The 57671-nt window shown below is 47.1% G+C and carries 49 protein-coding genes, 1 tRNA gene, 1 pseudogene and 1 riboswitch (1 of these 52 running past the window's edge); of the genes and pseudogenes, 32 read left to right on the top strand and 19 right to left on the bottom strand.

What is annotated here, in order from left to right; translation table 11 throughout:
- On the bottom strand, nucleotides 1-1437 hold the 5' portion of the coding sequence (locus tag NIES593_RS12885; RefSeq protein WP_073599967.1) for a GspE/PulE family protein. 585 nt of this gene lie to the left of the window's left edge; 1437 of the gene's 2022 nt are visible here — the first part of the coding sequence; it begins with the start codon at nucleotides 1435-1437; its stop codon lies off the left edge, out of view.
- Nucleotides 1438-1660: 223 nt separating this feature from the next.
- Here NIES593_RS12885 and grpE point away from each other — a divergent pair, with 223 nt between their 5' ends.
- The 8 genes from grpE to NIES593_RS12845 all read left to right on the top strand — a co-directional run bounded on the left by grpE (nucleotide 1661) and on the right by NIES593_RS12845 (nucleotide 12450).
- Nucleotides 1661-2446, top strand: a complete 786-nt coding sequence (gene grpE / locus NIES593_RS12880) for a nucleotide exchange factor GrpE (RefSeq protein WP_073599966.1) — start codon at nucleotides 1661-1663, stop codon at nucleotides 2444-2446.
- A 147-nt stretch (nucleotides 2447-2593) separates the two neighbouring features.
- Complete coding sequence (gene dnaK, locus NIES593_RS12875; protein ID WP_073599965.1) at nucleotides 2594-4633, top strand: molecular chaperone DnaK; 2040 nt, start codon at nucleotides 2594-2596, stop codon at nucleotides 4631-4633.
- 146 nt (nucleotides 4634-4779) lie between these two features.
- Nucleotides 4780-5907 (top strand): molecular chaperone DnaJ, encoded by a 1128-nt coding sequence (gene dnaJ / locus NIES593_RS12870; RefSeq protein ID WP_073599964.1) that lies wholly within the window; start codon nucleotides 4780-4782, stop codon nucleotides 5905-5907.
- Nucleotides 5904-6146 carry a sulfurtransferase TusA family protein gene (locus NIES593_RS12865; RefSeq protein ID WP_073599963.1) on the top strand — a complete coding sequence of 81 codons (243 nt, stop codon included), beginning with the start codon at nucleotides 5904-5906 and terminating at the stop codon, nucleotides 6144-6146. The genes dnaJ and NIES593_RS12865 overlap by 4 nt, the downstream gene beginning before the upstream one ends.
- An 8-nt stretch (nucleotides 6147-6154) precedes the next feature.
- The gene (rsgA, locus tag NIES593_RS12860) at nucleotides 6155-7252 is read left to right on the top strand and encodes a small ribosomal subunit biogenesis GTPase RsgA (protein WP_073599962.1); all 1098 of its coding nucleotides are present in this window, start codon (nucleotides 6155-6157) and stop codon (nucleotides 7250-7252) included.
- 554 nt (nucleotides 7253-7806) lie between these two features.
- Nucleotides 7807-9282, top strand: a complete 1476-nt coding sequence (locus tag NIES593_RS12855; protein WP_073599961.1) for a CIA30 family protein — start codon at nucleotides 7807-7809, stop codon at nucleotides 9280-9282.
- A 233-nt stretch (nucleotides 9283-9515) separates the two neighbouring features.
- The gene (locus tag NIES593_RS12850; protein ID WP_175561123.1) at nucleotides 9516-10103 is read left to right on the top strand and encodes a tetratricopeptide repeat protein; all 588 of its coding nucleotides are present in this window, start codon (nucleotides 9516-9518) and stop codon (nucleotides 10101-10103) included.
- Nucleotides 10104-10188: 85 nt separating this feature from the next.
- Complete coding sequence (locus NIES593_RS12845; RefSeq protein WP_073599959.1) at nucleotides 10189-12450, top strand: fused MFS/spermidine synthase; 2262 nt, start codon at nucleotides 10189-10191, stop codon at nucleotides 12448-12450.
- A 168-nt stretch (nucleotides 12451-12618) separates the two neighbouring features.
- Here NIES593_RS12845 and NIES593_RS12840 read toward each other — a convergent pair whose 3' ends face one another.
- Entirely contained in the window at nucleotides 12619-13398 is a 780-nt protein-coding gene (locus NIES593_RS12840; protein ID WP_073599958.1) for an ABC transporter permease, read from the bottom strand.
- Between the two features lie 118 nt (nucleotides 13399-13516).
- Between NIES593_RS12840 and NIES593_RS12835 the strand changes: the two genes are divergently transcribed.
- The gene (locus NIES593_RS12835; protein ID WP_073599957.1) at nucleotides 13517-14647 is read left to right on the top strand and encodes a DegT/DnrJ/EryC1/StrS family aminotransferase; all 1131 of its coding nucleotides are present in this window, start codon (nucleotides 13517-13519) and stop codon (nucleotides 14645-14647) included.
- Nucleotide 14648: 1 nt separating this feature from the next.
- On the opposite strand, the gene NIES593_RS12830 is transcribed toward NIES593_RS12835, so the two are convergent.
- From NIES593_RS12830 to NIES593_RS12820, 3 genes are all read right to left on the bottom strand, one after another.
- The gene (locus tag NIES593_RS12830) at nucleotides 14649-15089 is read right to left on the bottom strand and encodes a DUF6335 family protein (RefSeq protein ID WP_073599956.1); all 441 of its coding nucleotides are present in this window, start codon (nucleotides 15087-15089) and stop codon (nucleotides 14649-14651) included.
- Between the two features lie 87 nt (nucleotides 15090-15176).
- Complete coding sequence (locus NIES593_RS12825; protein WP_073599955.1) at nucleotides 15177-15611, bottom strand: pentapeptide repeat-containing protein; 435 nt, start codon at nucleotides 15609-15611, stop codon at nucleotides 15177-15179.
- Nucleotides 15612-16048: 437 nt separating this feature from the next.
- A complete protein-coding gene (locus NIES593_RS12820) occupies nucleotides 16049-16738 on the bottom strand; it encodes a GDSL-type esterase/lipase family protein (protein ID WP_073599954.1) in 690 nt (229 codons plus the stop codon).
- Between the two features lie 383 nt (nucleotides 16739-17121).
- Between NIES593_RS12820 and NIES593_RS12815 the strand changes: the two genes are divergently transcribed.
- From NIES593_RS12815 to NIES593_RS12805, 3 genes are all read left to right on the top strand, one after another.
- Nucleotides 17122-17721 carry a flavin reductase gene (locus NIES593_RS12815; protein ID WP_073599953.1) on the top strand — a complete coding sequence of 200 codons (600 nt, stop codon included), beginning with the start codon at nucleotides 17122-17124 and terminating at the stop codon, nucleotides 17719-17721.
- Nucleotides 17721-18899, top strand: coding sequence for a M20 family metallopeptidase (locus NIES593_RS12810; RefSeq protein WP_073599952.1), 1179 nt, complete (start codon nucleotides 17721-17723; stop codon nucleotides 18897-18899). Before NIES593_RS12815 ends, NIES593_RS12810 begins: the two co-directional genes overlap by 1 nt.
- Before the next feature lie 61 nt (nucleotides 18900-18960).
- A complete protein-coding gene (locus tag NIES593_RS12805; protein WP_073599951.1) occupies nucleotides 18961-19974 on the top strand; it encodes a DEAD/DEAH box helicase family protein in 1014 nt (337 codons plus the stop codon).
- 101 nt (nucleotides 19975-20075) lie between these two features.
- Here NIES593_RS12805 and acsF read toward each other — a convergent pair whose 3' ends face one another.
- Nucleotides 20076-21152, bottom strand: coding sequence for a magnesium-protoporphyrin IX monomethyl ester (oxidative) cyclase (gene acsF, locus NIES593_RS12800; RefSeq protein WP_015143951.1), 1077 nt, complete (start codon nucleotides 21150-21152; stop codon nucleotides 20076-20078).
- A 329-nt stretch (nucleotides 21153-21481) separates the two neighbouring features.
- Here acsF and NIES593_RS12795 point away from each other — a divergent pair, with 329 nt between their 5' ends.
- The 4 genes from NIES593_RS12795 to NIES593_RS12780 are packed head-to-tail and all read left to right on the top strand — an operon-like array spanning nucleotide 21482 to nucleotide 24898.
- Entirely contained in the window at nucleotides 21482-22369 is an 888-nt protein-coding gene (locus NIES593_RS12795) for an MBL fold metallo-hydrolase (protein ID WP_073599950.1), read from the top strand.
- A gap of 24 nt (nucleotides 22370-22393) precedes the next feature.
- A complete protein-coding gene (locus tag NIES593_RS12790; protein ID WP_073599949.1) occupies nucleotides 22394-23401 on the top strand; it encodes a bifunctional riboflavin kinase/FAD synthetase in 1008 nt (335 codons plus the stop codon).
- Nucleotides 23402-23453: 52 nt separating this feature from the next.
- Nucleotides 23454-24374 carry an AAA family ATPase gene (locus NIES593_RS12785; protein ID WP_073599948.1) on the top strand — a complete coding sequence of 307 codons (921 nt, stop codon included), beginning with the start codon at nucleotides 23454-23456 and terminating at the stop codon, nucleotides 24372-24374.
- Between the two features lie 8 nt (nucleotides 24375-24382).
- A complete protein-coding gene (locus tag NIES593_RS12780) occupies nucleotides 24383-24898 on the top strand; it encodes a cytochrome (RefSeq protein WP_073599947.1) in 516 nt (171 codons plus the stop codon).
- A 12-nt stretch (nucleotides 24899-24910) separates the two neighbouring features.
- Here NIES593_RS12780 and NIES593_RS12775 read toward each other — a convergent pair whose 3' ends face one another.
- On the bottom strand, nucleotides 24911-26083 hold the full coding sequence (locus NIES593_RS12775; protein WP_073600017.1) for an amino acid ABC transporter permease: 1173 nt from the start codon (nucleotides 26081-26083) through the stop codon (nucleotides 24911-24913).
- 171 nt (nucleotides 26084-26254) lie between these two features.
- Nucleotides 26255-27283, bottom strand: a complete 1029-nt coding sequence (locus tag NIES593_RS12770; RefSeq protein ID WP_073599946.1) for an amino acid ABC transporter substrate-binding protein — start codon at nucleotides 27281-27283, stop codon at nucleotides 26255-26257.
- Nucleotides 27284-27688: 405 nt separating this feature from the next.
- Between NIES593_RS12770 and xrtO the strand changes: the two genes are divergently transcribed.
- Both xrtO and NIES593_RS12755 read left to right on the top strand, forming a co-directional pair.
- Complete coding sequence (xrtO, locus tag NIES593_RS12760) at nucleotides 27689-29203, top strand: exosortase O (protein WP_073599944.1); 1515 nt, start codon at nucleotides 27689-27691, stop codon at nucleotides 29201-29203.
- A 4-nt stretch (nucleotides 29204-29207) separates the two neighbouring features.
- Nucleotides 29208-31859, top strand: coding sequence for a TIGR02921 family PEP-CTERM protein (locus tag NIES593_RS12755; RefSeq protein ID WP_073599943.1), 2652 nt, complete (start codon nucleotides 29208-29210; stop codon nucleotides 31857-31859).
- Nucleotides 31860-32004: 145 nt separating this feature from the next.
- Here NIES593_RS12755 and NIES593_RS12750 read toward each other — a convergent pair whose 3' ends face one another.
- On the bottom strand, nucleotides 32005-33144 hold the full coding sequence (locus NIES593_RS12750; RefSeq protein WP_342747357.1) for a transposase: 1140 nt from the start codon (nucleotides 33142-33144) through the stop codon (nucleotides 32005-32007).
- A 398-nt stretch (nucleotides 33145-33542) separates the two neighbouring features.
- On the opposite strand from NIES593_RS12750, the gene NIES593_RS12740 reads away from it, so the two are divergent.
- The 3 genes from NIES593_RS12740 to NIES593_RS12730 are packed head-to-tail and all read left to right on the top strand — an operon-like array spanning nucleotide 33543 to nucleotide 37096.
- Nucleotides 33543-35012, top strand: coding sequence for a folate/biopterin family MFS transporter (locus tag NIES593_RS12740; protein WP_073599940.1), 1470 nt, complete (start codon nucleotides 33543-33545; stop codon nucleotides 35010-35012).
- Nucleotides 35009-36508 (top strand): carotenoid oxygenase family protein, encoded by a 1500-nt coding sequence (locus NIES593_RS12735; protein WP_073599939.1) that lies wholly within the window; start codon nucleotides 35009-35011, stop codon nucleotides 36506-36508. The genes NIES593_RS12740 and NIES593_RS12735 overlap by 4 nt, the downstream gene beginning before the upstream one ends.
- Before the next feature lie 57 nt (nucleotides 36509-36565).
- Nucleotides 36566-37096, top strand: a complete 531-nt coding sequence (locus tag NIES593_RS12730; protein ID WP_073599938.1) for a DUF937 domain-containing protein — start codon at nucleotides 36566-36568, stop codon at nucleotides 37094-37096.
- Nucleotides 37097-37131: 35 nt separating this feature from the next.
- Here the strand turns inward: NIES593_RS12730 and NIES593_RS12725 are convergent, their stop codons facing one another.
- Nucleotides 37132-39189, bottom strand: a complete 2058-nt coding sequence (locus NIES593_RS12725; protein WP_073599937.1) for an FAD-dependent oxidoreductase — start codon at nucleotides 39187-39189, stop codon at nucleotides 37132-37134.
- Nucleotides 39190-39539: 350 nt separating this feature from the next.
- Between NIES593_RS12725 and alaS the strand changes: the two genes are divergently transcribed.
- The gene (gene alaS / locus NIES593_RS12720; RefSeq protein WP_073599936.1) at nucleotides 39540-42173 is read left to right on the top strand and encodes an alanine--tRNA ligase; all 2634 of its coding nucleotides are present in this window, start codon (nucleotides 39540-39542) and stop codon (nucleotides 42171-42173) included.
- Nucleotides 42174-42671: 498 nt separating this feature from the next.
- Here the strand turns inward: alaS and NIES593_RS12715 are convergent.
- Nucleotides 42672-42745, bottom strand: a tRNA-Arg gene (locus NIES593_RS12715).
- Nucleotides 42746-42789: 44 nt separating this feature from the next.
- On the opposite strand from NIES593_RS12715, the gene moaC reads away from it, so the two are divergent.
- The gene (gene moaC / locus NIES593_RS12710) at nucleotides 42790-43293 is read left to right on the top strand and encodes a cyclic pyranopterin monophosphate synthase MoaC (protein ID WP_073599935.1); all 504 of its coding nucleotides are present in this window, start codon (nucleotides 42790-42792) and stop codon (nucleotides 43291-43293) included.
- Nucleotides 43294-43305: 12 nt separating this feature from the next.
- On the opposite strand, the gene NIES593_RS24180 is transcribed toward moaC, so the two are convergent.
- Nucleotides 43306-43482, bottom strand: coding sequence for a hypothetical protein (locus NIES593_RS24180; protein ID WP_015143969.1), 177 nt, complete (start codon nucleotides 43480-43482; stop codon nucleotides 43306-43308).
- Nucleotides 43483-43686: 204 nt separating this feature from the next.
- On the opposite strand from NIES593_RS24180, the gene NIES593_RS12705 reads away from it, so the two are divergent.
- Nucleotides 43687-44004: a 2Fe-2S iron-sulfur cluster-binding protein gene (locus NIES593_RS12705; RefSeq protein ID WP_073599934.1), complete on the top strand. Its 318-nt coding sequence runs from the start codon at nucleotides 43687-43689 to the stop codon at nucleotides 44002-44004.
- Between the two features lie 48 nt (nucleotides 44005-44052).
- Here the strand turns inward: NIES593_RS12705 and NIES593_RS12700 are convergent, their stop codons facing one another.
- The 4 genes from NIES593_RS12700 to NIES593_RS12685 all read right to left on the bottom strand — a co-directional run bounded on the left by NIES593_RS12700 (nucleotide 44053) and on the right by NIES593_RS12685 (nucleotide 46959).
- On the bottom strand, nucleotides 44053-44346 hold the full coding sequence (locus NIES593_RS12700) for a type II toxin-antitoxin system RelE/ParE family toxin (RefSeq protein ID WP_073599933.1): 294 nt from the start codon (nucleotides 44344-44346) through the stop codon (nucleotides 44053-44055).
- Nucleotides 44331-44519, bottom strand: a complete 189-nt coding sequence (locus tag NIES593_RS12695; protein ID WP_015143972.1) for a hypothetical protein — start codon at nucleotides 44517-44519, stop codon at nucleotides 44331-44333. The genes NIES593_RS12700 and NIES593_RS12695 overlap by 16 nt, the downstream gene beginning before the upstream one ends.
- Nucleotides 44520-45093: 574 nt before the next feature.
- Entirely contained in the window at nucleotides 45094-45765 is a 672-nt protein-coding gene (locus NIES593_RS12690; RefSeq protein ID WP_073599932.1) for a HupE/UreJ family protein, read from the bottom strand.
- Between the two features lie 28 nt (nucleotides 45766-45793).
- A riboswitch (cobalamin riboswitch) is annotated at nucleotides 45794-46018 on the bottom strand.
- A 20-nt stretch (nucleotides 46019-46038) separates the two neighbouring features.
- Nucleotides 46039-46959: a class I SAM-dependent methyltransferase gene (locus NIES593_RS12685; protein ID WP_073599931.1), complete on the bottom strand. Its 921-nt coding sequence runs from the start codon at nucleotides 46957-46959 to the stop codon at nucleotides 46039-46041.
- 243 nt (nucleotides 46960-47202) lie between these two features.
- Between NIES593_RS12685 and NIES593_RS12680 the strand changes: the two genes are divergently transcribed.
- From NIES593_RS12680 to NIES593_RS25210, 4 genes are all read left to right on the top strand, one after another.
- The gene (locus NIES593_RS12680; RefSeq protein ID WP_073599930.1) at nucleotides 47203-47472 is read left to right on the top strand and encodes a DUF3134 domain-containing protein; all 270 of its coding nucleotides are present in this window, start codon (nucleotides 47203-47205) and stop codon (nucleotides 47470-47472) included.
- A gap of 177 nt (nucleotides 47473-47649) precedes the next feature.
- Entirely contained in the window at nucleotides 47650-48117 is a 468-nt protein-coding gene (locus NIES593_RS12675; protein ID WP_073599929.1) for a hypothetical protein, read from the top strand.
- 47 nt (nucleotides 48118-48164) lie between these two features.
- Complete coding sequence (locus tag NIES593_RS12670; protein WP_073599928.1) at nucleotides 48165-48455, top strand: hypothetical protein; 291 nt, start codon at nucleotides 48165-48167, stop codon at nucleotides 48453-48455.
- Nucleotides 48455-48586, top strand: coding sequence for a hypothetical protein (locus NIES593_RS25210; protein WP_281250736.1), 132 nt, complete (start codon nucleotides 48455-48457; stop codon nucleotides 48584-48586). The genes NIES593_RS12670 and NIES593_RS25210 overlap by 1 nt, the downstream gene beginning before the upstream one ends.
- 65 nt (nucleotides 48587-48651) lie before the next feature.
- Here the strand turns inward: NIES593_RS25210 and apcB are convergent, their stop codons facing one another.
- The gene (gene apcB / locus NIES593_RS12665) at nucleotides 48652-49161 is read right to left on the bottom strand and encodes an allophycocyanin subunit beta (RefSeq protein WP_015143978.1); all 510 of its coding nucleotides are present in this window, start codon (nucleotides 49159-49161) and stop codon (nucleotides 48652-48654) included.
- Nucleotides 49162-49555: 394 nt separating this feature from the next.
- Between apcB and glnA the strand changes: the two genes are divergently transcribed.
- The gene (gene glnA, locus NIES593_RS12660) at nucleotides 49556-50977 is read left to right on the top strand and encodes a type I glutamate--ammonia ligase (protein ID WP_073599927.1); all 1422 of its coding nucleotides are present in this window, start codon (nucleotides 49556-49558) and stop codon (nucleotides 50975-50977) included.
- Nucleotides 50978-51069: 92 nt separating this feature from the next.
- Here glnA and NIES593_RS12655 read toward each other — a convergent pair whose 3' ends face one another.
- Complete coding sequence (locus tag NIES593_RS12655) at nucleotides 51070-53925, bottom strand: cation-translocating P-type ATPase (protein WP_073599926.1); 2856 nt, start codon at nucleotides 53923-53925, stop codon at nucleotides 51070-51072.
- Nucleotides 53926-54293: 368 nt separating this feature from the next.
- On the opposite strand from NIES593_RS12655, the gene NIES593_RS12650 reads away from it, so the two are divergent.
- Complete coding sequence (locus NIES593_RS12650) at nucleotides 54294-55979, top strand: transglutaminase domain-containing protein (RefSeq protein ID WP_073599925.1); 1686 nt, start codon at nucleotides 54294-54296, stop codon at nucleotides 55977-55979.
- A gap of 160 nt (nucleotides 55980-56139) precedes the next feature.
- Complete coding sequence (psb27, locus tag NIES593_RS12645; protein ID WP_073599924.1) at nucleotides 56140-56544, top strand: photosystem II protein Psb27; 405 nt, start codon at nucleotides 56140-56142, stop codon at nucleotides 56542-56544.
- Nucleotides 56545-56573: 29 nt separating this feature from the next.
- Here the strand turns inward: psb27 and mtnB are convergent, their stop codons facing one another.
- Entirely contained in the window at nucleotides 56574-57191 is a 618-nt protein-coding gene (mtnB, locus tag NIES593_RS12640; protein WP_073599923.1) for a methylthioribulose 1-phosphate dehydratase, read from the bottom strand.
- 198 nt (nucleotides 57192-57389) lie between these two features.
- On the opposite strand from mtnB, the pseudogene NIES593_RS12635 reads away from it, so the two are divergent.
- Nucleotides 57390-57671 (top strand): annotated as a pseudogene (locus tag NIES593_RS12635) (hypothetical protein); the annotation flags it as partial.

The following is a 57671-nucleotide window of genomic DNA, read 5'->3' as shown; positions in this document are numbered from 1 at the left end:
GGCGATCGCGCCTGCCGCGTCGTTAGTGTGCAAGGTAGTCAAAACCAAGTGACCCGTCAGTGCGGCTTCAATCGCCGTTTTTGCCGTTTCTTTATCTCGCGTCTCACCTACTAGAATTACGTCTGGGTCTTGCCGCATGAATGCCCTGAGAATATTGGCAAAGTCCATCCCTTTTTCGCGAATGACCTGCACCTGCGTAATCCCTGGCAGCGAATATTCGATCGGGTCTTCTGCCGTACTGATGTTGACGCCGGGATGGTTTCGTTCTGCTAGAACCGAGTACAGCGAGGTAGACTTTCCGGAACCCGTCGGACCCGTTACCAAGATCAATCCGAAGGGACGGCTTGCCATTTCTCGAACGATATCTAGGGTTCTCTGGTCGGTAATCAACTTATCCAAACCAAGCTGAGTTGCCGAGTTATCGAGAATCCGCAAACAGACCTTCTCTCCGTAGCGGCTGGGTAGGGTATTAACCCGAAAGTCCACTTTGCGACCTTGAAACATCCGCCGAATTTTCCCGTCTTGGGGCAAGCGTCGCTCGGCAATGTCCAACTCTGCCATAATTTTGAAACGCGCGACTACGGCTGGCGTAATCTTTTTGGGCAGGGGGTCGAAGGCTTGCTGAAGCACCCCATCTTTGCGGTAGCGCACTCGCAGATATTCTTCTTGAGGCTCGACGTGAATGTCAGAAACATTTTCCTGTAAGGCTTTTGCCAAAATTTTGTTGACCAGATTGATGACGGGGGCTTGATTGGCTTCGTTAGCCCCCAGATCGTCGTTGATTTCGTCTTGCGCTTCTTGAAGGTTAACGTCTAAATTTTCGACGATCCCGCTAAGATCGGCTAATTTTTCGAGGTCTTTTTCTTTTTGAAGCCGCTCTTTTTCTTTTTCTCTTTCAGTCTGTATCTCGTAATATTGTTCCAGAAGTCTCTCGTAATCTTCCTGGGTAATGACCGTGCGCTGGAGTTTGATATCTTTGGGGCGCAAGATGCGGTTGAGGTCATCTTGAGCTTCCAAGTTATCCGGATCGACCATCGCCACTAAAACGCTAGGGGGTTGAGTATCGAGCTTTTTGAGGGGAACTAGCTTATAACGGCGACAAACGTCGATCGCAATTAAGGTTTCGATGAGATCCGCCATCTCGTTATTAGCGATGGGATCGAGTTCTGGGTCGAGGCAATCAACTCCATACAGAATTTTGAGTTCAAATAAATGATGTTTTTTATACTGGCGAACCAAATCGGCGGGGAGTTCGCGACCCACGATCGACTGGAGAACCTCAACCAAAGTACGACCGGACTTACGAGTTTCGATTAAGGCTTGCTGCATTTGTTCGGGCGTAGCATGACCCGCTTGAATCAATTTGTTCCCAAAAGGCGAAAAATAATTGCGTAAAGCAACGGCTCGAGTCCGCTTTGAAGATGAAGAGTAAGCCATAGTGTCGCGACGAGATCTTCTAACAACACTGAGTATTCCCAAAGTCAGACAAAAATTTAATAGGAGCTATGAAAAAGGATGAGCAAGAGATTGGGTCAACCCATCTCACAAAATGTTACATTTGAGTTTAATGAATTCATCAACCCACAGAGAAAACAGACTCAAGTAAAGTAAGCACGAGAGAAAACTAATAAAATCTCTTGAGAGTAGACAGAAGTGCCTTATGATTGACGAGCAAAAGCAGCCAGAAACCAATCCAGTAGAGAGCCAGCAAAATTTAAATTCTTCTGAGAAAATCGAGAAGGAAGAGTTCGGTCAACCCAATGCCAGCGCAAGCCAACCAGAAGCAGCTGCAACTACTGAAACTTCCTTCCAAGATACGATCGGCGCAGCAGGAGAAGCCGAGTTGCCAGAATCAGAAAAAATCACTGAATTGCCAGAACCCGCTCAAATCATAAAAGCCCTGAACCAGGAAAATGAAAGCCTCAAACAGCAACTCGAGCAGCAAAACCAACAAGTAGATGCCTTAAAGAAACGGTATCTCTCTCTAGCTGCCGAGTTCGATAATTTCCGCAAGCGCACCCAAAAAGAAAAAGAAGAACTCGAAGTTCAAGTCAAGTGCAAGACAATTGGCGAACTTTTGCAAGTAGTAGATAATTTCGAGCGGGCACGAACCCAGATCAAACCAGTTAATGAAGGAGAGATGGCAATCCACAAAAGCTATCAGGGAGTTTACAAAAACCTGGTAGATGGACTCAAGCGTCTCGGCGTTTCGGCAATGCGTCCAGAAGGGCAGCCTTTCGATCCTAATTACCACGAAGCAATGCTTCGAGAACAAACGGACGAACATCCAGAAGGGACAGTACTAGAACAACTGGTTCGCGGATATACTCTCGGCGATCGCGTCCTTCGCCATGCAATGGTCAAAGTTGCTGCGCCTAAAGAACCCACGATAACTTCACAAGAAGAGACAACCGAGAAAGAAAATCTCGAAAATCAGGAAAGTTAAATTTGCGAGATTGTAATAAAAGCGTGATAATAGAGCTTTTAGGAGCTTTTTTTTTGGGAGAAGAGTTAGTTAAATTTACACTAAAATGACTGACAGCTTCTCTAAAAGTTAACTCCCGATCTTAGATGGTTTTATTGCCGAAGCGCTATGGGAAAAGTCATTGGTATTGACCTGGGGACGACTAATAGTTGTGTATCCGTGCTAGAAGTGGGAAAACCAGTAGTCATCCCCAATTCGGAAGGAGCGAGAACAACTCCCAGTATCGTTGGATTTGGGAAAGCAAATCAACGTCTCGTAGGTCAGTTGGCAAAGCGGCAATCCGTTACCAATTCAGAAAATACCGTCTACAGTATCAAGCGCTTCATCGGTCGTCGGTGGGACGAGACAGAACAAGAGCGATCGCGAGTTCCTTACCAATGCGTTAGAGGTCGAGACGATACCGTTAACGTGCAAATCCGCGATCGCGCTTTCACGCCCCAAGAAATCTCCTCGATGATTCTGCAAAAGCTCAAAGCCGATGCCGAGGCTTTTCTGGGCGAACCTGTTAGAGAAGCCGTCATTACCGTTCCCGCCTACTTTACCGATGCCCAGCGGCAGGCAACCAAAGATGCGGGAACGATCGCGGGCTTGGAAGTCTTGCGAATCATTAACGAACCCACGGCCGCAGCCCTCGCCTACGGCTTAGACAAACAAGAAGAAGAACAATACATTCTCGTCTACGATCTAGGGGGCGGAACGTTTGATGTCTCCGTCCTTCAACTTGGCAATGGAGTGTTTGAAGTCAAAGCCACCGCTGGCAACAATCACCTCGGAGGCGACGACTTCGACAACGTTATCGTTCGCTGGGCGATCGACGAATTCAAAGCCCAAGAGGGAATCGACCTAGCAACCGATAAAATGGCGCTACAGCGCCTGCGAGAAGCCGCTGAAAAAGCTAAAATCGAGCTTTCCAGCATGCTCACCACCTCGATCAATCTTCCCTTTATCACGGCAGACGAAAGCGGTCCAAAGCATCTAGAAACCGAACTCACGCGGGCAAAATTTGAAGAACTGACCAACCATCTGGTCGAGGCAACTGTCGGACCAGTCGAGCAAGCGCTCAGAGATGCCGGACTCAAACCGAGCGAGATCGATCGCGCGATTCTCGTTGGCGGTTCAACTCGCATTCCCGCCGTGCAAAAGACGCTCCAGCGCTTGGTCGGCAGCTCTCAAATCGATCGCTCTATCAATCCAGACGAAGCCGTTGCCTTGGGCGCAGCCATCCAAGGGGGAATTTTAGGCGGCGAAGTCGAAGATTTACTGCTCCTAGACGTCACTCCCCTCTCGCTGGGAATCGAAACCCTCGGCGAAGTCTTCACCAAAATTATCGATCGCAACACCACCATTCCTACCAGCAAATCCCAAGTTTTTTCCACCGCCTCAGACGGACAAACCTCAGTAGAAATTCACGTTCTTCAAGGAGAACGGGCGATGGCTAAGGATAACCACAGCCTGGGCAAGTTCGTCCTCACGGGAATCCCGCCAGCACCGCGCGGCGTACCTCAAATCGAAGTATCTTTTGAAATTGACGTAAACGGAATTCTTAAAGTTTCGGCTCAAGACCAGGGAACGGGTCGAGAACAAAGCATTGCCATCAATCAGACCGGCGGACTCAAAAGTGGCGAAATCGAGCGAATGCGGCAAGAAGCCGAAAGATTTGCCGAACAAGACCGCCGTCAACTGCAACTGATCGAACTCAGAAATCAAGCAGATAGCTTATTCCACACCTACGAAACCACTCTAGAAGAAAACGCTGCCTACATTAGCGAAGACCTCAAAGTCAAAAGCAAGCAGAGAAAGGAACAGTTGGAAGTCATTCTTAGAGAAGTTCCCATTAATCCCGAAAGGCTGAAGATCGGTATAGAAGCATTCCGACAAGTTCTCTTGACAATCGGTACTCAAATTTATCAAAAAGGTAATCCAGAAGTCGCTCAAAACTTTGAAACCGTCGGCTCGCCAAACTTAACCTACAGTGAAGGTGAAACTGAGTTCAGCGAACGAACTCAAACTTTTGCCTTAGATAAAGAAGAGTACGCGATCGCGCAAGGAGAAGAAGACTATAATTATACGACGGAAGGAACCGAAGAGTACAGCTTCGATTTTGATGAGGATGAAACGGTTGCCAGCGATTATGAAGCAGTAGACTAGGAATAAGGACGGAGAACGAAGGACACAAAGCGGAGGAAAGAATAACTCCCAGTCATCAATCCCGTTCACTGAAGGCGATAGTTTGCTACAGTACAACTAAACCTGAATATTAATACCGAACCACTAAAAAACGAGATCAGCGCTTTATGCCAGCCGACTACTATGAAATCCTGGGGGTTCCCCGCGATGCTAGCAAAGAAGAGATCAAACGAGCCTTTCGCCGTCTGGCTCGAAAATACCATCCCGACGTAAATAAAGAACCGGGGGCAGAAGAGCGTTTTAAAGAAATCAATCGCGCTTACGAAGTCCTCTCAGAACCAGACGCTCGCGCGAGATACGATCGCTTTGGCGAAGCCGGAGTCGGTGCTGGTGCGGGAGTTGGTTTCGATTATGGCGACATCGGCGGGTTTGCCGATATCTTTGAAACCATTTTTAGTGGTTTTGGCGGGATGGGCGCAGGAACGTCGGCCCGTCGGCGCACCGGTCCGGTACGAGGAGACGACCTGCGATTAGATTTAAAGTTGGAGTTTCGCGAGGCTGTTTTTGGTGGCGAAAAGGAAATTCGCATTCCCCATCTGGAAACCTGTCAAGTCTGTAAGGGAACGGGAGCAAAGCCAGGAACCGGGGTGCGTACTTGTTCGACCTGCGGAGGATCGGGACAGGTTCGCCGCGCTACTAGAACGCCTTTCGGTAGCTTCGCTCAAGTTTCCGTCTGTCCGACTTGCAATGGCGCGGGAGAAGTGATAGAAGAGAAATGCGAAGCTTGCGGAGGAGTCGGTCGCAAACAAGAAACCAAAAAACTGAAAATTACTATCCCGCCCGGAGTAGATAACGGAACTCGCCTGCGAGTTGCCCGCGAAGGCGATGCAGGAGCGCGAGGAGGTGCTCCCGGCGACCTCTACGTTTATTTGTTTGTCGAGCCGGACGAAGAATTTAGACGAGATGGAATTAATATCGAGTCGGAAGTGACGATTAGTTACCTGCAAGCGATACTTGGCTGTCGCCTCAAGGTCAATACAGTGGATGGAAGCGAGGAGATAACGATCCCTCCCGGAACCCAACCCAATACGGTGTTGACCTTGGAAAATAGAGGCGTGCCCAAGCTAGGCAATCCCGTCAGTCGCGGCGATCATTTGATAACGGTTAAAATAGCGATTCCCACGCGCATCAATGCTGAGGAACGGGAGTTGTTAGAAAAGCTCGCTAAAATTAAGGGAGAAAGTCACGGTAAAGGGGGCATAGAAGGATTTTTAGGGGGTCTATTCCACAAATGAATGCTACCGCCGATCCGCTTCTCGACCTGCGCGGCACGCCGTGTCCGATCAATTTCGTTCGCACTAAGCTCAAGTTGGAGCAAATGTCTCCTGGCTCTTTGTTAGAAGTCTGGCTGGATCCGGGAGAACCAATCGAACAAGTACCGGACAGTTTAGCGATGGCAGGTTATAAGATAGAAGCCATCGAAAATCGGAGTGAGTTTTTTGCGCTCAAGGTGCGTCGCCCAGCGGTCTCGTGAGGAATTCTGTGGTTACCCAAACTCAGAATTCGTCCGGACTCCTCGGCACGGTTGTAGCGGTACAAGCAAATTTTTATCGAGTGCGTCTAGAACGCCCAGAAGGGGAGAATTCTCCTCAATATCTACTCTGTACGCGCAGAACGCGCCTGAAAAAAATTGGGCAGCAAGTGATGGTGGGCGATCGCGTTGCGATTGAAGAACCGGATTATGCAGACGAACGGGGCGCGATCGCAGAAGTTTTTCCCAGGAAAACCGAGTTAAATCGCCCTCCCGTCGCTAACGCCGACCAAATTCTCTTGATTTTTGCTCTAGAAGAACCTAGTTTAGATGCTTGGCAGTTGAGCCGTTTTCTAGTCAAAGCCGAGTCTACAGGTTTAGATTTGTGTCTGTGCCTCAACAAAACCGATCTCGTCGCTAAAGCACAACAGCAGTCGTGGGAGGAGCGTTTGGGCGAGTGGGGTTATCGTCCCGTATTTATTAGCATTGCTGCTAATAGCGGTCTAGAGCAATTGCTCGATCGCCTCAAAAACAAAATTACGATTCTGGCAGGACCTTCGGGGGTCGGCAAATCTAGCTTGATTAACAAGTTAATTCCCTCTGTCAAGCAACGAGTTAGCCAAGTCTCCGGCAAACTCCAAAAAGGTCGCCATACGACTCGCCACGTAGAACTATTTGAATTACCTGACGGCGGTTTGCTGGCAGATACCCCTGGCTTCAATCAACCCGATCTCGACTGCGATCCCGCGCAATTAGCCCAATATTTTCCCGAAGCAAGAATGCGACTCGCCCAAGGGAATTGTCAATTCAACGATTGCCTGCATCGCAACGAACCCAACTGTGCCGTGCGCGGGAATTGGGAACGATACGAACATTATTTAAGATTTTTAGAAGAGGCGATCGCTAGACAAGAAGCAATTCAACAAACCCGCGATGAAGAATCGACGGTAAAACTGAAAATTAAAGCGTCAGGACAGCATCAGTACGAACCCAAGCTAGAGACCAAAAGATATCGTCGGCGATCGCGGCGAGAAAAACATCAAGCCCTGCAAGATCTTTATGATAGTCAATCAATTGAAAAGCTCTATGAAGAGCTAGAAGATTATTAAGTAATGTAAGAATCTTTGCTGAATTCTATTGCTAGATTAAGAATTGAATCAAATTTAACCTGTCCTTGAGCAACAGCAGTTATCTAGAAAATAGAGGGCTTCTCAAGGAGGTGCGAAAGATGATGCAATTACTGTTAGTATTGTTCATTATTTTGACTGTCGGCTTGACATTACTTTTTGAAGCTTTGTTTTACACCGAAGAGCAGGAAACTCAATCGTAGCGCGAACGGTTTTGAATCCCTAGATAGGGTAGCTAGTGGTTAGTCTCGTTTCCTTTCTCCCCTGGTTGAGTGACAAATCTTTGTCCCTTCATCCCTAAATCCCTTCTCCCATAAGGGGCGAAGGGACTTTAGGCCAAAGTCTTAAGTTGAGAGCCACTCTCCCGCTCTGGGAGAGGGGTTGGGGTGAGGGCGATTTGAGTTTTGTCACTCTACCAGCCTGCTCCCTTGTCCCCACATCCTCCACACGCCCCATACTCCCAGTCCCGTCTCCCCGTCTACCTGCTCCCAATCGCCCGGAACGATAGACTAGAAGAAAATAATGAGGAGGCAGTCGTGACAGAAAAAACTCGTTCTCCCTGGAATGTGGGTCGTTTTTTTGAGACTTTGACTTACTTTGACGCTATCCCATTTATTGGTTGTCTCAAGCGACTATTCGCCGATCGCGCGAGTGAAGAAAAAGCAACTCAACAAGGAAAGAAAATAGTGGGAACAATTTTAGTCGTTGGTGCAACTGGCGGGGTTGGCAAACGAGTTGTCCGTCGTCTTTTGGAGAAAAATTATCAGGTTCGCGCTTTGGTTAGAGATGCTAAAAGAGCGAGAGAATTATTAGGCGATAAAGTCGAACTATTTGAAGCAGACCTTACTATCCCTGAAACGCTAACTTCAAAATTAGCCGATCGCATTTCCGCCGTAATTTGTTGTAGTGGAGTCCGAGTTCAACCCTTAGAAGGCGATACGCCAACGAGAGAAAAATACTATCAAGGGATTAAATTTTATCTGCCAGAAGTAGTCGATAGTCCCGAACTGGTAGACTACCAAGGCATTAAAAACTTAGTTGAAGTTGTCAAGAAATCTCTGCGGTCGGGAGAAAAAATTTTGTTTGATTTTACTAATCCGTCAGCCGATTTAAAAGAAACTTGGGGTGCGGTTGACGATGTCGTGATGGGAGGAGTTAGTGAAAGTAATATTAGACTCGTAGGTGGTAAAGCTATCTTTTCGGGTAATGTTTCTACGGCAAACAATGGCGGGTTTGCCTCAGTTAGAACACGCAATTTTAATCCACCTTTAGACCTATCAGATTATCAAGGAATTGAATTAAGAATTCAAGGAGACGGAAAGCGATATAAATTTATCATTCGTGCTGAAGATAAATGGGACGGAATCGGCTATAGTTATTCTTTTGATACTCTCTATAATTGTTGGACGACAATTCGCATTCCTTTTACCGATCTCATCCCGGTTTTTCGTGCAAAAACCGTTTCTAATGCAGGTGCTTTTGAGGCAAGCAAAGTCTATTCAATGCAGCTAATGTTGAGTAAATTTGAGTACGATGGCGCATTAAATCCAAACTTTTCGCCCGGATTATTTAGCTTAGAAATTGAATCGATTAAAGCCTATGGCGGTCAAGCAAAACCGCAATTTATTATGGTCAGTTCTGCTGGCGTTACTCGTCCGGGTCGTCCGGGACTTAATTTAGAGGAAGAACCTCCGGCAGTACGCCTAAACGATCGATTAGGAGGAATTCTAACTTGGAAATTACGAGGCGAAGAAGCCGTTCGTCAGAGTGGCATAAATTACATCATTGTAAGACCTTGTGCTTTAACCGAAAAACCAGGCAATAAAGTTTTAGTCTTCGACCAAGGCGATAATATGAAAGGCCAAGTCAGTCGAGAAGCGATCGCCGAACTTTGCATTCAAGCATTGCAAATTCCCGAAGCTTGTAACAAAACTTTTGAAGTGAGAGAAGAGGAAGCAGTAGCGAATTCGATTGATTGGAAAAGTTTATTTGCAAATTTAAAACCCGATTGAGCGCGATCGCCATTAGGAATGAAGAGTTTTATGCCTTTCAAGTCTTGGCTTTAGCATTCTTAGGATAAAAAACGCTTTAACGAGTTTCTTGCGCTTAAAAGAGGCGGAATGCTTTTATTTTCAGATTTGAAACTGGCTCGATCGCGATCGCGTCTTTCTTAGATGATATAAATAAGTTAAATCCTTAGTAGACTCCACTCGCGATCGCGATGTTCATTAGCCGAACTACGAGATTGAAATGGCTTTATTTTTCGATTATCGTGGTAGCTATTGGCGCGATCGTCTACTTTTTCAGACAACAGCCGAGCCTTTTGCTAGCCACTAGCCTTCTTCTGCTCGTTCCCGGACGAATTCAAGGGCACCTTTGGCGAGATTTCTTCCGAGGTAGACGACTTCTGCAACGGCGGCAGTGCGATCGCGCTCTCGCGTACTTTCATAATTTTCTCAAACGTCTCAAAGAAAAACCGATTCTAAAGAGGGCAATCTGGTTGAGCTGGGCTGTTTACTCAAGAGATATCGAAGCGATGACGCACAATAACATTGGCGTAGCTTATATGGAACTCGGTGACTTTAAGAAGGCTAAACGCGCTCTACTAACCTCCATCTCTATCGATCCCAAGTATCCACTTCCTTTTTTTAATCTGGCAATAGTTGCCAAAATGCAACGCGATCCTGCCCGTGCCAGAAAATTGTTAGATAAGTCAGCGAGATTGGGATACAGACAGACAACAGTCGATCGGTTAATTCACCTATCAGAAAGCTTACTTGCACGTGTTGAAGGTCGCGGGATCTCTGAAAAAGAACTGCCTACACTGCCCTAGCGGGTCGGCGTTTCTTTGAAGAGAGTGTGTTGTATTTGCAAATTCAGAAGGATAAACTAAAAAAGCTGATTTCCCTGCACCAGCAATGCTCCCTTCCAAAACTTCTACCGCTACAACCACTTGGGCGCTACCCGCTCTCTTTGCTATCTTTTTTATTTCGGGTTTTACTGCGCTTCTGTACCAAGTTGTATGGCAGCGAATGCTGGGGTTATTTTCTGGCTCTGACGTACGCTCCGTAACGATTGTGGTAGCCTCCTATCTAGTAGGACTGGGATTGGGAAGTTTGTTTGGTGGCTTTTTGAGCGATCGCCTCAGCAGTCGCCAGAGCGTACAGACTTACGGATTATGCAATCTGGGGATCGCTGCCTTTGCTGTCTTCAGTCGCTTCTTATTCTACGACCTACTTTTTCTTAAGTTGCGATATCTGGCGCGATCGCCGGTTTCGACGCTACTCATTGCTTTCATCAGTTTATTAATCCCAACTATTTTGATGGGATTATCCCTACCTTTATTATCCAAGGCGATCGCTTGCCGTGCCGATAAAGCCGCGTCTGGGATTGGTTTGCTCTATGGGATTAATACGCTCGGTTCGGGACTGGGATCGCTCATCTGCGGCTGGTACATCATCGGAACCTTGGGGTACGAAGAAACGGTTTATGTAGGGGCAGCTTTAAATGCTATGGTTGGGATAGTTGCTCTGGGCAGTGCCTATCAGTTTGGGCGCGATCGCTTTCTCCGGGATGCGGGTGTGGCGACGATTGACCCATTGTCTTCGCCTGTAGCACCTTCTGTAAAAAATTGGTGCATTTTAGTCTTCCTTTCTGGTTTTGTCGCGATTTCTTTAGAAATTATTTGGTTTCGCGTTCTAGACATTGCCCTACAATCAAATGCTTATACCTACGCCCATCTGCTGGCTTTTCTTCTAGTTAGCAATGCGCTGGGAAGTTTAATGGGAGCGAAAGCTATCCGCTACATTCGCCAACCAAGACGGGTATTTTTAGCGATTCAGGGATTTGTTGCCGCTTACTCGGCGATCGCTATCTGGTTTATCGGTCTTTACTGGCAATCTCATCCAGACTTGCGATCGGACATAGGTTACATCGATCCCAATAATATTACTGCGGCAGTGGTGTTCAAGTATCTGGTTTTGCCTTCGATAATGATAGTGTTGCCCAATCTGTTGCTGGGGTTTTATTTCCCATTGGTACAAAAAGCGGTTCAAACCGACGATCGCACTATTGGGCGGCGAGTCGGTCTGATTCTGGTTGCAAATATCCTCGGCAATACGGCGGGAAGCCTGCTTACGGGTTTAGTGCTACTCGATAAATTGGGAACGGCAAATTCATTGCGACTTCTTGTCTTATTAGGATTGGGATTTGTCCTCGCCATTCGTCCCAATTGGATGAAAGCGAAGTTTATTGGTGCCCTAGCGCTAATTTTGTTGGCTGCCGTGGTATTTTTCCCTAACAATACTCGCCTCTGGGCATCTCTGCACAGCATTGAGCCAGAACAATATTTTATCGTTGCTGAGGATTCGACGGGCGTAGCCGCGATCGCACAGGACAATCGGCAGGGAATGTTATTGGCTAGCGGACAAATTCAGGCAAATTTCCCTTACATGCACGTCCACGCGCTATTAGGCAGCATACCAGCCCTACTTCATCCCAATCCAGCGCAGGTAATGATTATTGGACTGGGTTCGGGAGGAACGCCCCACACTATCGGCGTAAACCCCTTAACTCAGCGAGTGCGGGTGGTTGAAATTCTGGGCGCTGAGTTGCCCGTGTTGCAAGAGTATGCGAAAACGACTGTCGGAAAGCCTCTCGGTTTTCTCTTCCAAGATCCGCGTTATGATATCGTCGTTAACGACGGACGTAGAGAATTGGTACTTGCCGATCGCAAGTTTGATATTATCGAGGCGGATGCGATTCAGCCCTGGCGATCGCGAGCGGGGATGCTCTATTCGCAAGAATTTTTCCAAGAAGTGCGATCGCGCTTAGCGCCTGGAGGATTTTTCGCACAATGGAATGTCGGACCGGAGGCAGAACAAACCTTTCGCAACGTTTTTCCCTCCGTTACTAGGTTGGATCTGAGCGGAGGTTTGAGCGTTTTAATCGGGAGCGAGCGTCCGGTTGATTTTAACCGAGAGAAGTTACTGACAAGACTAGATTCGCCAGCGGTATCGAGTTTTCTGGCAAAAGCTGGGGTCAATGTAGAAGCAATCCGCACAGATGTAAAAGCCGCAGGGGTCTCAATGTATTCTCATGAGAAGGACGGTCAGCCCAAAGCTATTAATACCGATTTGTTTGCGCGATCGGAGTATTATTTGAATCGTCCTTCAAAATGACAGAGATGGTCGATCGCCCTCACCCCCAACCCCTCTCCCAGTTTGGGAGAGGAGAAAAAGATGTCGATTGCGAAAACCTGAAAATTGGTATTAGCTGTTCCTAAATAGCTACAGCTTTTGCCAGATTGTTCATCAGCAGTGCGAGCATCTTGCTCGCACTACATAGAATTAAGGTAAGGTCAACTGAGCATTTTGATTGAAAAACCGACGATAAACCCCTTCTGCGACCAGTAAAGCCGCCAGCAAATTTGTCAAGGCGATTGCAAACAAAATTAAAATTTGATAGGATGCCGCATCGACGGGATCGACTCCCGCCAAGACTTGTCCGGTGAACATTCCCGGCAAACTGACGATTCCCACTACCAGCATTTGATTGAGCGTCGGAATGAGACTGATGCGAATGGCTTCTTGACGATAAGCCGCGATCGCCTGTTTCGGCGTTGCCCCCAAACATAAGTAAGTTTCTACTTCTAGGCGATTGTGCGAAATGAGGCTGGCGAGGCGTTCTCCTGCTAGAGAAGCCCCATTCATCGCATTTCCCAAGACCATTCCCGCTAAAGGAATCAAATACTGAGGAGAATACCAAGTAACCGGTCGAACGATGAGGATAATAATATAACTTAGCGATAGAGCGCTGCTGACAAACAGCGAACCCCAAATAATCGGTAACATGCCTTTTGTTTTTTTGCCAATGCGATTGCGAGCAACGATCGCGGCAACTGTCACCATAACCCCTAAAATTCCCAATACGGCGATCGGATTGTTCAAAGCAAAGATAATCGCTATGATATAGCCCACTACCAAAAGTTGCAGCAGCGATCGCGCGGCAGCAAAGATTAATTGTCCTTCTAACCCCAAGCGCTGCCAGCTAGACAGCACCACGGCTATGCCAATAATGCCTAACGACCAACCCAAGTCGATAAAATCGAGTGTGATGAATTCATTCATATTCGTTAGTACGGACAGTGCCCTACCTTGCTCGTACAATTACCGATCTCCAACTTAATATATTTCTTTTTTGGAAAAAATTTGCTTTGATCGATATAAATTCTGGGTAAAAAAACGAGTGAATCAGATTCCACCTGTCAATTTAGCCCGTCAGCATCAATTAATTCGTGAGGAAACAGAAGCTGCTGTCTTAGAAGTATTGAGTTCTGGTCGTTACATCGGCGGTGCAGTCGTCAGCGAGTTTGAGAGACAGTTTGCTAGCTACGTTAGCGTATCTGAATGCGTCGCTTGTAATTCGGGTACGGACGCGCTTTATTTGGCACTGAGAGCGCTAAATATCGGACAAGGGGATGAAGTCATCACTACGTCCTTCAGTTTCTTTGCCACGGCAGAAGTGATTACGCGAACGGGGGCTACTCCCGTTTTTGTCGATATCGACCCACAAACTTTTAATATCGATGTCGATCGCATAGAATCTGTCATTACCAGTAAAACAAAAGCCATTATTCCGGTTCATCTATTCGGGCAACCGACGGATATGAACGCAGTAATGGCGATCGCTCGCAGCTACAATCTCTTTGTCATCGAAGACTGTGCCCAAGCAACGGGGGCGCGATGGCAAGGCAAACCAGTTGGCAGTATCGGACATATTGGATGTTTTAGCTTTTTTCCCACGAAAAATCTAGGAGCGTGCGGAGACGGCGGGGCAATAACGACTAACGATCGCGCGATTGCCGCCTCTATCCGCACGCTTAAAGAACACGGCATGAGCGATCGCTATCGTCACGACGCGATCGGACTCAACAGCCGTCTCGATACAATTCAAGCAGCGATTTTACAAGTCAAACTGCGCTATCTCGATCGCTGGAATCAACAACGAACCGAAATAGCTGCTATTTACGATCGATTGCTCTCTCTCCTGCCGGGAATCGAACTTCCACAGACATTAGCTAACAGCAAGCATGTTTGGAATCAATACACGATCCGAATAAAAGATAAGGAAGAAGATTCTCAACCCTACCGAGATATCGTGCGCGTAAAACTACAACAAATGGGCATAATCTCGATGGTTTATTATCCCATACCCTTACACTTGCAGCCCGTTTATAAAGATTTAGGCTATCAAACGGGACAACTCCCGACAGTCGAACAAGCCGCCCGCGAAGTTTTATCCTTGCCCATGTTCCCGGACCTTTCTTTTGAAGAACAGCAGCAAGTGGTCTATAGTTTGAAGGATTGTTTGAATTAAACTAATATGAATGGTCTAGATAATCTTCAGAAGATTCGGGATCTAACTCCCATCGCTTTTTGTCGCGCCACTCTAACTTGTCTAGCGTGTGCACGGGTTCGCCATCGGCAGCATCAATTCCCATCGACTGAAGCAGGGCATCGGTCACGTTCTGATCGGGTGTGGGATTATCTCCTCCAACCGCTTCTTCTCCGACTACCTCAGCTTGATACCAATCGTCGTCGAGATCGCCTCCCGTCGCATCAATGCCAGAAAGCCCTGAAGCTCTTAATTTCGCCAGTATCCTTCCCATACCAGTATCGCGATCGACTAAGCCTTCACTCATTGGGTCAGTGTTTTCTGCTGCGACAAGATCGCCAAATAGCACTTCGTTATCGTTAGAAGAATCTTTCCACGGGTCTTGGGGAGAATTACCTGCCCCAGAAAAGTTGGTCTTTTTCATAAAATTCACTCCTTACTGGCTTAGCGCTCAGAGGTGAAAGAGTTAGAGACCAACTCTGACCCAGGTGGACGTTACGCGTTTGGGAAACTAAGCGTGGATGCTGCCATCTGGCATCGTTGCGCCGCTCAAATCCGTTCCCGTCAAGTCGGCTTCAGCGAGGTTAGCTCCCCACAGTTCTGCTCCCCGCAGGTTGGCACCGCGCAGGTTAGCTTTGCTTAGATTCGCATTAACCAAATCGGCTCCGCTTAAGTCGGCTCCACACAGAATAGCGCTCATGAGTTTGGTCTCTATTAAACTAGCTCCCTTCAGAGAAGCTCCGCTCAAATCCGCTTCGCTCAGGTCGGCTCCCTTGAGAAAAGCGCCACTGAGATCGGCTCCAGTTAAGTTGATATGCCTTAGGTCAGCGTCACTTAAGTCGATCGAGCGCAAAACTGCTCCGTTTAAGGAAACGCGATTCAATTTAGACTGGCTAAAGTTTCGCTTTCCTTCTGCATATTGCCTTAGAAGCTCTAGGATCTCCATACTCTAGCCCTATCTCTCTAATTCCATCCTATTCTATTTTGTTAAATCTATAACAAACGCTATGCCCTGGCGATCGCGATTCGTAATCTTTAAAGGTGGTTAGTAGTTAGTCGTTAATTGTCTCCCCATCTCCCCACACCTCCCACACCTCCCCCTATTTCTATTAGTCACTTTTAATCGGGATCGTCAATTAGAACTTCTCCCTGCCAGATTTTTTCTTGAAGAAGGCTAAATAAATGGGCTTCTTCGGGGGTGACTTTCTTATCTGCATAGATCGCAGTTTCTTTCTAGGCGAGAGAGCCTGCCATCAGCTAAAGCACGTTCTATCGCGACTTGAATTTGTTTGATTTCCACGATCGATTGCGCCCTATGGTTTTCCTTCAGCTTAGGCAAACCCTACTGGCGCGAATCTTAAAAGATGGCTAAAACTTTTACTGCTATACGAGTTGGGCGATCGGCTCCCAGTTGAGTACGTCTTGCAGTAAGGCTTCATAACCTTGGGTGTTGGGATGAAGTCCGTCGGGATTGAGGCGCGATCGCACCCAAGCATCTCCCCGCTTCATCCACAGATCAAAAATATCTAAATAGGGAATTTGTCGCGCCTGGCAAGCTTGCTTGGTAAATTCTTTATAGCGATATTGGTCTTGATGGTTGAAATACAGGCAATCTAAAAAAGGCATTTTGGTTTCATCGACGGGCACCATCCCCACAAAAAGAACGGGACAAAGCTGACGCGATCGCTCTAGCAGGTTAGTGACTTGTTCTTGAAACGTCTCAAATTCAGTAAATAACCGTCCGTTAGGGCGACCCAAACGCGCTGAATCGTTAACTCCCACTGAAAGAATGATTAAGTCTGGAACTTGATTGCGCAACTCTCCCCGATTGCGAAATTCATGTTCGAGTCGCTCGGACACCTGAAAGACTCTATCGCCGCGAATGCCTAAATTGTACAAAATGTGGCCGGGTTGCTCTGCTGCCATCCATTGTCTTCGCAGCCGTTCTACCCACCCTCCGCCTTCGGGGTCGCCATATCCGTAAATTAGACTATCCCCAAGCGCAATTACTCTTAAAGAAAGGCGCAAGCGCTGTTCGATAGATCTAGTCCTAGCGGCAGAAATCGTTTGCATAGAAAAAGCGAGATAGTTTCAGCTCAGCGACAACTTTACATTTCTACATATACAACTATACCCAATAATAATAGCGAACGATTGGCGTTCGTCAACCAGTCTAGTGCCTCTGTTGTTTGGGTTGGCTCTTTCACAAAGAGGCGATCGCGACAGTATTTCAAAGATATGGCGATCCCGTAAGAGTTAATAGAACGTTGAAAGCTTTTGAGCCCCAATCAAACCGAACCACAAATTCGCTCGCATGCCAGTACTACAAGCTTTACAAATAGTCAACTGCTCGGTCGTTTGGACAGAGCGCGAACGATAATTGAGGTAGGAGGCTAATTTTTCTGAGATCGCGAAATGGCAAAAAGATTTACTCAACCCTTAAATGTCAAGATCCCATGAATTTTGAGCGACTCATCGACCTCGATCTTTCTCAACCCGTATGGGAGCGATTCTTTTCCGTTGCTCCCCTAGTTCTCATTGGAACGCGGGAAGAAGGAGGCGGCTACGACCTTGCCCCCAAACACATGGCGATGCCGCTGGGCTGGGGAAACTATTTTGGTTTTATGTGCACCCCTCGCCACCACACCTATCAAAACGTTTGCCGCGAGCGAGCTTTTACCGTTAGCTTCCCGCAACCCGATCGCGTGGTGTTGGCAAGTCTAGCTGCTGCTCCTCGCTGCGACGACGATTCTAAGCCTTCCCTGTCTGCCTTACCAACCTTTCCCGCTTCCGTTATCGATGGAGTATTTTTCCAAAATGCCTATCTATTCCTAGAATGCGAACTAGACCGAATTGTAGACGGGTTTGGGGAGAATAGTTTAATTGCCGGCAAGATCGTAGCGGCTCGCGTTCGGGAAGAGGGAGCGCGGTTGTCCGATCGCGACGACGGCGATCTCCTAGTGCAAATGCCCCTACTGGTATATCTTCCGCCGGGACGCTACGCAACGGTCGAGCGCAGTTTTTCTTTTCCTTTCCATTCTGGTTTCAAGCGATGATGCTCGCGAATACAAGATCGCCTCAAATGTCTCGGCGGCTGCTCGACTACCTCCACCGCCGCCAGCAGGAGACAGTCGAACTGCTAGAAAAATTGGTAAGAGCCGAATCTCCTTCGACCGATCCGGCGGCACAACAGCAAGTTTTGGCACTGCTTGAGGGAGCTTTGCAAAAACTAGACTATCGCGTCCGTCGCCTTCCCGGTCGTCGGACGGGAGGACACCTATTAGCCATTGGGCGCGATCGCCGACGAAATCAGCCGACGCAACTGTTGCTGGGACATTGCGATACCGTCTGGCCCCTGGGAACCCTAGACAAGATGCCCCTATTGCAAAAGGCAGGCAAACTGTACGGTCCCGGAACCTATGATATGAAAGCCGGATTGGTTCTGAGTCTGGCTGCGATCGCAGCCATTCGGGCGCAAGGACTCGAACCGGAAGTTGCCCCCGTCATTTTTATCAACTCCGACGAAGAAATCGGCAGCATTGAATCGACTCCCTATATCCGACGGTTGGCAAAAACCAGCGATCGCGTTTTCGTCATGGAACCATCTCTCGGTCCGATGGGAAAACTAAAAACGAGTCGCAAAGGCGTCGGTCGGTTTACCATTCGCGTCGTTGGCAAAGCAGCTCATGCCGGCTTAGAGCCGGAGAGGGGGGCTAGCGCTATCCTAGAGCTATCCTTTGTCATTCAGAAGTTATTCGCCCTTAACGACCCACAACGAGGCATTACAGTCAACGTCGGTACGATTGACGGAGGGATTCGCCCCAACGTGATTGCTCCCGAAAGCGAAGCTGTTGTAGACGTGCGAGTTCTGCATCAAGAAGATGCCAGGGAAATCGAACGAGCCATCCTGGGATTGCAACCGACCACTCCGGGCACGCAACTCATCATCGAAGGTCGTATTGGACGACCGCCAATGGAGAGAACCCCAGGCAACCAAAAACTCTGGCAGCAAGCGCAACAAGTCGCCGCCGAATTGGGATGGCAGCTTGAGGAAGAAACCGCTGGTGGCGGTTCCGACGGCAATACAACTAGCCTTTACGCACCCACCCTGGATGGTCTGGGCGCAGTGGGCGATGCAGCCCATTCGCCAGGAGAGTTTGTCTACTTGGATCGGCTGGTAGAACGAGCCGCACTCCTATCGCGACTGCTGTTAGAGCCAGCAATTAGCGATTGATGATTAGTGCTGGGGATTAGTGTAGGATTTTCTCTTTTCCCTAGCAATCGGAGGAAAAACAATGTCTGACAAATACTTCTTTGCTTCTCTGTCCCGGATCTCCGATCTAGAATCCCGTCCCTTTTCGGTTTGCCCTCTGCCTCGGTATCAATGGGCGACGGGAGATTACGTCGTCGGAGAAGTCATTCCTCCGGTGTACCAGTCCTCAAGCGTTGAGTTAACTAACGGACGCATCGCGTATTTGCTGGAAGGAGACTTAATTATCGGTGCTTTTGGAATTCGTCGAGCGACTTTGGAAGCGGTAGGAGACTGGCAATCGATCGAATCCGACGATCGCATGGAGAACATGACCACAGCAGGACTTTTCGGGCGAGTCACTTCTAAGTCTTTCCTGCTAGCCCCGCTTACCTCTCTACTGTACCGAGGTCACGTCCTTCGAGATGGGCAAAAAGTCTGCATGAAAGATTTTGTTTCTAACCTGCCAGTACTTCCCTATAATTGTCCGACAATTCTTATTGTCGGCACATCGATGTCAGCCGGAAAAACGACGACGGCAAGGGCTATTATCCATCAGCTCAAGCGCATGGATCTGAAGGTAGTTGGTGCGAAGTTAACAGGAGCTGGGCGTTACCGCGATATTTTGTCAATGGGCGATGCTGGAGCCGATAAAATCTTCGATTTCGTCGATGTCGGTCTTCCGTCTTCTATCGTTCCTCCCGAAGAGTTTCGCGTCTGCGTACGCAAATTGCTGAGTGCGATCGCAACTGAAAACCCCGATGTAGTCGTCGCAGAAGCGGGAGCCTCTCCTTTCGAGCCTTATAACGGTTCTGTCGTATTAGAAGAATTGAAAGAGCAGATTCGCTGTACCGTGCTGTGCGCGTCCGATCCTTATGCAGTCGTCGGAGTTAGCCGCAGTTTTGGTTTAACTCCCGATTTGATTAGTGGAATAGCCACCAGCACGACAGCAGGGGTGGAGTTGGTAGAAAAACTCTCAGGAGTCAAAGCTTTGACGCTTAGCGATCGCAAATCTGTACCCGAACTAACGCAAATTCTCAAAGTTAAGTTAGCCCTTTAATAGGGGCAGGTTTTACCATCCGGTTATTGTCGTAGTCGGGATGCAATAGAAAAATGGCTCTGCCCAACGCAGAGCCAGATCGATGGGAAAGTTGTGGGATTTTAGCGAACCGTTCCCTCTAAGGAGTCAACCCGAATGGGTTTGATTAAATACAACTTCAGGAACTGCCAACCGTTGGAGACGAAATAAGGTAGCTTGCGCAACAGTTTTAAGAATTTGGGGCTGCTAGATTCATCGATCGCCCGCAATTGCTCGTTATTCTTAACGCAAATCTCTAGGCGATCGTAAAATTCTGGATTTTCTACATCCAGAATGACTGGGAAAACTCGCCCTGCCGTTTCATTGGTTTTCTCAATCACGTACTTATCATATGACCGAGCTTCTAAACCGATAGAAGCGTAGAAGTCAGCACGCTGAATATCATTGAGATACATCGTCGCAAATACCGACAGCAGGAAGAAACGGCACCACAGTCTTGCCTTCCAATCATTCAAAATATCGGGCTGCGATCTCATGATCGCATCGAAGAAATCTCCATGGCGATTTTCATCCTGACACCAGTTTTCAAAAAAGCGGAAGATCGGATAGATCCGATTTTCTGGATGCTGCTCTAGATGGCGATAAATAGTGATATAGCGCCAGTAACCGATCTTTTCGGATAGGTAAGTGGCGTAGAAAATAAACTTAGGCTTAAAGAAGGTGTACTTGTGATTCTTGGTCAGAAATCCCAAGTCCAGCGAGAGTTTAAAATCCGACATGGCTTTATTCAAAAAGCCAGCATGACGGGCTTCATCTCGCGACATCAGCGTAAAACACTCTGCTAGGACTGGATTTTTATCCTTTAACCGCCGTCCTAATTCTTTGTAGAGTAAAAAACCAGAGAATTCCGCCGTGCAAGATCGTTCCAAAAACTCAATAAACAAGCGGCGAGTTTCCCCATCGATACGATCCCAAGATTGATTAAACTCTTCATCCCGAACGAAGTGATGGCGGTTATAGTCGGCGCGGAATTCTTCTAGAATCGCTCTCAACTCGTCCTCATTGGCAGAGATATCCATTTGCGCCATCGCTTCAAAATCGGTCGTGTAAAACCGAGGCGTGAGGATTGTTTCTTTGGCAGGGACTTTGATTCCCGGACGCAGTTCTTCAAATTCTGGTTTTTTGAGGGTATTGACCATGGCTTGTTTATAGTGCTTTTTTCTTTGATTGGGCTGCCTGGTGGCTTAGCGAGGTTTGAATTCCTCACAATTGGGTAAGTCTAAATTGTCTTATGCGAGGCTAGAATTCAGTCTACCAAGGTCTAGACGAGGAATTAAGCGGCTTTTCATTAAGAGTTACAACACAATATAAAATTTTGTTAAAAAAACTAGCTAAAACCTTGACAAAATTTTGAGGTGACTGAGATCGCGGCTAGAGATTGAGCGAATTCTCTGACACCCCCCTATTTTCTTGTTAGTCTGACTAATGAAAGATTAAAACAGCAATTTTTAAACCCAGAAACTCAACAATGCAGAACCAATTTCACATCAAATTTTGGGGCGTTAGAGGAAGTATCCCCTGTCCGGGAACGGATACCGTTCGATATGGCGGCAATACTTCTTGTATAGAAATGCAGGTAGGGGGCGAACGTCTCATTTTTGATGGCGGTACGGGACTGCGAGTTTTGGGCGAATCTATGCTTGCCAAAATGCCCGTGCAAGCGCATTTATTTTTTACTCACACTCACTGGGATCACATACAAGGATTTCCCTTCTTTGTACCAGCGTTTGTTAAAGGCAATCGTTTCAGGATTTATGCGATTCCTGCTCCCAATGGGGCAACGATCGAACAACGCCTCCACGATCAAATGCTCCATCCCAACTTTCCCGTCCCCTTGCAAATCATGCAAGCAGATCTGCAATTTTATGACCTCGAAATCGGAGAAACTATCAAAATTGGCGAGCTAGTTGTTGAAACGGCCAGACTCAACCATCCCGGCGTAGCAGTAGGCTATCGCGTCAATTGGAGAGGACTTTCAGCCGCCTACATCACCGATACGGAACATTTCCCCGATCGCCTTGACGAGAATGTTCTCTGGCTCTCTCGCGAAGCCGATGCGGTCATTATCGATGCGACTTACACTGACGAAGAATATTACGATGACAAATGTAGCAAAGTCGGTTGGGGACATTCAACTTGGCAAGAAGCCGTAAAAATCGCCAAAGCTGCCAAGGTGAAACAGTTGATTCTCTTCCATCACGATCCCTCCCACAACGACGATTTTTTAGATCGCCTCGGCGAACAAGCCGCTCTAGCTTATCCGAATACCATTTTGGCACGGGAAGGTCTATCGATTGAGTTGATGGAAACAACTAAAAGATTTTCGATTCCAAAACAAATCACCAACGATCGGTGACTAAATTGTGTCAAAATGTAAAGCGTGTGGGTAACATCTTCGACCGATAAAGTTTTAACGCCTAGCGCGATCGCCCTTGGCAATTTTGACGGCATTCACCGAGGGCATCAGAAAGTTTTGCAGCCAATTTTACAGGCTTCGGCTGTCATTGGTTGTCCGGCTTCTGCTCGAAAAGTTATCAGAGATAGCCAGTGTCCTTATGCGACAGTAGTTACCTTTAACCCCCATCCCCAGGAATTTTTTACCGGACAGAGCAAACAACTGCTAACGCCACTCCCAGAAAAGGTTAAGCTATTAGAACAGTTAGGCGTAGAACAGTTAGTTTTGTTGCCCTTCGATCGCGAACTGGCTGCCTTGAGTCCGCAACAATTTGTCGAAGAAATCTTAATGCGGCAGTTACAGGCGACTCGGATTAGCGTCGGAGAAGATTTTCGCTTCGGGCACAAACGGGCAGGAACGGCAGAAGATTTAAGAGCGATCGCGGCGAAATTTGGCGTAGAAGTTGTCATTACCTCCCTCCAAACCTGTCAAGGCAATGAAAGCGAGCAACCCACTCTCCGCATCAGCAGTTCTGCGATCCGCCAAGCCCTAGCAGAAGGAGACATCGATCGAGCCAACCGCATGTTGGGGCGTGCCTACACTCTTATGGGAACGGTCGTAAAGGGACAGCAGCTAGGCAAAACGATTGGCTTTCCGACGGCTAACCTACAACTTCCCCCCACAAAATTGTTACCCCGCTATGGGGTTTATTGTGTCAAAGTTTTCCTGGAAGGAGAGGGGGAGAATATTATTACCCAGTCCTCAATCAAAGGTGTGATGAATATTGGCTGCCGTCCGACAGTAGCTGGCAATACACCGACTGTTGAAGTACACCTACTCGATTGGGCAGGGAATTTGTATGGGAAAACCCTTACCGCAAGCTTAGAAAAGTTTCTGCGTCCCGAACAAAAATTTCCTTCAATCGATGCCCTCAAAGCCCAAATTGCTTTCGACTGCGACTTAGCTAGAAAAATTCTTGAGCGATCGACGTGAAATCTGGCAGGGGAATCGGGAAAGTTAGTTAATATTAAATTTGACGATTCCTATGAGAGAAAAAATTGACACGCTGACCGAAAACCTAAGTCGCACGATTGTCGGAAAAGCGAATGCGATTCGGTTAGTGTTAGTCGCCCTGCTGAGTGGCGGTCATGCCCTTTTGGAAGACGTTCCTGGGGTAGGTAAAACTCTGCTGGCGAAATCCTTAGCGCGATCGATTAACGGTCGTTTCCAGCGCATCCAATGTACCCCAGACTTGCTGCCAACCGATATTACGGGGACGAATATTTGGAATCCTAACACGAGAGAATTCGAATTTCTATCGGGACCTGCCTTTGCTAACGTTTTGCTCGCCGATGAAATCAACCGAGCAACTCCCCGCACCCAGTCCGCCTTGCTAGAGGTGATGGAAGAGAAACAGGTGACGGTAGATGGCGCAGCCCGTCCCGTTCCCCAACCTTTTTTTGTCATTGCCACACAGAATCCCATCGAGTATCAAGGGACATTTCCCTTACCAGAAGCACAAATGGATCGCTTTACTATTTCTCTGAGTCTGGGCTATCCGACCGAACAAGAAGAACTGCAAATGTTGCAAAAACAACGCCAGAGAATTAGCAGCGACGAACTGCAACCCTGCATTTCCCTAGAAGACGTTCTAGAATTACAACATCTCGTCAGTCAGGTCAAAGTGACCGCAGATTTACAGAAATATATGCTCAATTTGGTGCGAGCATCCCGCAGCGATGACGAAATTACATTAGGAGTAAGTCCGCGAGGCACCGTCGCTTTACAAAAGGCAACTCAGGCACTGGCTTTCCTAGAGGGACGAGATTATGCTATTCCTGATGATGTTAAATTGCTGGCACCTCACGTTTTGTCGCACCGTCTGATTCCCGCAGGCGGACGACAAGCCAAGACAATTGTCGAAAGGTTGCTGCGTACCATCCCGGTGGAAATCGTTGCCACTTGAAACAACAAATGTTCAACTTAGTTCGACAAAAACGGATTCGACACAAAACTGCAAAGGTTCTTTCGCCGTTCATTTTGTTATTGGCGATCGCGTTGTGGTGCGTCGGACTGGGGTGGGGGATGGCATTTGCCCTCGATCCGATTCCCAGTCGCTACGAAAACGGACGAGATTTATATTTAGAAAATTGCTCTGGCTGTCATATCGCCATTCCTCCAGAAGTTATGCCAACGGAAACCTGGAAACAACTTCTAGAAAACCCTGAAGACCATTACGGTCGATCGCTGACGAATTTGATTAGGATTACGCAACTTCTAATCTGGGATTACTTGAGTGCTTATTCCCGTCCCTTAACAACGAACGAACCCGTTCCTTTGCTGATAGAGCAATCTCGTTATTTCAAGGCACTTCATCCGAGAGTTCAATTCTCCGAACCCGTTACTGCCGACACTTGCGTTAAATGTCATCCAGGAGTGGCTCAATTTGACTATCGTACCCTGACTCCTGAATGGCAAGACGCACCATAATATCAATATCGATTATCTTTCCTTTATTTGTACCGAGCGGTTGAACCAGTTCATGAGCGAAGCAATCATTAAATTCAAAATCAAATAGGTCGCCATAACGACTAGCAACATTTCTACGGCGTTTCCCGTTTGATTGGAAATCGTGTAAGATATCGCGTAAATATCGCTGTAAAGAACGGCGATCGCTAAACTAGAATTTTTGGCTAAGTTGAGAAATTCGCTGGTTAGGGGCGGAATCATGACCCGCAAGGCTTGGGGAAATATGACCAAACGCATGATTAGAGAGGGTTTTAGTCCTAATGCCCTCGCTGCTTCCCATTGCCCTTTGCCTACCGACTGAATCCCCGCGCGAACCACTTCTGCAATAAATGCCGCCGTGTAAACCGTCAGTCCGAACGTCAAGGCGGCAAATTCCGAAGAAAGGCTCAATCCTCCTTCAATACTATTAGTGGCGCGATCGAATTGAGGTTGCTGCCAATCAAGACCGAAAATTAGGGTAAAAATGGCAGCGATCGCGATTCCGATCGATCCCACTTGAAAGGCTCGTCCTGACGACCCTTGACTTACAATTGCCTGGGTTTGTTTGCGCCAGATAATAACGGCCAAAATGGCGCTCAAAACCAGAAATCCTAAAGATAGCCAAGTCTGTAAGTTTCCAGACGGAAAAGGAATCTGCATTCCTCGGTTGGTGAGAAAAATGGAATCCCAAACGACGAGTGGATTGTCAATTTTCGGCAATCTTAAGAAAATGGCAAAATACCAGAAAAAGAGTTGCAATAGCAGGGGCGTATTGCGAAATGTTTCTACATAAACGGCGGCAATTTTTCGCACTAGCCAATTATCCGATAATCTGCCTATGCCAACGGTAATGCCGAGGATGGCGGCAAGGATAATCCCGCTTACCATCACTCGTAGCGAGTTGAGCAAACCTACCAAAAGGGCACGAAAGTAGGGGTCTGTAGGACTGTATGGGATGAGAGAATCGCCAATTTTAAAAGAAGCAGGGCGATTGGCATCGAGCAAAAATGCCAAGCTAAAATCTAAACCCCTGCGGCGAAAGTTACGAGCGAGATTATTTCCCGCAATAACGAAGATAGTAACGACGATGAAGACGATTACTACCTGAACGAGGATTTTTAGGAAGCGATCGTCTCGCCAAAAAGGAATTTTTTCGTCATTGGTCATTGGATGAAAGGATTTTAGATTTTGGCGAAGCCGCCGCATGCTCCTTGAACCTCTTCAAGGAGAACGGCGGATTTTGGATTATTAGTGGTGATTAGTTAGTCGATAGTAGTTAGTAGTGAGTGGTTGGTCTTGTCTCCCCGTCTCAGAAGTCCCCCCACTCCCCACACTCTCCTAACGGAAGGGTGGCGAATAGAGGAGTCCGCCTTTTGTCCAGAGGTTATTGAGTCCGCGTTCTAGCTGGAAAGGTTTGCCGATGTTGCGATCGTAGACTTCGCCATAGTTGCCAACGTGCCTGATGACGCGAGAGGCAAAATCATTGGGCAATCCCATCTCTTGGCCCAGTTTTTCATCGAGACCCAGAAAACGTCTGATGTTGGGATCTTGACTATTTTGAAATTTGGACAAGTTTTGAGAGTTAATGCCAAATTCTTCCGCTTGGATAAGCGTATAGGTAATCCATTTAATCGCATCAAACCATTGTGAGTCGCCATCGGCAACCGCAGGTCCCAACGGTTCTTTTGAAATCTCCGCGTCTAGCAATACATGCTCGTCTGGTTTGGGCAGCAGGGTGCGCCGACTGACCAGTTTGGAGCGATCGGCGCTAACGGCTTCGCAACGTCCTTGCTCGTAAGCGGTAAAAAGAGCATCGTCATTATCGGAGGTAACGGGAGTATAAGTCTTTACCCCCTGCGATCGCAACCAATCTGCTAAGTTTTGTTCCGTCGTCGTTCCAGAAAGAACGCAGATAGATTTTCCTTCTAAGTTTTTTGCTTCAGTTATGCCGCTTGCTTTAGCAGCCATTATCCCCTGACCGTCGTAAAAGAGCGTCGGTCCAAATTCCATGCCAACGGCTGTATCTCGGTTAATCGTCCAAGTCGTATTGCGGCTGAGTAGGTCGATTTCTCCTGTTTGTACCGCCGTAAATCGTTCTTGGGCGCTGACGGTACGGAATTCGACTTTTTTAGGGTCGTCAAACAAAGCCGCAGCAATGGCACGACATAAATCGACATCCATACCGGAGTATTCACCTTTTTCATCTACGAAGCTGAATCCCGGAACGTCTCCGTTGATTCCGCAGATGAGAGTTCCTCGGTTTTTCACGACTTCCAAGCGACTTTCACTCTCTGCTTCGCTCCCTGCACAAGCACTCAGGGAAGAGACAAGCAGCAAGGTTGCCAATAGAAAACGCCATTTCTTCATCGAGAAATTTCGGCGAGGAGCGCCGCCTCCATAATCTTTGCCAAATCTTTACAGAGACTAGCTTTTAGCCAATCTAATATAGAAATATGCTGAACTCGCTTAACGCCCTCGATTAGCCGTCGGGAGGCTCCTATGAATGCCCTCCTCATTCTGGGAATAGGTTGTGCAGTTAGGAATACAGCCTCAGATTGCTGGTGGAGATAGATTAAAAGATCGGTGTTATCGGACATTTATTTATTCGATCGCTATTGCGAAGATTGTCTCTTAAAGTCTGGGACGATACAAGTTCGAGTTTCTGCTTTTACTATCTACCTGAGTTTTGCATAAGAAGGGTGGCAGAAAACCAAAAAAATTAGCAGATTTGGATCTAAGCAACGGTTTTGGCAATAACCGCCGAGGAGTATTATGACGAATGAAGAAAGCTCGATTGGCTGCAATGCCAGTTCGGGGCGCAGGCTGTGGAGTGGTATCGCAGTCAGTGGCGCGATCGCGCTGAGCTGGCTTTATCTAAACTTGCCGACGCTGCAATGGTTTACAAGGGCAGTTCGGGAGATGAGTTTATTTAACCTCATCCTGCTCGGATTAGCGGGGTTATTTTTTATCGTGCAAGGGATACGGCACCGCCAACAGCTTCTTCGTTGGTCAGCAGTCCCCGTGCTGCGTCCCCTGCCCCTGGCGTTGATGTTTGGCAGCGCGATCGCCGCCAATGCTTTTCGCTGGTTTCTCGACTTAGATCGGTTGCCAGCGATCTGTTTTATTCTGGGCAGTTACGGTCTATTGGGGTTGTTTTTGGATAGCGCGATCTGGCAGAAAAGATTATCGATCGCCGTCGCGATCGCAACCCTCCTGCCGTTCTGCATTAAGTTCGGCACGGGTTTGGGTTTTCCCGTCCGCATGCTTACCGCTCGTGCCGTTGAATTTATCCTGGCAAGAGCAAACGTTTCCGCCCTTTCTTCCCAAGACATCATCGTTTTGGAGAATGGCATTTCCCAAGTCGATCTGCCCTGTAGCGGGTTGAGAAGTTTGTGGATAGGAACCCTCTTCCTGCTGGCACTGACCTGGTTAGAAGGTCGTCGCATCGATATCCGCTGGCTGTTGGTCGGCATCGCCAATTTGTTCTCTTTAATGCTTGCCAACATCGTGCGAGTGCTAGCGTTAGTCATCCTCGTCGATGGACTAAAACAGCCAGAAATTGCCAATATGCTACATATTCCTTTGGGGTTAATGGGGTTTCTTTCCTGTTGCTTGTTGGCGTGGGGATTGCTGCGGTTTGTGCCCAAACAGCGATCGGAAAAACGAACTGAGGAAGTATCGAGAATTCAGAGACAGAAAAATTTTAAATCCCTAGTTCCTCAAGCTCTCGTCGCGATCTGCGTTCTCGCGCTGACTTTGCTGCCCCAGCCTCCATCGATCGCGGCGCGATCGCTAACCTTGGCAGACTTGCAACTGCCATCGTCAATCGTAACGCAGGAAATCTCGCTGAGTCCTTACGAGCGAGATTTTTTTCAGGACTATCCAGGCGTAGAGGCTCGCAAACTGCGGTTTGAGGTGCGAGGGCTGTCTGGCTCGGCGATCCTGGTATCTAGCCCAACTTGGCAAGCGCACCACTCGCCCGAACTGTGCTTGCTTGGGAGCGGGTTTCAGGTCGATAAAATGGAGCGACGGCAGCTTGCCTCCGACACGCTCGGACGCTGGTTATCGCTGAATAACGGCGAGCGATCGGCTGCTTATTGGTTTCAGTCATCCGAGCGAACCACCGATGAATATCTCGCTCGTCTGTGGGGAGAAATGAACCGTCGGGAACCGATCTGGGTGATGGCATCGGTTCTGTTCGATCGCGCTAGCCGCCCCGACGATTCGGCAGTGCAAACCCTCATTGCCAGCCTTAACCAGGCTATCGATCGCCGTTTGGAGGAATAAACCGATGAACTCGCCAACTCAATCTAATGAATTCTCTCGCGTTCTTTTCTGGCTGTTCAACGGCTCGCTGCTGTTAATCGTTTATCTGGGATTCTTACCCTTTTTAGCACCTGCCATTATCGCCGATGCGATCGCCGGAAAAGTCCCCTTGAATTTCCTGATTCCCTTCGTCGGATTGGTGGGAGTTCCAACCACCTGCACCGCGATCGGAGCAATCCCAAAACAAAAGCGATCGATATCCCTATTCCAGTTGTTCTACGGCGTAGAAGCACCGCTATTGATTCTATGTCTGGCTCGCTTTTTCTGGTTGCGCGATTTAACGCCCTTCACAACCGTATTTCTGACGAGTGGGCTGCTAGGGACGCTTGCGTTTACCCACTGGCTCTTGAGCGCGAGGGGTTCCAACTCTAGCAATGCTAACTGGTGGCATCTGGCAGGGCAGACGGTGATGCTAGCGATCGCTCTTTACCTCTTGACACTATCTGCATTTTATGCAGTGCCCTTCATTAGCTTTATCCTCGTTATCCTGATTATTTTGTTGTATCTGTTTCCCCTTGGCATTATAACGATTGGATTTGGCACGCTACCATTTGGAATGGCGATCGCTTACTTGCTAGCCTGGAAGCAGAACCTAAAACAACTTGCCAACCGCCACGGCAATTTTCTAGTAGGGGGATTTATCGTTGCCGTGTTAGCGGGATGGATGGGAATTCTCATTGCTGTCGCGCATCAGCCCCAACACCAAGCATTTGCTTTGCTGCAAACTCCCTCGCAAACCGAACAAGCTCGCCAAGCGTTAGTGCAAAAATCGGAGGCGATTCGACGGGGATTGCTGAACGCCTACCTAGCGAAATACCGCTATCCTTGGTTTAGGAGCGATCGCCACATCTACGACATCTACCGTAACACCTTTGCTTTCTCCGACAGCTCTGCCCAAAACCTACAAAATCTCTACAGTGCCTTGACTGCTCCCTTTGCCTATCAGGGAACCGAAGCAGACGAGGCAAAAGCAGCCGAACTTTATGCCCAGTTTTTCGATACGCCGATTATGCGCGGAGAGCTAACGGCAATTCAGAAGGCGCTTCAGTCTACTTTCAACCGAGGCGAGGCAAAGGCAGGACTGTTAGACATTAACGAGGAGCGGGTTTGGTTAGCCCAGCAGGAAATTACCGTCAAACCTCAAGGGAACTGGGCAGATGTGGAACTTTACGAAGTCTATCGCAACCAGACCCTTGACCAAGAGGAAATTCTCTACTACTTTTCCTTGCCCGAAAGCGCTGTCGTTACGGGCGTGTGGTTGGGCGAAACAAGCGATCGCGCCAAGCGATACGTCTTTCAAATTGCTCCGCGCGGTGCGGCTCAAGAGGTTTATAACAATGAAGTCAGCCGTCGCGTCGATCCGGCTCTCCTAGAGCAAGTTGGTCCCCATCAATACCGACTCCGCGCCTTTCCCATTCCACCGTTAGGACAGGGGGAAATGCATCTATGGTTGACTTACAAAGTCTTGAAGCAAGATTCGGGTTGGGCGTTGCCCGAACTCCTCGAACGGCGCAATATCTTCTGGACATCCAAGACGAAGCGAATTGTCGATGGCAAGACGGTTGGAGCTGGGGATCGCTGGCTGCCCGCGACTCTGAGCGCAAAAAACGTGCAAGCTGTTAGCCACGAAGTCGTTTTACCCGATGGCGATCGCGTTCTAGCAAAACCGTTCGCTTCCTCCTATCGCCTTCCTCAAAATCAGCGGTTTGCCATCATCCTCGATGGTTCGTACAGCATGAATCGCCATCGTCAGCAAACTGTTGAGACTTTCCGCTGGCTCAAGGAAAATGTCCTGAAAAACAACCAAGCCGATCTTTATCTAACGGCAACCAAACCAGCCCAACCCAAACGTTTGGATGGCTTGCAAGAATTCGCGGCGAATAAAGCAACCTTCTATGGAACCCTGCAACCTAAAGAAATGCTGGAGCAGTTTTTGGCTTTGCGCGGCGATAGGGCTTACGATGCTATTCTATTTCTCACGGATTCGGGTAGCTACGAACTGACTCAAGATAGCAAATCGGTCTTACAAATGCCAGCTCCTCTGTGGCTAGTCCATCTGGGCGGACTCCAACCCGCTTATGACGATGCGACGCTTCAAGCCATCCAGGATAGTAGCGGCGGCGTTGCGACTCAAGTTCAAGAGATCGTGCGGCGACTGGGTACGCAACCTAGCTTGGGCGAGTCTGCCATCAACTTAGTCGATGGCTATGCCTGGTTTTTAGAGGAGACAAGCGAACCATCGTCTCAAGTCGAGGGATTCAGTCCCATTGCGGCGCGACAGTGGATCGCGCACTTGAGCCGAACGACCAAACCCGATGACGTTCGGGAGTTAGATGCTATCCACGCGATCGCAAAGCAGTATGAAATCGTGACTCCCTACTCATCGGCGATCGTGCTGGTGAACGATCGCCAGCAAGAAGCCCTACGGCAGGCAGAACAGAGGAGCGATCGCTTTCAGCGAGAAATTGAAGACCAACAATTACCTTCTCCTAGCTCTTTGAATACTATCTCAGCCGTTCCCGAACCTGCCGAATGGTTACTGATGATTGCGGGAGCGATCTGTCTCTGGTTTGTCTACCAGCGTCAGAAGCAGCAGAGGGGATGCGATAGTGCTTGAGTAACGAGGATTTAACAAGAGGGGCGGGTTTCAAATCTGCCCGTGCGGGAGATAGGAGAGAGTACATTTAGAATTCTCTCCTAAAAACATTCATATTCCAGAAATAATCTTTTTAATCTCTTTAAAATCAATGGTTCGGACAAAATTAAGCAGTGATAGTTCCGTAGTCATAAAGGCTATGGTAGTTGGGATGGGATTTAATTAAAGTTGGTTCTAAATCTAACTGTTGAATAAATCGTTCGAGAAGATGATAATTGAGGGCACGTCTTTTATAACTCGCCATCGAAAAGATCAAATTTGTGTCACAATCATGTTGTCCAACAGCATCCAATTTAGCTAGATTAAGAGCCGTCAACGAACTATTAAAATGAAAGTCGAGTTTAGTTAGATCGCGAGCCTGACAATCAGCTAAACCAGTAAACTGCTTACCATCACGAAACAAAAATTCAATTTGGAAACGAGCCTTGTAATAGAGATAGATCGAGTAAGCATCTAGTTCGAGGTCAGTGGAGAACAAAACCGCATAACTGCTCGCATGAGAACCAGAATTTTTAAGTAGGTAAACAAGACGAATAGGACGCTTGAGACTGATTGACCAGACCACAGCAGTATATAAATTTACATCATCTGCAAGTTGAGTGACTAGCTCAAAATTGCTGTAATCACTTAAATCAACTTTGCCAGCATATTTACGAGGTCTACCTCTTCGAGAATATTTACCTTGATAGAGATAACGTAAATTGGCATCGCGACGTAATTTTCCAATTGCCTCTAATTTGAGTTGTTTAACTCCATCAACCCATTTGATTTTACTGTAAAAGCCATCGGTGACTACATGGCGCACAGAAGTGGGAAGATAAGGACAAGTTGCTTCAAGTTGTGTCAAATAGTCATTAATTCTCGTCATTTCCAATTGTTCGGTTTTCTTGGAAGATGAAGTTGTTTTGACCAATTGAGTAACTGGCGTTTGCTGAACGCTTAGACTGTAGCTGATGTTGTTAGTTACATCTACTACTGCCATTGCCGAGATTTCCAACCCTTTTTCGCTATGGGCAGCACTGCCGTTATAGAAGTAATCCAGACCATAAGTGTGTTTTCCACTTTTAGGAATGAACGAACAATCTACTGCTAAGATTGTTTGAGATTGAGGTGGGATGGCTTGTCTAATCAATTCTTCATTGAACTTCATAAAGTTGAACGAGCGTTGATATTGTCTTCTATAGGTTCGCTCATTAAGCTGGCTGTAACGACTTAGGTTGGTGAAATTTGCTCGTCCACAAACGATGATAAGAGTCGAAAATAAGGTTAAAAGAAATTTCTGTTGGGGTTTGCTAAATCGCCCACTGAAACCAGTAGGCTTTGTATAATTGTCTTAATGCTATCCATTTTCGGTAATTGCTCAACACTTTTACCTTATCCGATGGATAGCTTTTTTTGTCCTTTTTTCTCAAAATTGTCCGAACCATTGTAAAATAAAAAATTAAATTAACTAAATTTTGCCTAAAATACCGCTTCAAATAATCTAGCGCTCGCAATCTATCTAAAGGAAGAAGCATCTTTAGCAACCATAAATTAACAAAAAGATATTTTTGGGAGTTCGCAACAGTCAGTCAGGGATAAATGACAGACAATCCCAGTAAAGTTATCTATGATATAAAAAGTAATAAATCTTTAACAATATTCATGGTTGTTTCCGATTCTCAATCAGAGCGATTCAAAACCTTCTTGAAAAATAAAGTTCTTTTTGGCAACGAGCCAACCCCTGAGTTGATTGCCATCTTGTGCGTTTATTTCGTTCAGGGAATTCTTGGCTTGTCACGCTTAGCAGTCAGCTTTTTTCTCAAAGATGACCTGGGTCTTAGTCCCGCTCAAGTGGCAGCTTTAGTAGGTGTTGCAGCCCTTCCTTGGACGATCAAACCCGTTTTTGGCTTTCTTTCTGATGGCTTGCCGTTGTTCGGCTATCGTCGGCGCTCTTATCTCGTCTTTTCGGGCATTCTAGGCGCACTTGCCTGGGGAGCGCTAGCGACGGTCGTCAACAGCCCCTGGGCGGCGACGGCAGCGATTCTAGGGGCTTCCCTCTCTATTGCCATTAGCGACGTAATTGTCGATTCCCTGGTAGTAGAACGGGCGAGGAAAGAATCTCTGGGGCAAGCAGGTTCTCTGCAATCGCTCAGTTGGGGAGTTTCAGCCTTGGGCGGATTGGTGACTGCTTACTTGAGCGGGTTGCTGCTAGAGCATTTTAGCAGCCGGACTGTCTTTGGCATTACTGCCACTTTTCCGCTGCTAGTCTCTGCCGTAGCCTGGTTAATTGCTGAAGAAAAAGTCAATCGCCGCGATCGCTCTGAATCTGAGAAGGCAACGGAAACGCCGGGCATACGGCACCAAATCAAGCAATTGTGGGGAGCGATCGCCCAAAAATCCATTCTCTTGCCAACTGCTTTTATCTTCCTATGGCAAGCGACTCCCAGCGCTGACTCGGCTTTTTTCTTTTTTACAACCAACGAACTCGGTTTTGAACCGGAATTTTTAGGGCGCGTGCGCCTCGTTACCAGTCTGGCTACTCTGTTGGGAGTTTGGCTATTTCAACGCTTCTTAAAAACCGTTCCGTTTCGGAAAATTTTGGGCTGGAGCATCGTTATTTCTACCCTGTTGGGAATGACCAGCCTGCTTCTAGTGACGCATGCTAACCGCGCTTTGGGCATCGACGATCGCTGGTTCAGTTTGGGAGATAGCCTAATCCTCACCGTCATCGGACAAATCGCCTTCATGCCCGTTCTGGTGCTTTCGGCACGCCTGTGTCCTCCTGGCATAGAAGCCTCCCTGTTTGCCTTGCTGATGTCGGTTTGGAATCTTTCAGGCTTATTATCTCAAGAACTGGGAGCTATACTTACTCACTGGTTGGGAGTCACGGAAAATAACTTCGATAAGCTGTGGTTGTTGGTATTAATTACTAATCTCTCGACTCTCCTTCCCTTACCCTTGATCCGCTGGCTGCCAAAAGGCGACCCGCAAGAATCGACTGCTGAAGGTTCGATAAATCGCTCCCTACCACTAGCAGAAGTCTACGAACATCATGCGACAGGCGCGATCGTAGAACAGCCTTTTATGCCCGACTTAGTTCCAGAATTCGTTACCACCAAAGAAGACAGATGACGGCAATTCACAATTCACAATTCACAATTGGCAATTCATCTGAAAAATCTTACAACCGTCAAGACTGGCAAAAAGGATACGAATCTCAGCCCAACGAATACAGCTATTGGGTTGATGACATTGATGGAGAAATTCCTGCCGATCTAGAAGGAACGCTATTTCGCAACGGACCCGGATTGCTCGATATTCACGGGACTCCCCTTCGACATCCCTTTGACGGCGATGGAATGGTATGCGCTATGACCTTTCAAAACGGTCGCGTCCATTTTCGCAACCGCTTCGTCCGTACAGAAGGTTATGTCGCCGAACGGAAAGCAGGGAAGATCTTGTATCGCGGCGTTTTCGGCACCCAAAAACCTGGCGGCTGGTTGGGCAATGCCTTCGATCTCAAACTTAAAAATATCGCCAACACTAACGTTATTTACTGGGAGGATAAATTACTTGCTCTGTGGGAAGCTGCCGAACCCTATCGCTTAGATCCCGCGACCCTGGAAACGTTGGGACTGGACTTTTTGGATGGAGTTTTAGAACCTGGAGATGCTTTTTCTGCCCATCCTTGCATCGATCCCAGTTGCGAAGCGGATGGGGGCGAACCCTGTTTGGTCAATTTCTCGGTGAAAACGGGGCTTTCGAGTAAGATTACCATCTACGAATTCAATCCCCAGGGCAAACTTCTGCGCCGCCACGCCCACAGCGTTCCCGGCTTTTCCTTTATGCACGATTTTGCTATTACGCCGCACTACTGCATTTTCTTTCAAAATCCAGTGATGTTTAATCCCCTTCCCTTTCTATTTGGATTTCGGGGTGCGGGAGAATGCGTCCAATTTCAACCGGGGCGATCGACTCGTATTATCGTTATTCCTCGGACTGCACCTTATCAAGAAGTAAAAACGTTTGAAACGCAGTCAGGTTTTGTGTTTCATCATGCAAATGCGTTTGAGTTGGGCGATCGCATCTGCATTGACTCGATCTGCTACGAGTCTTTACCCCAGGTCAATCCCGATGTTAGCTACAAAGAAGTAGATTTTGATGCCCTCGCACCAGGACAACTGTGGCGATTTACCCTAAACCTCGAAGATGGAAAAGTGCAGCGTCAAATGCTAGAAAGTCGTTGCTGCGAGTTTCCAGCCGTTCATCCCGATAAAGTGGGGCGTTCCTATCGCTATCTGTATCTTGGTGCAGCGCACGATGCTACGGGCAATGCCCCTCTACAAGCGATTCTTAAAATCGATTGGCAAACCGGAGAACGTCAACTTCACTCGTTTGCACCGAAAGGCTATATTAGCGAACCGATTTTCGTTCCTCGACCCGATGCTAAAGCGGACGATGAAGGTTGGGTGCTAACTCTGGTTTACGATTCCAGTCGCCATCGCTCGGATGTAATCATCCTAGACGGACAAGATTTAAATAAAGCTCCCCTTGCGCGAGTGCATCTGAAGCATCATATTCCCTACGGTTTGCATGGTAGTTGGACTTCATCAACTTTCGGGAATTAGACTAAATACCCAAATATTTTTAGTATCATTCGGAAGAAACCTAAAATCGAGGAGATTATGGGACTTTTTGACCAGGTTATCAACGCCATTAACGATCCCAATCAACAAGCCAGCACCGACCAAATCGGTCAGATTATAGGTGTAGTGCAACAACTCGCTAGTAGTAAAGGGGTCGATCCCTCCGTTGCCCAAACCGTTACATCGGTTGTCGGCAATTATGTTCGTTCCTCACTCAAGCAGCAACAGGCAACAGGCGGTAGCCAACAAATATCAGCCATCCTCGACCAATTTAGCGGCACGCAGGCAAATCCAGCCGCCGTGCAAGCCTTATTTAGCCCGCAACAGCAGCAACACATCGCCCAAGATGCCGCCCAAAAAACTGGTTTAAACGCGGATACTATTCAATCTATGCTGCCACTCATCGTTCCAGCGATCCTGAACTTGTTGCAATCGGGCAGGCAGGCTGGTGCCGCCTCTGGTTCGCCTGCGGGGAATTCGGTACTCAGCAGTTTTTTAGATAGCGATTCCGACGGAGATGTCGATATCGGAGATGCCCTTTCGTTTGCCAGCCGCTTTCTGAATCGTTAAGAGATGGGGGATTGGGACAACATTCCAATCCCCAGCTACTGCCACTCATCCCAATTTTCATTAAAGATTGAAGTATCGGGAAAAGCAGTTGGATTGCCGCTTTCGTTCAATACGCGCTGGAGTTCGAGTAATTTTCTCTCTTTGATAATAGGGGTTTGGTCAACTAGCTGATAGGGCAAAATTTTGCCATCATCTAACACAAACGCTGCTGTTATACCAGCCGCCGCCCCCGACGACCACTCAAAGGAATGGACTCGATAGGCTGCTGCGGCAATGTGGCTGACAGCGATACTTTTTCCTGCCACTAACAAATTATCGATTCTCTGGGGAATCATCGCCCGCAGGGGAATCTGGAAGGGATAAGCTTGTCCTGCGCCTCGACGTTCTCCTTCTCGTTCCGTATTTCCGGGGGCTTCTGGGGGTAATTGAGTCATACAGGGATGGAAATCGATCGCGTAGTGACCGATTCCCACCGAATCGGGATAAATAGTAGAACGCTTGCGCCGCTTGACGGCATCGGGCGAAACCTTGCCGCCAATGACATCTAATCCTTCTAATCCTGCTAAAGTCGCTTGCAGGCGACGATAAGTTTCGGGGGATAGGGTTTGGCGATAGTAGTCATCTTGGTAGTTGCGGCGGGAAATATCGATTTCTGTAATCGAGAAGCCATCTGCATAGGCATAGGAAGGTCTTCCTAAAATTCGCCGTCCTTCGCGCATGTAGGGATACTTAGACAAACCGTGTGCCGTTCCCATAGGAGAATCTAATCCTGCGAGGAAACGATTATTGGGATTGGGTTTTTTCACGCCATCTCCCAGTTGAGAATCGGTCGTTCCCATTACCAGCCAGTAAAAGTATGCCAAGGCGTGGTCTTCACCTCTGCGGAGGGTTTCTGTCCGCAATCCTCCCATCCAACCGCCGGGGTTTAATTGTCCGGTTGCTTTGAGTTGTTCGCGGGTGTAAATGAGATTATCTTGAGAGGTTCCCGGACGATAATCGTTGCCCCACGTCCAGTTTTGCATGGAAATATCTCCAGGCGTGGGAGCATCAAAGGTCACGCCGCCAAATGTTTCCGATTGTCCTTCTTGGGGACTCCAAATGCGTCGATAGGTGAAAACTAAATTGAAGTTGGCTAGACGTTCTAATTCATAACTGAAGTAGGGGGCGTGCTGGAGATAAAATGGAGGCATCTCATGCTTTTGCGATTCCTCGGTCGCTTCCATGGCGAAGGTGTAAGTAAATCCCTGGGTGCAATAGGGATCGGCAGTCGCGCTAGAGGAGGAGGGTTCTAGATAGGAACGAGGATCGATGCCCAAGCGATAGGGAACATCTGCTAGACCAACGATTTCTCCGGTTTCAGTTGCTTCGATAACGTACCAGTCAGCGGGTTTTTGTTGGTTGGAAGCTTTGGGAACGAAGCGAACGATGGTTTTTTTGAAGCGGGGAGAATCTTCGTAGCGATAGGCATCTTCAATGGTTTTTGAGAGGGGTTCGCTATTGAGAGGCGGTGCGCCTTCGGCAGGGCTATGTTGAATCGCGATCGCGCCCTTAATTTGTTCTCCCGTTCCTCCATTCGGGACTTTGCCGATCTCTAACTCTTTAATAACGGTGGTCGGATACCATTTCAGCGTTCCTTTGCCTTTGCGGGCGGCATCCTGTAATTGTTCCATCAATAGTTGATGACCGTCGCTAGGAAGAAAACAGGATTCGCTAACCCAACAATCGCCAGGATTGAGTTTGTCGTATTTCTTTTCGATCCGCTTTCTTAATTCTAGATAGCCGCGAGGATAGAAGAGACGTTCCCGCTGGGTTTGACGTTCGTCTAGGGCAGAAGTTCCCTGAGAAGAAATTTGTCCTCCCACCCAGTCGGTAATTTCTGTCAAACAAACGGTTTTTCCTTTCAATAAGGCTTCATAAGCTGCTGCCGTTCCCGCTAGTCCGCTGCCAACAACCAAGATATCGCATTCTACCGTTTGGTCGGGATTTCTCGGCGGTGCAGCAAGAGTTAGGGGAGACATGGATTCCCAAACAATTAGACTCACGGGAATGGAAATAACACTCCGCCACCAATGACTGACAATCTTTTTCAACATTATCTAGCAATTATCTATGTTTCATACTTTATTATCGAATCTTCAGTACTCATCGATCGCTTTTTCCCGATTCCCGTTCCCTAAATTAATGCAATTTAGATTGCGAAAAAATTGCCGATTTTCTTACAAGTCGTCCCAAAAGTATAAAACGTCATGTTGAGCGAAGCGAAACATCTAAGTACACCAACTATCATAGATTCTTGGTTACGCTCTCCTGCACCCAGAATGACAAAATGGACTTTGGGGATGTCCTCTTAGATAGGGTTAAACTTTTCCGTTGCCTCTCTCCAACCTTTGCACAAGTGCCAAAATAGTAGATATTGCAGGAATTCTCTTGACTTGTAAAGCCAATGTCTTATACGCCCAAGTATCTTAGCGGTAGCGAAATCCGACAAAAATTTCTAGACTTCTATGCGCAGCGACAGCATAAAATCTTACCCAGCGCTTCTCTCATTCCAGAAGATCCGACGGTATTGCTGACTATCGCTGGAATGCTACCGTTTAAACCAATTTTCCTCGGTCAAAAGACACCGGACTACCCTCGCGCCACCACCTCCCAAAAATGCATCCGTACCAACGATATCGAAAATGTGGGACGCACTGCCAGACATCATACCTTTTTCGAGATGTTGGGCAACTTTAGCTTTGGGGATTATTTTAAAGAAGAGGCGATCGCTTGGGCGTGGGAACTGTCTACTGAAGTTTTCGGATTGCCACCAGAACGTCTTATTCCCAGCGTCTTTGAAGAAGATGACGAAGCATTTGCTATCTGGCGCGATAAAATCGGCATTCCTCCCCACCGGATCAAGCGCATGGGGGCAGACGATAACTTCTGGACATCTGGTCCCACAGGTCCTTGCGGTCCCTGTTCGGAAATTTATTACGACTTTCACCCAGAATTAGGAGACGAGAACATCGATTTAGAAGACGACAGTCGCTTCATCGAATTTTATAATCTGGTGTTCATGCAATATAACCGCGATGCACAAGGAAATCTCACTCCCTTACAAAGCAAAAACATCGACACGGGAATGGGACTAGAAAGGATGGCGCAAATCCTGCAACAAGTCCCCAATAACTATGAAACCGATCTAATTTTCCCCATCGTTAAAACGGCGGCGGAAATTGCAGGGATTGATTATTCAAAAGCAGACGAGAAAACCAAAGTATCTCTAAAAGTCATTGGCGATCACATTCGCGCCGTAGTCCATATGATTGCCGATGGGATTAGCGCATCGAATATCGGTCGCGGTTATGTATTGCGTCGCCTCATTCGTCGAGTTGTGCGTCACGGGCGTTTAGTTGGAATCGAAGGCGTTTTTACACCTCAAGTTGCTGAAGTTGCGATCGCGCTGGCTAAAGATGTTTATCCTAACGTTATCGCAACAGAAGAAGACATTAAAGGTCAACTGCAACGAGAAGAGTCCGCTTTCCTCAAAACTATCGAAAAAGGAGAAAAACTACTCACAGAAATTGTCCAGAAAGAAAAGCAACAGATTTCTGGCGAAGATGCCTTTACGTTATACGATACCCATGGCTTTCCTTTAGAACTAACCCAAGAAATCGCCGCAGAAAACGGTTTAACTGTCGATGTAGAAGGGTTTGAGAGGGAAATGGAGAAACAGCGCCAACGCGGCAGAGAATCTCACAAAACCATCGACCTCACCGTACAAGGTAGCCTAGATAAACTGGCAGAACACATTCATTCGACTGAATTTGTTGGCTATACTCAGTCTCAATCGACTGCCAGAGTCGAAGCTGTTTTAGTAGATGGAAAAACCGTCGAAGCGGCAGAAGCAGGAGAGCAAGTTCAGATCGTTCTCGATCGAACGCCTTTCTATGCGGAGTCTGGGGGACAAATTGGCGATAGAGGTTATCTCACTGGAGATAATTTACTAATCCGTATTGAAGACGTCCAAAAAGAATCGGATTTCTTTGTTCATTTCGGTCGCGTCGAACGGGGTATTATCCAGGTAGGCGATACCGTCACCGCACAAATCGATCGCGCTTGTCGTCGTCGCGCCCAAGCCAATCATACCGCAACCCACCTATTGCAAGCAGCACTTAAAAAGATCGTCGATGATTCGATTTCTCAAGCGGGTTCTTTAGTCGCCTTCGATCGCTTGCGTTTCGATTTTAACTGTCCTCGTGCTTTAACTCAGGAAGAATTACAACAAATCGAGGAACAAATTAATACTTGGATTGCCGAGGCGCACGATGCTCAGATTTCTATTATGCCCCTAGAAGAAGCAAAAACCAAAGGCGCGATCGCGATGTTTGGGGAAAAATATGGCGCACAAGTCCGAGTCATCGATATTCCTGGCGTTTCGATGGAATTGTGCGGTGGAACTCACGTGAGAAATACCGCAGAAATCGGACTGTTTAAAATTGTCTCGGAGACGGGGATTTCTTCTGGAGTCCGGCGGATTGAGGCAGTTGCCGGTCCTGCGGTTTTAGAATATTTAAACGTGCGCGATAAAATCGTTAGAGAGTTGAGCGATCGCTTTAAGGCTAAACCCGAAGAAATCAGCGATCGCATTACCAGTTTACAAGCAGAATTAAAAGCGACTCACAAGCAATTAGAAGCTGTCAAACAAGAACTGGCGATCGCAAAATCCGATCGATTATTAGCACAAGCAGAGTCAGTCGGCGCGTATAAGGTTTTAGTTGCAGAAATGGGAGATATCGATCCCGATGCGCTGAAAACTGCTGCCGAAAGATTGCAACAAAAACTCGGCGAAGCTGCTGTTGTTTTAGGTTCCATTCCTGAAGAAGGTAAAGTCAGTTTAGTTGCTGCTTTTAGTCAAAAAGTGAATAAAGACAAGAAGCTACAGGCCGGTAAATTCATCGGCGAAATCGCCAAAATCTGTGGCGGTGGCGGCGGTGGAAGACCGAATTTAGCTCAAGCTGGCGGGCGCGATCCGAGTAAGTTGAAAGAAGCGTTAGAAACTGCCAGGAAACAGTTATTTAAAAGCTTGCAGTAATTCGTAGGGTGGGCAATAATTGTCTATTTTACTCCAAATTGTTAAAGCTTTATATCTTGTTTACCATAACCAGTAAACATTAAAATCTTGCCAAGAAATTTATTTCTTGGCTAACAGCATAAGTCCATTAAAACTGAGATATTGCACCATTCTCAACGACTGTTCTTGTAATTAATTTCCTGTCCGTAAGTTATACCAATTTTCAGGTTTTCGCGATGACATTCTTTACCCCTCTCTCTATTTGGGAGAGGGGTTAGGGGTGAGGGCGATCGACCATCTCTGTCATTAATGAATGAAAAATGATATTAGGGAAAAAAGAAAACTTAACAAAAGAGGAATAACCAGTGACCAGTGGATTAAAAAACAGCTGGTCACTGACTATAAAGGACGTACTCTTTCTATTTAGGCAGATAAAACCATCTTCTAAGAAGAGTGCTTTCTGAAAAATCCGATCGGCGATCGCGCTTCTCGCTTTTAAGGTATTATATTTGTTTCTTACGGGCTTGGAGGGACTCGAACCCCCGACCTTGTGGTCCGTAGCCACACGCTCTAATCCACTAAGCTACAAGCCCTTGGTTTCATTCAACAGTATACCATAGTATCACAGATTCTAGCGATGACACAAGATCTAACTGGCGATCGAAAACTTTCTCATCTCAATACCCAAGGAGAAGCCCAGATGGTAGATGTTTCCCACAAACAGTCTACCCGACGAGAAGCCATAGCCGCAGGTCAGGTGCGGATGTCAAAACATACCTTTGAAGCGATTGAAGCAGGAAATTCCCACAAAGGAAACGTTTTAGGAACGGCAAAAGTCGCCGGGATTATGGCAGCCAAACAGACTGCTAATTTGATTCCTCTGTGCCATTCCCTGCCTTTGCACAAGATAGACGTTCAAATCATTCCCGATGCCGAACTCCCCGGCTACCAAATTCGGGCTTCCGTCGCCACTAAGGCAGAAACGGGTGTAGAAATGGAAGCCCTGACAGCCGTTTCAGTAGCTGCTCTAACGCTCTACGACATGGCAAAAGCACTAGAAAAGTCAATCCAGATCGAGTCAATTTGCTTACTCAGTAAAACTGGTGGAAAATCGGGAGATTATCTCAGCCAGAAAGATTAAAATTATTTAAAATTAGATCAAATCGTATTTGTGACAGATTGCAGCAAACAAGGCAGCTAGAGCAGTGATTGCCAAGGCAATTAGCGGATGTTGTCCTTGGCTGACGGCAAAGGAAGTCACGACCCCAGCGCCTAACCCAGCAGTTAATGCTGCCCCAACAAAATCTTTATCCGTGTTTTTCTTGTACATAAACGTTCTATCCAGTAGCTAAATGACTGACGAGAGAAAATAGTGTTCTCAAAAATAGCACTCCGTTTCGAGCTGCTGAATAGCAAACTGAAATATTGCAATCAAGCTTTAGATTTAGCTAATTTTCTTAACAATAGAATGGAGTCTCGAACGATACATTAGGATACATTAGATCGAGATGGAGTCCAGATTATTGCGCGATTTATGTCCAAAACTCATACTGTTGAAATTCGTCACCAAGGCAATACCCATATCATCCAAGTTTCAGAGGAGCAAACTATCCTAGAAGCGGCTTACGCTGCGGGAATAGATTTGCCGAGTTCTTGCCATGCCGGGGTTTGTACCACTTGTGCGGCTCAAATTCTTCAGGGAGAAGTCGATCGCGGCGATGCGATGGGAATTTCTCCCGAACTGCAAAGCGAAGGTTACGTATTATTATGCGTTGCTCGTCCTCTTAGCGATCTAAAAATCGAATCGGAGAAAGAAGAAGCGGTCTATCAGCGGCAATTCGCACAGCCTTAATTCGGGCAAGAAATCGACGATCGCTCAGATGCGAATGATTGGCTGGGATTATCCATTCAATCCCAACAACCGCTTAGTGTGGATTACGGCTGCGATCGTCACGATTTCTTCTTTTACCCGATAGATGATGCGATAGGTATAGGCGTTTTTTTCTAGGATAGCTGGGTCGCTAAATTCAGGAACGACCGACCCAGTGCAAGGACATTCGATGAGGTCGCGGGTGGTATCGACAATCTTTTTTACCACCGCTGCCGCATAGGAAGGCGAGTCGCGGGCTATGTAGGTGGCAACTGCGTCTACATCTTCAACTGCTTTAGAAGACCAAACTACTCGATAAGCCATTTTCTTAGAAGCCCTTCGACCTCCTCCTGTTTCAGCCCATTTTCTGTGTCTGCAATATCAAGTCCTTGACGGACTTTTTCCAGGACATATAGATGATACTGGATATCTTCAATTGAACAATCATCTGGTAATTGATTCAAGATAGATTTAATGGCTTCTTTGATAGTATTCATACAGATATTACTGATTTTTAAAAGGTTAGAGAAATTATTAAGGTTAAATTAAAATTGCGATCGCCTCAATCGGAGTAGAGGACATCCCAAAAGTCCATTTTGTTATTCTGGGTACAGGAGAACGTAACCAAGAATCTCTGTTTGGAATTGGTATGCTAGATGGATTTTCGAGTCAGTAGAATACAGAATTTTTTTCCTTTTCCCTTTCTCCCAATCGACAAAAATTTTGTCTCTCATCTAACTCAAAAGTGCAGTAAGATGTTTGACTTCGCGATCGCCAAGCTCAACATGACATTCCATACTTCTCAGACAACCTGTTAGCTACTTCGAGCGCGGGCAACAGTAACGAGCTATTGCCAATGCGTTCTACTGTTGGTAGCTGCCTATTAGGAAATAGTATAGTATCTTCACCCGATAGAGTGAAGAAAAAGTCAGGGTTCTTAAACCTTGGAATGTATGCTCTCTTGCTCTTTATAGAAAAAATAAGCGACAAAAATAGGGGATTTAGAACCAGAAAACTCCCTCTGCTAACTCCTCGTTCCTTAGATAAGCGATCTATCTCTAAATCGTTTGATTAACCAATCATCGAAGCCGTTAAAAAAATGACTCCAATCGTACTAATAGCCAACCCTAGCGATCGCGTGACTGGAAAAGCGCGATCGCTAAATTTTTCTAAAATCACTTGACTAATCGCCCAGATTGTGGTATTAACGAGGGACTGAATAATTGCAAAACCGGCTAAGTATGCAACTAACGGAGTCATTTGTGCCCCAACAATTGACTCTCCATAGGCATAACCGTGAAAAATTCCGGCAACAATTGCTAAAGCGGCTAAAACAATTCCATAAAATTTAGGCGGATTCACCCTGATGTTTCTTAGTGCCAATAAGATTCCAAAAAGTACGACCGATGCAGAAATAATAATTTCAGGAGAAGGCAAGTTAACTGCTTGCAGATGAATTCCCGTTCCTAGCAGAGTCCCTAAAATAAAAACAGTGGGAATATAAATGCCGCGATCCACAACTGCCGCGATCGCGCCAATTGCCACCACAAAAGCAAAATGATCCAAGCCAATAATCGGATGGGCTAACCCCGAAGTAAACCCTTCAAAGAAGTTAGCCGGCGTATTCCCTCCGATAGCGTGGTGCGCCATCGCCTGTCGAGCAAAGCCCAAAAACGCGATTGCGACAACGGTGGAAAGCGTACCAATCTTGAACCACCGTTGACTAACTGTTAAATTGAACATCCTCTGTACCTCGCAGATAGATAGAAAAATGCCAGTTCTTTTATCGGCGGGCATCCTGACTCATCGATTTTAGATTTCCGATTTTGGATTGATAACTCACTAGATTGCTACTAATCCAATCCAAAATCTAAAATCCTTTCATCCAAAATCAAAAATCAAATCACAGTTGCGGGACAGCGTTGGAGTTGCACCAAACTTTCCCCGTTACCTCTAATGGCTGCTCCCTATTAGAACCGATAATCTGGCATCATACTATTATTGAGAACGCAAAATTCAAATAGCTTGGGCAATGACGGTACGATGTCGGGGACTATTAGGAATGATAACAGGGTTCTTAAACCCCGCTTCAAGCAAAGCTTGTTTGATATCCAAAGCAAAATATTGACCGAGAAAGGGTTCTGTACTTTTGAGTAACGTCAAAACGTAAGGCGGCATTTTCTTGTAAGCCTCAGAGTGAGGATTCATATCCATAAGAGTGAAATATCCGCCGGGACGCAACAATCGGCGTGCCTCGCGCAAGATTTCCCTAGCTGCTTGTTGAGGAAGTTCGTGAAACATCAAAAAAGCAGAGACTAGATCGAAAGAAGCATCCGGTAAACCTGTCGATTCCGCAGCAGCATGTATCCAATCAATCCTGGCGTTGCGTTCTCTAGCCCGATATTGGGCTACAGCTAGATAGTAAGGAGACAAATCCAAGCCAGTAATTTTTGCTTGGGGATAAACCTTTTGTAGCGCAAAGGTACTCAGTCCTACGCTGCAACCCATGTCTAAAATATCTTGAGGCTCGATCGAGAGTTGTGCCCCTAAGACATCATGATAACTCTGGCGAAGCTTTGGATCTCCATTAATCCCTGCGCCTTGCCAAATTGTGGCATGAACGGCATAAGCAGCTGATTCCAATTCTAAGGCAGCATCCCAGTTTAAATTCCCTTTTTCGTAAGCATGGAAGGAACGCAGATAATAATCGGGATAGATTAATTGGGAATTTTCTACTGTAGCGAGTTCGCTTTCCCAGTCGTGAGATCGCAACTTTTGTACGTTTTCCCGCCAAGGCACGCCAATTTTTTCTGCCCGTTTAATCATCATGTTGCGGGCTTGGTGTTTTGCTAGGTTAGCTAAAGGTTTGATGGAAAGTATGCCATCGATCAGATAAGAAGCTAATCTCAATTGCGTTTTAATTGATGTGGCTGTCATGGAAATTCTTGATGTGAAGTTGATTTAAATTGACTGTATCTCTTTTTTGGGACCTACATAAACCCGCGATCGCGCAATAGAATAGAAGTAGAGTCCTCGAAAGCTAGAATTTGAGAGACGCTATTGCGCCTTTAGCGTTCTGTTTTTTTTCATTACTGTGTTTTAAATCGAGATCGAGATAGCAGCCACGTTCCTATCTCGGTGCAGTTTGGTCGTTTAGTAGACTTGGTCAGGAAACGGCTTATGTTAAATTATCCATCATTGCATCAAGAACCGCGTTACGCACCAGCAGGAGTAATTCCCCTCAATCGAGATCGTTCGCATCTAGATTGGTTAGCAGCCCATGGTCGTCTTATTGCTCGCCAACGCGAAGAAACCGAAGATCGGTTGCTCGATAGTATAGATTTATCGGATTTACTCGATGTAGAAGAGGATATCTTTGAGGGTACCGAAGTTGAAACCGACCAGGAGTTCGATACCCTAGACGAAGAGTACCTCGACGAAACCACATGAAGCCCTCAATCTTCTCAACCTTGTGGCAAAAATCTTACTGTCTATTATTTTCCCATTAATGGGTCAAAATCAATTACAAAAGTAGGTAAGAAAGGCAAAATTGAAAAGTTTCGGGAAAAATTCTATTTTTCTCGAACACGCCTTTCATTGTCTGGCGCGATTCGGAGAATAAGCGCGATGCCCCTACTCAATCGTCGATATTGGTTTCCATTACTAATAATTTTAGGGGCTGTACCCGCGATCGCGCAAGAAGCTAACTTCGGGCAATTAAAGCTGGCTAGCGGTTTCGATAAAATAACGGCTGTCGTTAGCGGCTACACTAGCGGCTCTTACTCTCTATCGTCTATTGCCAACACAGATCGATATCGCAGACCTTGCGTTGGCTACGGTGCGCCCAACCCCGATCATATCTTAGTACTGGAAAATGATTTTCCGAAACTGGCATTGCAAGTAGACAGTGGTGGAAAAGATACCACCCTGGTTATTCGAGGACCGGATAAAAATACGATTCGCTGCAACTTCGGCACCAATGACAGCCAAGATGCTCGCATCGAAGACAGTGACTGGAAAGCAGGACGATACGAAATCTGGGTCGGCTCGATGAAGTCCGGTCAGCGTTTAAACTATAGACTATCTGCCCAGTAATGGGATAGAATTATGAAAGAACAAAATTAAGATAATGGAGCAATCTAGTGACTCAGCGACTAAAACGATGGGAGTCGCCGCGTCGCCAAGGACGCAACGATAAGGGGAAAGGCGGTTCGGCACGACAAAGACAACTGAAAAAACAACAACAAATGCTGCGCAAAAAGCTAAAAGAGAATTCTCAAGCCAAGCAGCCAAATCAACAAGAGGGAAGAGAAATAAATCTCTTCCCTCTAATTTTTTGTCGGGCGATCGCGTTCTATTTTTTTTATTTTAAGCAGCAACTTAATAAAGTTCCCTATTCTCGTGCTGAATTAATATCATTTTTCATTCATTAATGACACAGATAGTCGATCGCCCTCACCCCCAACCCCTCTCCCAAATAGGGAGAGGGGTGAAGAATGTCGATCGCGAAAACGTGAAAATTGGTATAACAACTGGCCCCGCTGCCAAAAATTACATTTTGTAAAGAAAAAAAAGCGATCGCTTTCTGGGATTTTCCGTTGCGATCGCACTAATTTTTCCGTTGCGAGTTTAAACTGAAACTTCGCTCAACTCGCGGGTCATATGGTCGAAAGGCTCGTCTACAAAAGAAGTATCTGACACTCCAGCCTCAAAGACCAACTCTTTAACCATTTCTTTCATAATTTGAATGCCTCGCACCGTTGGTCCGATGGGCACTCCTAGAGAATTATAGGTTTCTCGCAAGCCTTGCAGCACCCGTTCGTCCAAGACATTAGTATCTCCCGCAACCAGCGCATAACTGGCATAGCGCAGGTAATAGTCCATGTCCCTCAAACAAGCCGAATAACGACGAGTCGTATAGGCATTGCCTCCAGGACGAATCAATTCTGGAACTTCTTCAAATAGTTGAGACCCCGCTTTTTTGACGATGACAGGAGAATTGGCATTAATGACGGCTGCTGCGGTGATGCGGGCGGTGCCAGACTCGAAATAAGTCTTTAGCTTGTCCATTGCATCCCGATCCAAATAACGTCCTGTCACGTCATAGTTTCTAATCAGCTTAGTAACTGCATCTCGCATTAAATTTTTCTCCCAACAGCAATTTTTTTTTAGTGGCTTAACAAAAAAGCCTTATTTTTTAGCTTGCTCGAGGAAGCAGCGCGAATCTCTTCACGCTGACCCTTGAGTTTCGATCTATTTATTTATAATCCCACAGGGATGAACTGCTATAGACTTCGTTCGAGTAAGTCATTTATGTTGTTTGACAATATCGTTACTTTTCTATAGATTTCTTCATAAATAAAGCCCAACAATCAATAGTTAGTATAGTTAAATACATTTTTGTATTGTTTACAGATTTGAGTGCGATCGAGATAGAAAATTTTGTATCAAATAATACAAACCAAGAGCTAACCTCTCTCTACGATGAATGATTCGAGACATAAAATACAGTTAAATCCGCAAGGAGTCATCCATGCCCGAAACGCCCCAAGAAGTCTTGAAGATGATTCGAGACAACAACATTCAGATAATCGACCTCAAATTCATTGACATGCCAGGGATCTGGCAGCACTGCTCTTTTTATCAAGATCAAATTGACGAAAGTGCTTTCGTTGATGGGGTTCCCTTTGATGGTTCGAGCATTCGGGGTTGGAAAGCCATTAATGAATCTGACATGGCAATGGTACCCGATCCAAAAACTGCATGGATCGACCCCTTCTACAAAGAGCCAACCCTGAGCATGATCTGTAGCATTAAAGAGCCTCGCACGGGGGAATGGTATACTCGCGATCCTCGCTCTATCGCTCAAAAAGCCGTTGATTTCTTAAGAAGTACTGGCATTGGCGATACGGCTTTTTTTGGTCCTGAAGCTGAATTTTTCGTTTTTGACGACGTTCGCTTCGATCAAACCGAAAGTCAAGCTTATTACTATGTAGACAGCGTTGAAGGTCGCTGGAACACAGGTCGCATAGAAGAAGGCGGCAACTTGGGTTACAAGCCTCGCTATAAAGAGGGCTATTTCCCCGTTGCTCCCACGGATACGCTGCAAGATATGCGTACCGAAATGCTGCTGACGATGGGCAAATGCGGCGTGCCTATCGAAAAGCACCATCACGAGGTAGCAACTGGAGGACAAAATGAGTTAGGTATCCGCTTTGCTACTTTAATCGATGCGGCCGACTACCTAATGACTTACAAGTACGTCATTAAAAACGTTGCCAAGAAGTACGGCAGAAGTGTCACTTTCATGCCCAAACCCCTGTTTAACGACAACGGTTCTGGGATGCACACTCACCAGTCTATCTGGAAAGACGGACAACCCCTCTTCTGGGGCGACGGCTATGCTAACTTGAGCAAGCTGGCGTTGAATTATATCGGCGGTTTGCTCAAACACGCTCCCGCTCTCCTAGCGCTGACCAATCCAACAACCAACTCCTACAAGCGTTTGGTGCCTGGTTTTGAAGCGCCCGTCAACCTTGCCTATTCTCAAGGAAACCGTTCGGCTTCCATCCGCATTCCGCTATCCGGCACAAATCCCAAGGCAAAGCGTCTGGAGTTCCGCTGTCCCGATGCTACCTGTAACCCTTATCTGGCTTTTGCTGCGATGCTTTGTGCGGGTATTGATGGCATTAAGAACGAAATCGATCCGGGCGATCCTTTAGATGTTGATATCTACGATCTCAGTCCTGAAGAGTTGGCTAAAGTTCCTTCTACTCCCGGCTCTCTAGAAGCTGCTTTGGAGAATTTGGAGAAGGATCATGCCTTCTTGACGGATTCGGGTGTCTTTACCGAAGACTTCATCCAAACCTGGATCGAATACAAACTCGACAACGAGGTCAACCCGATGCGCCTGCGTCCTCATCCCTACGAGTTTGCGCTCTACTACGATGCGTAAAAGCGATTAGCTTGACGTTGATGAGTTCATATTTTCTCATTTTTTGCCACCTCTTAAGGGTGGCTTTTTTACTTCAGTCCCAACCGCTCCCCCTAACTAGCTCTCTTTCTGGAAAGAAACCAACGAATCAATAATTTCTCTAATTCAACCCACACGAACATTAAAGTACTAAAGCCGATACAGATGAGTAACTGCTCCATCGTAAGGAACTGGGTGCCAAAAAATCTTCGCAAGGGTTCGACGTAGATTAACATTAACTGAAAGATAGTTGTTATCGCGACTGCGGCGAGTAAATAGGGATTGGAGAGAGGATTCATTTCTATAGTAAGCCGAGTACTCGAACGAACCGCGATCGCGTGACCCATTTGCGCCAGACACAGCGTTGTAAATACCATCGTTTTCCAACTATCGGGATTGCCGACTTGGCGGGCTTGGGTAAACGACCAGATCATTAAACTAATGCTAATAATGGAGAAAATCAGACCGATACGAATGATGTAAGAGCCTAATCCTCTAGCAAAAATGCTTTCTTTGGGACTAAAAGGCAGGCGGCGCATGATATTGGGATCGGCGGGTTCTACCGCTAGCGCCAGGGCGGGCAATCCATCGGTAACCAAGTTCATCCAGAGAATTTGTAGCGGCGTTAGGGGAACGTCCGGCACTCCCAAAAGTGGTGCGGCAGCAATGGTTATGACTTCGCCGATATTACTGCCGAGAATATACTTGACAAAAAGACGGATATTGTTGTAAACGACTCTGCCTTCTTCTGTAGCGGCGACGATGGTGGCAAAGTTGTCGTCTAGAAGAACCATATCGCTCGCTTCTTTACTGACATCGGTTCCGGTAATTCCCATGGCAATGCCGATGTCTGCTTGTTTGAGCGCGGGAGCATCGTTTACCCCATCTCCCGTCATGGCTACAAATTTGCCTCGCTTCTGAAGCGCTTGTACGATCCGCAGTTTGTGTTCGGGGGCGACGCGGGCATAAATCCTAACGCGATCGACTTCTTCTTCTAGCTGGCTTTGGGAGAGCTTTTCCAACTCTCGTCCCGTGAGGATGCGATCGCCCTCCTGAATAATTCCCAATTGTTTGCCGATCGCCTGGGCGGTTAACTGGTGGTCTCCGGTAATCATTATCGTGCGAATGCCTGCCTCGCGACATTTGGCGACTGCCTCTTTGACTTCCGGTCTTGGGGCATCTAACATGCCCACTAACCCCAGCCAAATCAAATTTTGTTCGATTGTTTCCGCCGAGTCAACCTCTGGAATAGCTTCCAAGGGTTTGTAAGCAAATCCCAACACTCGCAACCCGCGCCCTGCCATGTCATTATTCATTTGGAGAATTTGCTGTCGTTGCTCGTGGGTCAGAGACAGGATGCGATCGCCGAGCTGATAGAATTGACAATGATCTAAAACTAACTCTGGCGAGCCTTTGGTAAACATTAAATAGCTTACAGCTTTTAGCGATAAGCTTTCAGCCAACCGGTCGCCGATCGCCCAATTCCCAGACCAACAAATAACGCTCATCCGCTTGCGTTCGGAGGAAAAAGGAATTTCTTCTACTCGCTTGAAGTGGTGACTGAGGGCTTGTTGCTGGAAACCTGCTTTTCCTGCTAGGGCAAGCAATGCCCCTTCCGTGGGATCGCCAACGATCTTCCATTCCTCTTGTCCCTGCTGGGTAAGTTGAGCGTCGTTACATAGCGCGCAAGCCATTAACAATACTTGCAATTCCGGATAGTTCTCGATTGCGATCGCTCGCCCGTCTGTATCGAGAAACTCTCCTATGGGCGCATATCCTTCTCCCGTCACTTGGAAGCCGCTCCCAAGGATCTCAACTTCTCGAACCACCATTTTATTTTGGGTGAGCGTTCCCGTTTTATCCGAGCAGATGACGTTGACAGAACCAAGCGTTTCTACGGCTGGTAATTTGCGAATCAGCGCGTTGCGCCTGACCATGCGCTGCGTTCCCAGTGCCAAGGTCACGGTAATGACGGCAGGCAAGCCTTCGGGAACGACGGCTACTGCCATGCTTAGAGAAACTTCTACCAATTTTTGTAATTGTCCCCAACCTGCCTGAATGACTCCAATAGCAATGACGAGTGCGACTAACATTAAAGAGCCGGAAACTAGGACGTTGCCTAATTGCCCCATGCGCTGTTGCAGGGGAGTGGCTTCGGTTTCTACCAATTGAAGCATCTGAGCAATTTTACCGAGTTCCGTCGCCATGCCCGTCCTAGTGACGATAACCTTAGCACGCCCTTGAATGACTTCGGTTCCCGTGAAAACCATATTGCGGCGATCGCCTAAAGGGGTATCTTCAGCTAATCCAGGGTTAATTTTATGTTTGTGTACTGCCTGCGCCTCTCCCGTCAGCGCCGATTCCCTAACTTGCAAGTTTGAAGCTTCGATGACTTGACCGTCCGCACACAATTGCGCTCCCGCTTCGAGCAACATGATGTCTCCCGGTACTAACGTCGGTGCGTCAACTTCTATCCGGTGCCCGTCCCGAATGACTTGTACCTTGGGAGAGGAAAGGCGCTTGAGTGCGGCTAAGGCTTTCTCGGCACGGCTTTCTTGCAAGTAGCCCAGAACGCCGTTGAGGATGACGATTAATAATATGGCAATAGTATCTTTAAAAGGAACCCCTTCCTTCGGAGCGGCTGCATTCTGTAACTCTACCACATCCAGAATTCCAGAGACGATCGCGACAGCGATCAGCATCAGCAGCATGATGTTTTTGAATTGATCGAGTAAGATTTCCCAGTTACTTCGACCCGCCGTTTCTTGGATTTCGTTAATTCCGTAATGCTTTAGCCGCTGTTCGACTTCATCGGTTGTCAGTCCCTGTTGGGCATCGCTGCCTAAGATTTCTAGGGTTTTTTCAACTGGATAAGTATGCCAAGATTGTTGCTGTGCGGGCAAACAATGGGAAGAATAAGATGTAGTCACGGGCAGTCTACTCGAATCTAAATATGCTATTTGAAGGTCAACCGATAACCTAACAAATATTAAGAAACATCAAGCATTTTTGCGATCGCTCTCTCATAAAAATTTATATAAATCAACTCAATTGCTGACATAACCATTCTAAAACGATCCCAAGTTTTTCCAGTCTAGCTCGTCATAAATGACTCAATGTTCATAATTGTTCTAGACTCGCTATAAAATAATTCTTAATCAAAAAAGTTTTAAAAAATTAATATTCACCTCCTCAAGCGAATAAGTTCAAAATGAGCATTCAAAGAAAGTCTAAGATTGATATGGTAAGGGATTGCAGCAATTTATAGAAGACTGCATTTATTATCAAATATTGAAGCATGATTCCCGATCTGACCACCTCTACGTCACTCAAAAACCAACTTAGTGCAAAAACAATTCGACCCATTGCTGCGACATCGATCCACGGCATCGCTTTTCGAGGAGACGCGATGCTTGCCATCGATGCCAAAAATGGCTATCTCCTGGAAATCGATCCCTCTACCAACAATACGAAAATCCTCAACCCCCAGCACTGGCAGGACTTTGTCGGGGCAACGGGTTTGGCAGTTGCTGGCGATGTGCTCTGGTTTGCAACCGAAGAAAGCGTTTATTTCTGCTCTCTTGTTGAGGGCGATTTTACGCCGCAACTGTTTGTCAGACTGTCTTACCCAGCTAATGGGGTAGCGGTTTGGGAGTCTACAGTTTACGTGACTTGCCAAAAGACAGGCGATATTCTCGTCTTCAGTCGCGAGACGGGCAAGCAGATTACCCGTTTTTATGCGCCCGGAATCGGGGTAGAAAATCTGACGGTTAAAGGCGAGGAACTGTGGGTTTCCGATACCCTCGAACAGACAGTCTATTGCTTGGATCGAGCAACAGGGAAAGTCATTTTTAGCGTGTTGACTCCGTTTGAGTCGCCAACGGGACTAACGTTTTATATCGACCCAGAAACGGGCAAAGAAGCGCTCTACGTTGCTTACTCCCATTGGGAACCCTATATTCGAGACAATCCCAACGCCGAACCCGAACGCGAACTCCAGTACCGCGATCGTACCTTCATTCATCCCTTACATTTCCACTATTACCCCGATAAGCGCTACGCCCTCTCCAACGGCTATCTGGTAGAGATGTCCTACGTCGAAGAACTCGCTCCCTTAGATCCGATCGAACTCAATAACCTAGAATGGCGCATTGCCCTTCCGGCGGAAACGCCGCGTCAGAAAGTCAGAAAAATTGAAGCGATCGGACTGCCGTTTACCGAAGAAATTCGGGACGGACAGCGAGTAGCAGTGTTTAAATTCGACAAATTAACCGATCGCGATCGCCATATTTTTGGCTGGAAGGCATTGCTGGAAGTCTGGAGCATTAAATATCGCCTTAAACCTAAAGACTGCGAAGATCTGCCGGAACTGCCAGAAGAATTTCAAAGCCGCTATCTCGTCGATAATGACGACTTGGCAATGGATACGGATATTATCCGTAGAGCGGCAGTCGAAGCGATCGGCAGGGAAACCAATCTATTGCGCAAAATGTACAGCATTCGCAATTACGTCTACGATCGTCTTTCCTACGGCATTAAACCCCACATCGATACGCCAGATATTGCCCTCAGACGAGGCGTGGGATCCTGCGGCGAGTATTTAGGCGTGCTGCTGGCTCTCTCGCGTCTCAATGGCATTGCCTGCCGTACCGTCGGACGTTATAAATGCCCTCCCTATCCCCTCCAGCGCGGCGTTCCCCTAGAACCCGATTACAATCACGTCTGGATGGAGTTTTACCTGCCGGGATTCGGTTGGCTGCCGATGGAATCCAACCCCGATGACATGGTTGAGGGAGGTCCCTATCCGACTCGCTTTTTCATGGGGTTGGCTTGGTATCACGCAGAAATGGCAAAAGGAATTCCTTTTGAAACCTTAACAAGCGAAGGCGTTCTCGTGCCCAAAGAAAAGGTGTCGATCGGAGAGCTAGCAATCAATCACGTACAGTTTACTCTTTTAGAAGAGTTAGAGCCAGAAGAAGGGTGAGGGGGAGCGTGGGGAGACTTGGGGCACGGAGAGACTCTCAAGAAGAAGACAAGTTACCGATCGCTAACCACTAACTCCTCACTAAACCCCTATTGCCAGTCACCAATAATGGTAGGATAGGTGGAACTTGATATCGTTAGTCTGATTAAACTTAATAATCATGCATTTAAAATCTTACCTATCGCGTTTTCTGGCTTTAGTATTAGTAGTTGTCGTCGGTTTATACGGTTGTTCGTCCAGTCCAGGGGGATTAACCGGCAATTACAGCCAAGATACTCTAAATGTGATCGAAACGTTAACGACAGCAATTGACTTATCCCCCGATGCTCCTAATAAAGCAGAAATCCAATCGCTAGCACGCCAACAAATCAACGATTATATCGCTCGCTATCGGCGCAAAGACAAATCGGACGGACTTCGTTCTTTCACTACCATGCAGACGGCATTAAATTCCTTGGCAGGGTATTACACCGCCTATGGAAACCGTCCTTTACCTGAAAAGCTCAAGAGTCGTCTCAAACAAGAGTTTAAACAAGCGCAATTGGCAGTAGAGCGAGGGATTTAAAGTCACAGAAACGACAGAGACGAAACCGATTAGCGATCGCCTTGACGAACGGCTACGAGATAGCGAAAAATGTATTCGGCTACCTCAACGTAATTTTGTGCCGTTTGGGGAGAATCTGCCCAAACGGTAACCCCATGATGGCGAATGAGCAAGGCGGGAATTCGGGGTGGGGAGGCCGAAAAGCGATCGCGAATGGCACTGGCAATGCGAGGAACTTCGAGATAATTCTCAAAGACTGGTATGGCAACTTCGGGGTTTTCTTCCCACACTCCCAACCCCTTAACCATTTCCAGGGGAGGTAAAGGCAAGCTATCTCCCGCTACCCAGCTAGAGACTAAATTCGCCTCGACGGAGTGAACGTGGTAGCAAGCTTTGGCTTCTGGAAACAGAGAATAAATGGCTTGGTGAATGCTAGTTTCAGCGGAGGGACGGTTGCTCGGATGGCACAAATCGAGGACTTCGCCGTCTACCGTCACGCGAACGAAGTCATCTTCTTGCAATTGTCCTTTACTTTTTCTGCTAGCCGTAATCCAGAAGCTGCCATCAGACATCTTAGCAGAAAGATTGCCAGCCGTTCCTACCATCCAACCGAGTTGATAGAATTGGCGAGCAGAGGCAATTAAAGCAAAACGGGGATCGGGGTTCATCGGTAATCAGTAATCAATCAGTAATCGGTTATCAGTGGTAAGGGCGGGTTTAATTGTCAAAATCATCAATCTTGTTTGTATGAATCAATCCAAACCGGCCCGTACAGAGATCGGATATTCTGGGAATGCCGCGTTGCAAATTCTGAAATCGAAGCATCCGACAGTGTAGTTCAAAGCTGTTCGCGATTTCATTCACTGATGAAAATCATCAACCGAGGCTCGTATTTAGCGATCGCGATCGTACTCGCTTTAGGTTGCTTTATCTTCATTCTATTTCAGCCGATCCGGTCGGCTTTGACAATGCCCAACTCAGCGATTCGGTCTTCCGAACGCGCAGAGATTGCCCAAAAACCCGACTTGGGACAGCATTTTCAAGAACTGGAGGTTGAAGGATCGATTCTTATTTACGATCTCAACAGCGATCGGGGAGCATCCCACTTTTTGATTAAGCAGAAATACCTAAATTCATATCTCCATTTA

The organism is Hydrococcus rivularis NIES-593, from assembly GCF_001904635.1.
Lineage (GTDB): Bacteria > Cyanobacteriota > Cyanobacteriia > Cyanobacteriales > Microcystaceae > Hydrococcus > Hydrococcus rivularis.
This window is presented reverse-complemented; position numbering and strand designations above follow the sequence as displayed.

Excerpts from the sequence above, each read along its gene's own strand:
- grpE (WP_073599966.1), top strand. The coding sequence starts at position 1,661 with ATGATTGACGAGCAAAAGCAGCCAGAAACCAATCCAGTAGAGAGCCAG.
- dnaK (WP_073599965.1), top strand. The coding sequence starts at position 2,594 with ATGGGAAAAGTCATTGGTATTGACCTGGGGACGACTAATAGTTGTGTA.
- dnaJ (WP_073599964.1), top strand. The coding sequence starts at position 4,780 with ATGCCAGCCGACTACTATGAAATCCTGGGGGTTCCCCGCGATGCTAGC.
- NIES593_RS12865 (WP_073599963.1), top strand. The coding sequence starts at position 5,904 with ATGAATGCTACCGCCGATCCGCTTCTCGACCTGCGCGGCACGCCGTGT.
- NIES593_RS12845 (WP_073599959.1), top strand. The coding sequence starts at position 10,189 with ATGCTCCCTTCCAAAACTTCTACCGCTACAACCACTTGGGCGCTACCC.
- NIES593_RS12840 (WP_073599958.1), bottom strand. The coding sequence starts at position 13,398 with ATGAATGAATTCATCACACTCGATTTTATCGACTTGGGTTGGTCGTTA.
- NIES593_RS12830 (WP_073599956.1), bottom strand. The coding sequence starts at position 15,089 with ATGAAAAAGACCAACTTTTCTGGGGCAGGTAATTCTCCCCAAGACCCG.
- NIES593_RS12825 (WP_073599955.1), bottom strand. The coding sequence starts at position 15,611 with ATGGAGATCCTAGAGCTTCTAAGGCAATATGCAGAAGGAAAGCGAAAC.
- NIES593_RS12820 (WP_073599954.1), bottom strand. The coding sequence starts at position 16,738 with ATGCAAACGATTTCTGCCGCTAGGACTAGATCTATCGAACAGCGCTTG.
- NIES593_RS12815 (WP_073599953.1), top strand. The coding sequence starts at position 17,122 with ATGAATTTTGAGCGACTCATCGACCTCGATCTTTCTCAACCCGTATGG.
- NIES593_RS12810 (WP_073599952.1), top strand. The coding sequence starts at position 17,721 with ATGCTCGCGAATACAAGATCGCCTCAAATGTCTCGGCGGCTGCTCGAC.
- NIES593_RS12805 (WP_073599951.1), top strand. The coding sequence starts at position 18,961 with ATGTCTGACAAATACTTCTTTGCTTCTCTGTCCCGGATCTCCGATCTA.
- acsF (WP_015143951.1), bottom strand. The coding sequence starts at position 21,152 with ATGGTCAATACCCTCAAAAAACCAGAATTTGAAGAACTGCGTCCGGGA.
- NIES593_RS12795 (WP_073599950.1), top strand. The coding sequence starts at position 21,482 with ATGCAGAACCAATTTCACATCAAATTTTGGGGCGTTAGAGGAAGTATC.
- NIES593_RS12785 (WP_073599948.1), top strand. The coding sequence starts at position 23,454 with ATGAGAGAAAAAATTGACACGCTGACCGAAAACCTAAGTCGCACGATT.
- NIES593_RS12780 (WP_073599947.1), top strand. The coding sequence starts at position 24,383 with ATGTTCAACTTAGTTCGACAAAAACGGATTCGACACAAAACTGCAAAG.
- NIES593_RS12775 (WP_073600017.1), bottom strand. The coding sequence starts at position 26,083 with ATGACCAATGACGAAAAAATTCCTTTTTGGCGAGACGATCGCTTCCTA.
- NIES593_RS12770 (WP_073599946.1), bottom strand. The coding sequence starts at position 27,283 with ATGAAGAAATGGCGTTTTCTATTGGCAACCTTGCTGCTTGTCTCTTCC.
- xrtO (WP_073599944.1), top strand. The coding sequence starts at position 27,689 with ATGACGAATGAAGAAAGCTCGATTGGCTGCAATGCCAGTTCGGGGCGC.
- NIES593_RS12755 (WP_073599943.1), top strand. The coding sequence starts at position 29,208 with ATGAACTCGCCAACTCAATCTAATGAATTCTCTCGCGTTCTTTTCTGG.
- NIES593_RS12740 (WP_073599940.1), top strand. The coding sequence starts at position 33,543 with ATGGTTGTTTCCGATTCTCAATCAGAGCGATTCAAAACCTTCTTGAAA.
- NIES593_RS12735 (WP_073599939.1), top strand. The coding sequence starts at position 35,009 with ATGACGGCAATTCACAATTCACAATTCACAATTGGCAATTCATCTGAA.
- NIES593_RS12730 (WP_073599938.1), top strand. The coding sequence starts at position 36,566 with ATGGGACTTTTTGACCAGGTTATCAACGCCATTAACGATCCCAATCAA.
- NIES593_RS12725 (WP_073599937.1), bottom strand. The coding sequence starts at position 39,189 with ATGTTGAAAAAGATTGTCAGTCATTGGTGGCGGAGTGTTATTTCCATT.
- alaS (WP_073599936.1), top strand. The coding sequence starts at position 39,540 with ATGTCTTATACGCCCAAGTATCTTAGCGGTAGCGAAATCCGACAAAAA.
- moaC (WP_073599935.1), top strand. The coding sequence starts at position 42,790 with ATGACACAAGATCTAACTGGCGATCGAAAACTTTCTCATCTCAATACC.
- NIES593_RS24180 (WP_015143969.1), bottom strand. The coding sequence starts at position 43,482 with ATGTACAAGAAAAACACGGATAAAGATTTTGTTGGGGCAGCATTAACT.
- NIES593_RS12705 (WP_073599934.1), top strand. The coding sequence starts at position 43,687 with ATGTCCAAAACTCATACTGTTGAAATTCGTCACCAAGGCAATACCCAT.
- NIES593_RS12700 (WP_073599933.1), bottom strand. The coding sequence starts at position 44,346 with ATGGCTTATCGAGTAGTTTGGTCTTCTAAAGCAGTTGAAGATGTAGAC.
- NIES593_RS12695 (WP_015143972.1), bottom strand. The coding sequence starts at position 44,519 with ATGAATACTATCAAAGAAGCCATTAAATCTATCTTGAATCAATTACCA.
- NIES593_RS12690 (WP_073599932.1), bottom strand. The coding sequence starts at position 45,765 with ATGTTCAATTTAACAGTTAGTCAACGGTGGTTCAAGATTGGTACGCTT.
- NIES593_RS12685 (WP_073599931.1), bottom strand. The coding sequence starts at position 46,959 with ATGACAGCCACATCAATTAAAACGCAATTGAGATTAGCTTCTTATCTG.
- NIES593_RS12680 (WP_073599930.1), top strand. The coding sequence starts at position 47,203 with ATGTTAAATTATCCATCATTGCATCAAGAACCGCGTTACGCACCAGCA.
- NIES593_RS12675 (WP_073599929.1), top strand. The coding sequence starts at position 47,650 with ATGCCCCTACTCAATCGTCGATATTGGTTTCCATTACTAATAATTTTA.
- NIES593_RS25210 (WP_281250736.1), top strand. The coding sequence starts at position 48,455 with ATGACACAGATAGTCGATCGCCCTCACCCCCAACCCCTCTCCCAAATA.
- apcB (WP_015143978.1), bottom strand. The coding sequence starts at position 49,161 with ATGCGAGATGCAGTTACTAAGCTGATTAGAAACTATGACGTGACAGGA.
- glnA (WP_073599927.1), top strand. The coding sequence starts at position 49,556 with ATGCCCGAAACGCCCCAAGAAGTCTTGAAGATGATTCGAGACAACAAC.
- NIES593_RS12650 (WP_073599925.1), top strand. The coding sequence starts at position 54,294 with ATGATTCCCGATCTGACCACCTCTACGTCACTCAAAAACCAACTTAGT.
- psb27 (WP_073599924.1), top strand. The coding sequence starts at position 56,140 with ATGCATTTAAAATCTTACCTATCGCGTTTTCTGGCTTTAGTATTAGTA.
- mtnB (WP_073599923.1), bottom strand. The coding sequence starts at position 57,191 with ATGAACCCCGATCCCCGTTTTGCTTTAATTGCCTCTGCTCGCCAATTC.